A 57,671-nucleotide genomic window follows, 5' to 3' on the forward strand; every position below is an offset into this window, starting at 1 on the left:
TTAAAAACTACATGGCGTTCGTAGCTCTTGGGACCGTTGCTGATCTGGTTGAAATTACCCAAACAAATAGAATTCTGGTTAGAGCAGGGCTGGAGGCTCTGAAGACCACCGAATTTCCGGGATTAAAGGCCTTGCTGAGTTCATGTGGACTTTATGACCAAGAGATATCCTCTGAAGATATCGGTTTTTTAATTGGCCCGAAAATCAATGCTGCGGGACGCCTTGGCAGGAGTGATATTGCGATTGATCTGTTTTTGGCCGGAGATGAAAGCAAGGCTCGAGAGGGTGCTGAACAACTGGAACGACTCAATCAGAAACGAAAAAACATCTGCGAAGATGACCTATATCAAGCTTTAGAAAGTTGTTCTAAGTCGTTAATTCAAGAATCTTTTTGTTGTATATGTTCGGGGGAGTATCATCTGGGTGTGGCTGGTATTGTAGCATCACGTCTTGTGGAGGAGTTTAAGGTTCCCTCCATTGTTTTTGCCCAAGGTAGAGATGATAAAGGTGTTAAAGTTCTAAAAGGTTCAGTGCGATCAGTTGAGGGAATTAATGTTATTGAAGCACTTAATAACTGCAAGGAGCATATTGAAAAGTACGGTGGTCATGAAATGGCTGCTGGTTTAACCATACAACACGATTTTCTAGATCTCTTCAGTCAAAACTTCAGTAAGTATGTAAAAAAACAACTGGAAGGTCTAAATAAGAAACGAAAAATTACAAAAGCTACCGAAGCGAGCGTAGATGAAGTGATGGACAGTACTACCTTATCGTTTTTGACACACTTTGAGCCGTACGGACCAGGAAATGAATCGCCAATATTTTTAGATAGAAATACGAAAGTGGTACAGGCTAAGACGGTCGGTAAATTGAATTCTCATTTAAATCTTATCATTCGTGGCGAATATTCAAACTACAAAGGGATAGGTTTCAATCTCGGTGATAGGGTCTCTATTGTTCAGGAAAATCCTGAGAGCACAATTTATTTCGCACCAACAAAAAACAGATACAGAGGAACTGTAAGCTGGCAGTTGCGAGTTGTGGATTTAATTTAATGGGTTTTGGTGTGTTCTGCATCAATTGCAGTTAGCTAGACGATCCATATCATTTTAATAGCTGTTATCACACTATATTAAAATATATAAACATAATATACATTATGCGACATTGTGTAGTTTTGTCGGATTCACCCTCTGGGAAGTATCTCTGGTTTCTATTATTTACTAAAAGTGCTATATAGAGGATCTTCCTTGCTTTTGTTCATGGTTCAGTCCTGCAGTCTCTGTTCAATGTAACCACCTGTTTGCAGCAAGATAAAAGATAAAGTTAATCTTACATGGAGTTTATATATGTCTCGGGAAATCTATCAGGAGCCTCTTGTTAGTCGTTATACCAGTAGAGAAATGCAGGAACTTTTCTCTGAAAAAACCAAATTCACAACCTGGAGACGTTGTTGGGTTGCTCTAGCTGAGGCGCAGCTAGAATTAGGTCTTACTTCCATTGTTTCTGAGGAAATGGTTCAGGAGATGCGGGACAACGTTACAAATATTGATTATGACGTTGCTGCTGAGAAAGAAAAAGAGATTCGGCATGATGTGATGGCTCACGTCTATGAATTTGGCTTAAAATGCCCTAAAGCTGCCGGGATTATTCATCTGGGGGCCACCTCTCAATATGTCGTTTGTAATACAGATCTTATCGTGCAGAAAAAAGCTATGGAATTGATTCGTGGCGCTATTCTTCAGGTTATAAAAAACCTGGCATCGTTTTGCGATAGATATAAGGGCCTCCCTACCCTTGGGTTTACCCATTATCAGCCCGCCCAGCCGACAACTGTTGGTAAAAGAAACACTCTTTACCTGCAAGATCTCATAATGGACCTTGAGTATGTAGAGCATTTCCTTGGCACTATCAAGGCCCGTGGAGCAAAAGGAACTGTCGGTACACAGGCTACTTTTATAGAATTATTTAAAGGCGATCACGGCAAGGTTCGTGCCCTTGATAAGCTCGTTGCTGAAAAGCTTGGTTTTGAAGACACTTTTGCAGTTACCGGCCAAACCTATTCAAGAAAGCTGGATATGAAGCTTGCCGAGACTCTTGCAGGCGTAGGGGCAACAGCCCATAAGTTTGCTGTAGACCTGCGATTATTATCTAACTTGAAAGTTCAGGAAGAGCCTTTTGAGGCTAAGCAGACAGGATCTTCCGCCATGGCGTATAAAAGAAATCCTATGCGCTCAGAACGTTTAACTGGTCTTGCTCGAAAACTGATGAACCTGCCGCAAAACTTTAGCTCTACCTACTCCAATCAATGGTTTGAGCGTACTCTTGATGATTCTGCCATTCGTAGAATGGATATCCCACAATGCTTTTTGTTGACCGATGCGATACTGAAGCTTTTTGTAAATATCACCTCGGATATGGTTGTATTTCCAAATCAAATCAAGAAGCACCTCGCAGCCGAACTTCCTTTCATGGCGACAGAAAAAATTCTGATGGAAGCCGTCGAAAAAGGTGAAAGCAGGCAGGAAATGCATGAGGTTGTAAAAGAACATTCCCTTGCCTCTGGAAAAGTTGTCAAGGAACAGGGGGGAGACAACGACCTTATTAGTCGCCTGGCTGCTGACGATCGTATTCCATTTGAATTAAAGGAATTAGAGGCGATGATCAGTGATTATTCTCAATTCACAGGCCGCGCTGAACAGCAGACTGAGGAATTTCTTGCTGAAGTGGTCTCCCCTCTTTTGACTGCAAATGAGAATAATATGACAAAAGTGGATTCCTCATTAAATGTGTAACAGTGAATGTAAGCCTATACTTGAGCCTCTGTTTTTAAGGATATCTCCTGACAGGTTTCATTATCTTAAATTTGTAATAGAGGCCTATGACAACCTCGCTATTCTCTCAAGTGTGGATAGTAGAGAGGGAGTAGTCGTGCTACGCTACTCTCAGGGGCATAGAACTGAGCTTTTTGCACTTGTCACCAGTATTTCTGACCAATTAGTGTCATAATAACTCACTTATTAAAGTGGAATTATCAATGTAGTATTCAGATATGGAAAATAAACAGTTTTTTATAAAGACCTTTGGTTGCCAGATGAACGAAAGGGACTCTGAGATAATGGCTCAGTCATTATCTCGGTTCGGTTACGTTGAAGGTATGGATATTCAAGAAGCAGATCTTGTTATCCTCAATACCTGTTCAATTCGTGCCAAGGCTGAACAAAAAGTTATGAGTCTTCTTGGATATCTTAGAAAATCCAAAGAAAAGCGCCCAGCGATGAAGATTTGTGTTGCTGGCTGTGTTGCTCAGCAGGAAGGGAAAACAATTATCGATCGTATGCCCCATGTGGATCTGATAATTGGTACCCAGAATATTTATCAGATTGGTGAGTATTTGATCGGTGCAGAGCGGGGAGAAAGCAGAGTTATTACCTCAATGGAAGATAATTATAACATTCCTAAATTTCTTCCTGATGTCCCCTCCTCTTCTGAGTCAGCAAGCACTGAAACTGCAGGATTTCAACATAGTCGTTTTGTGACCATCATGCAGGGGTGTAATAATTACTGTACCTACTGCGTTGTCCCCTACACCAGAGGGAGGGAAGTGAGCAGGAAAGCTCAGGATATTGTTGATGAGGTTACAGTTCTTGTTCAGGGCGGAGTGAAAGAGATTACTCTTCTTGGGCAAAATGTTAACTCCTATGCCCGTACCAATAGGGTTTGTCCGGATAATAGTAACTATAACTTTTCAGAACTGCTCCGTCAGGTTGCGAAGGTCGAAGGTTTAAAGAGGTTGCGGTTTACCACTTCTAACCCTAAAGATTTAACTGATGAGTTGATGTCATGCTTTCGTGATGTTGATATTCTTTGCCCCCAATTTCATCTTCCGGTTCAAGCCGGTTCAGATGATGTCCTGAAGGCAATGAATCGTAAGTACACCATTGAACAGTATCTTGGTCAAGTCAAGAAACTACGTGAATATTGCCCTTCAATTGCCCTTTCCACCGACATTATTGTCGGATTTCCAGGTGAGACTGACGAAGATTTTGACGGCACCATGGAACTTCTTGAAACTGTTCGCTATCACGGATCATTCTCTTTTAAATACTCGGACAGACCGGGCACCCGTTCCAGTGAGTTTGACAATAAGGTCGATGAAGAAGTTAAGTCTGAGCGCCTTGCCAGGTTTCAAGCGCGGCAGGATGAAATCAGTCTCGAACGCAATGAAGAATTTGTAGGCCAGATTAAAGAAATTATGGTCGAGTCAGTTTCTGCAGACAGTGTAAAGGGGCGAACTGAAACGAACCATATTGTTCATATTAATGAACCTGTATCTGTAAAAGCAGGTGAGTTTTTGAGTGTCAAAATCAATTTTGCAGGACAACACTCTCTAAAAGGTGAATTGGTTTAGTGTGACGGTGAACTTCTGCAACTTGTCTAAATATGGGCACAAAAAAAGGAGTTAAGCTGTTTATACAGTTAACTCCTTTTTTATAAAAATCATTCCTCTTTTGGTTCTGTGGGCGGTACTTCTTTAGGTTGATCATTATCCTGGTCAAGGCCTGGTAGAGGCAGATTTCTTTTTACAGGAGATTCCTGGGGTCCTGTGGCTGGAGAAACCCTGCGAACAACCCTGGTGGAAATTCGTTTTCCTTTTGCAGCTGCATTTTTAATTAAAAAGTCGTCAAAGGAAATATCTAAATTGTTCGTCCTTGCCCGTGAAGATGGCATAAGGTTTACACGAGCGTATTGGCCTTCCCCAAAAGACATGTAGGTGATTTTTGACCTTTTATGCTGTGCAAACAGTCTATACTCTTTCTCCAGTATAAAACTCGGGGTTTTAAAACGTTTTGCATAGGTGAAGTTTTCAGCTCCATCTCTGTAGAGTATATTGAAAATGCATTTCTTTTGTACAATACCAACCCATTCAAGCTCATCTCCAGCGTAAAACTTTTCACTTACCGGAATAAATTTATAAAGACCATTCTTATAGATGAGTAGTAGCTTGTCGTACTCAGAACAGGTGACACTTAAGTCTTCTTTTTCATCCTCTTCTTTGACCTGGGTGCCGATAAACCCCGATTGCCTATTGTAGACAACGTTAAGGTTTGCAAGAGCCGCCTTTCTAAAACTTACCTCGGAAAAGCTCGTTAATTCAGTGAGTCGAGGGTAGTAGTCACCGTATTTGGCGAGGATGTCATCAATAAAGTTGATTGTATAACTGGTAATATCTTTAAGTGATTTTTTAATCGCCCTGATTTGTTTGCGAATATCTTTTATCTCTTTGAGCTGTTTGTTAATGTCATATCTAGATATTCGCTTTATTCGAATTTCAAGGAGTCTTTCAATGTCCTCTTGAGTTGGTGGTCGTAACAGTTCTTTACTAAAATCAAGCAGTGCTGTATCAACACTTGCAACGACCGCTTTGTAACTGGTTTCTTCTTCTATGTTTTTGTAGAGTCGTTCTTCGATGAAGATCTGCTCAAGGAGCCTTGAATGAAGTTTGTCTTCAAGCTTTGAAAGTTGAATTTCCAGCTCTCTTTGTAGGTCATCTCTTAATTTGTGGGTGTTTTGGGTGATAACATCCGTTACTGTGGTGGTCTCCGGAGTGTTGCCGTTTATAAGAGTGAGATTAGGAGTAATTGCAACTTCACAATCGGTGAAAGCATAGAGCGCTTTGATTGTGTCTTTGGCGTAGACTCCCCGGGCAAGTTTTATTTCTATTTCAACTTCTTCGGCCGTATAGTCGTTGATTGAAACAATTTTAATTTTCCCCGATTTTGCAGCCTTTTCTATTGAATCGGTCAGAGATTGAGTCGTCGTTGTATATGGTATCTCTTTTATGATAATTGTTTTTTCATTGAGCTCTTCCATCCGAGCCCTGCATCTGACCTTGCCATTGCCATCATCATAGTTTGCGTAATCGAGCAATCCTTTTTGTGGAAAATCAGGATAAAGGGTGAATTCCTGATCCTGCAATACACACTTTTGTGCATCAAGCAGTTCGCAAAAATTATGGGGCAGTATCTTGGTGGCCATACCAACAGCTATACCATCCGCGCCCATGAGTAACAGTAATGGAAGTCTTGATGGCAGTGTAACCGGTTCTTGCATCCGGCCATCGTAGGAGTCGATAAATTCGGTTAGATCTTTATTGAACAGGATGTCTTTTGCAAGTGGGGAAAGTCGACACTCAATATACCTTGCTGCAGAAGCTCTATCACCAGTGAAAATATTACCAAAATTCCCCTGACGATCGATGAGAAAACCTTTGTTTGCAAGGTTTACAAGGGCGGCAAAGATGGACTGGTCGCCATGGGGGTGCAACTTCATTGTCTCCCCCACTACGTTTGCAACTTTATGAAAACGACCATCCTCCATATTGTACAAGGTCTGCAGGATGCGTCGTTGTACAGGTTTTAAACCATCTTCTATCGCAGGGATAGCACGATCACGAATAACATAGGAGGTATATTCTAAGAAATTCTCATCAAAAAGCTGGTGCAGTTTCCCGGGGTGATTGTCCATAATAATGTATCTAATCGGTAATGATTTTTCTTATTAATTGATTTCCAGCCAGATTATAATCTTATTGATCAATCACCAGGTTTTTCATGATATATTCACGTCTTGCGGGGGTGTTCTTACCCATGTAAAAAGAGAGTACCTTGTTTACCTCGCTCAGTGAATCAAGTGTCACACTTCTTAAGCGGATACCATCATCAATAAACTGCTTAAACTCCTTGGGAGATATCTCTCCTAAGCCCTTAAATCGGGTAATCTCTGTGGTTAAGTTTCTATGGCCTTTTCCTGAGAGTTTTTTAAGGGCAGCCACCCTCTCCTTGTCTGTATAACAGTAGATCGTCTCCTTTTTATTCCGAACCCTGTAAATTGGTGTCTCAAGGATGTGGATATGTCCAAGTTTAACCAATGGCTCGAAATAGTGAAGAAAAAAGGTGAGCAGCAGATTGCGGATATGAAGACCGTCAACATCGGCATCTGTTGCCAAAATGACCTTATCAAAACGGAGGTCAGAAATAGATTCCTCAACGTTTAATGCCCTCATCAATGCGTACATTTCTTCGTTCTTGTAGAGGGTGGTCATTTTTTGACCGAACACATTTAAGGGTTTTCCCTTGAGTGAAAACACTGCCTGGGTCATCGGGTCCCTTGCTGAAACGATTGAACCGGCAGCGGACTGACCCTCTGTAATGAAAATCATGTTTTCTTTACCCTTGGCAGAAGGTTTGTCCCTAGCCGGGTGGTACTTGCAATCTTTTAACTGATGGATTTTAAATGCGACCTTTTTAGCCCTTACCCTCGCTTCAGAACGGACACTCTGTAGTTCTTTTCGTACGTTTTCGTTACGAATAATCTTTTCAATAAGACGCTCTGCTGTCTTAGGTTCTTTGTATAGCCAACTGGACACCACATCCTTTACAGTATTGACAATCCAGGAGCGAACTTCAGTGTTTCCAAGCTTATTTTTGGTCTGAGATTCAAAGACAGGATCTTTGATCTTCACCGCAAGAGTACCGACAATCCCGTCTCTCACATCAGTATTGACGAATTTTTTGCCGGAAAATTCATTTATGCCCTTTAGAATGCCTTCTCTGAATGCTGACAAGTGGGTTCCACCTTCATTGGTGTAGGTTCCATTAACGAAGGTGTAGTAGCAGTCACTGAAACTGTCAGTGTGGGAAAATGCAAACTCTAATGTGTTGTCCTGGTAATAGATTGGTTGATAGAGTTGCGCTCCATCAAGCTCCTTGTCGAGGAGATCAAGTAAGCCATGAGAAGAATAATAGAGGGTCTTGCCAAAATAGATTTTTAAGCCGGCATTTAAGTACGCATAACGCCAGAGTCTTTTGTCTATGTAAGACTCATCAAATTGAAATTCGGGAAACATTTCACTTGAAGGTAAGAATTCAATGCTGGTCCCGTTCTTTTCTTCGGAGTCCCCTTCTTCTTTGGTGAGAAGCTTTCCATCACTGAATGTGGCCTTGGCGAATTTTCCATCCCTATAGGATGTGACCGTGAAATGAGTGGAAAGTGCGTTAACAGCTTTGGTGCCAACACCATTTAAACCAACAGAGAACTGAAATACATCGGTGTTGTATTTAGCACCGGTATTAATTGTAGAAACGCAGTCTACAATTTTCCCTAAGGGAATTCCTCTGCCGAAGTCTCTTATGGATACATAGCCTTCTTCATTAATATTGATGTTGATACGTTTTCCTGCCCCCATGATGAATTCATCAACGCAGTTATCAACAACTTCTTTTAAGAGTATGTATATACCATCATTTTGGTTGCTTCCATCCCCAAGCCGCCCAATATACATTCCAGGACGCTTACGAATGTGCTCAAGGGAGCTGAGAGTCTTGATTTTACTTTCGTCGTAGGTACTTGTGGATACATTCATAGCAATACAAAATGGCAGAGTGAATAGTTGGCAACAAACGATACATACTATTTCATTTGAATGGAATCTGCAACTCCGATACATCGATGAAAAAGCAATAGAGCAGTGGTGTAGGAAGGACTTACATCATTCTAATTCTCTCGCAATCAGGGCATATCCATGTGGGGCCATTGCTTATTCCCCACTTGTTCTCTTCAAAACATTCTTTACATATCATAAAACCACAAGGGCAACTCCAACAGAACTCCTGTTTTTCTTTACAGCAGTGACAAACATATTCGCCTGTTCTTCGTTTGCGGTATCCTTCTCTTTTAGGCGGATTCATTATTTACTTCTCCGATAAGCCAGTTTTGATATTCTTTTGAGCAGTACTCCAGTCTATTACCTACTATCTCAGGTACTTCATAGGGGTGATGTTTTTGTATCATTTCCATAACCCTTGTCGAAAGAGCATTTGTAGTTTTTACCGATAGTCTATATTCCTGTTCCGTCTCAATAGCATCTTTCCAGGTATAGATACTTTCAATGGGGCCATCAATCTGAGCGCATCCTATGAGTTTTTCCCCCAGTAAAAGTGATGCAATTTTTTGTGCGTCCTCAATTTTAGATACCGTAGTATGAAGTACAATTATATTTTTCATTGGCATGGTCATTTGTAAAGTGGTACATCTTGCGAGCAAATGGCACACGAGCAAGCCGTGTGTAATCTTTTTTCTGTTTTCACTGTGCCAGTATATCAAAGTTGTACAAACCTTAACATTAAAATAGGTGAGTTATGTTTTTGGTGGTTGATATAGGAAACTCCCATACCGTAACAGGAATGTATAAAGATGGCTCATTGGTCGGTCATTGGCGGATTAAATCCGATGCCAAAAGTACCGGGGACGAGCTGGCAATCTATTACCATGCGCTTTTTGATATGGCAGGTATTGCTACAGAAGAAATAGAGGGGATAATTATAGCAAGTGTCGTCCCTACCCTTCAATCTGCATGGGTTACGTGCTGTGAAAAACATTTTTCAGCAGGTCTTAAAAAAGACATTTTTGTAGTAAATGTTGAAAGAATTAATAAGTTAATTGATGTGCAGCTTGATAATCCCAGGGAAGTTGGAGCAGATCGTCTGGTTAATGGAATTGCCGCATGGAGGTTAAATAAAACCAAACAGGTTGTAATTGACTTCGGAACTGCCATAACATTTGATTGCGTAACCGAAAAATGTGCCTACCTGGGCGGTTCGATACTTCCTGGTATTGCCATTTCCCTTGAGGCCCTTGCTAATAAAACGGCTAAACTTCCCCATGTCGATGTGTCAAATGTGCCTTCTCAGATCATTGGAAAATCAACTGTCGAGGCTATGAAAAGCGGAATACTCTATGGCTATGGTGCTATGATTAACGGTCTTGTCGCGGGTATTCGCTCTGAAATGACCAGTAACCCTGATGAACCATTTAAGGTGGTTGCCACTGGTGGTATGGCAAAACTCATTGCTCCTTTTACGCAGTCCATTGACGTAATCGAACCTAAACTCACCCTGCAGGGACTTCAATACATATATAACGAACTTGCCTAGGATACGACAACAATGATTATGCCCAAACCCTTACGAAAAGGAGATACTCTCGGTATCATTGCACCTGCCGGGATGCTCAGTGATGAATCTCTTTTTTATTCCGGGGTGCATGTTTTACGAGAACTAGGTTTTGAGGTTAAGTTTCCAAGGGAACTGTGGCCGGGGGCAGGATATCTTGCCGACTGTGATGATAACAGAGTTGATGAGCTTCATACCCTGTTATGCGATTCTGATGTGAAGGCAATTGTCTGCATGAGAGGAGGCTACGGCTGTTTACGAATTCTTGATAAAATTGATTTAGGGCTCATTGCAGCCAATCCAAAGTTTCTTGTGGGGTTTTCTGACATTACTGTTCTTTTAAATTATTTATACAACAAGATTGGCCTTGTCTCCCTTCATGGTCCAACCATAACCACCCTTTCAAACGCTAGTCCGGATAGTCTTGAAAAACTTCAATCAAGTCTTCTTGGGGAGTGGACAAGAACAATACATGATAAAAATATTGTTCAACTTCAGGGAACAGGAACGGTTACAGCGCCCCTTATTGGTGGTAATCTTGCGAGCCTGACTACGCTTCTTGGTACTCAATATGATCTGAGTTGGTCCAATTCCATTGTGTTTTTAGAGGACATTAATGAACCTGTCTATAAGGTGGACAGGATGTTGACGCAGCTCGCAGCTGCAGGAAAGTTTGAAAAAGTTAAAGGATTTATATTAGGCGACTTTTCCTCTCAAAAAGATGCAGACAGTACAGGGGCATTACGCTATAAAGAACAGGTTTGGCAACGGGTTCTGGAACTTGCTCCCAATGGGCATATTCCGGTTTGGGGTAACTTTCCAGCAGGGCATTGTTCGCGTAACATCACCTTTCCTTTAGGGGCCGAGGTTACCATGAATTGTAGCGACTGTGATCTTACATTTATTTGAAACCGTAGTGTTTTGCTTTGGGATTCAACGTTTGACTTGCACCCTGATTAGTGCTATAAAAAATTTGGATTTAAATTCGATCTTGCTGTCGATACCATGTTTATGTAGTTAAATTAAAAAATATTTTTTACGATTTTAGTAGATATGAAAAATCAAATAAAAAAAATCATAGCTATAAGTTCAGTTGCTTTATTTTGTGCCACTTCAGCGTATGCTGCAAAATATTTATCAGTAACCACCGATAACGCAAATGTACGGACAGGACCTGGAACAAAGTATCCTGTAGCCATGGAATTATTCCAAGGCTATCCCCTTAAGGTTCTGAAAACCCAGGGAGAATGGTACAAAGTCAGTGACTATGAGAAGGATACTGGCTGGATTCACAACAGTATTGTGAAAACAAAGGATACTGTCATTGTAGATGCACAGAAAAGCCTCAATATGCGTTCAGGCCCATCAAAAAACAATCCTGTTGTGGCTGATGTGGAGCGTGGCGTAGTATTGCAAGAGATTTCTTCAGAAGGGAAATGGACCAAGGTTCGCCATACAAGCGGAACTGTGGGCTGGATCTACTCTCCACTCCTTTGGCCATAATTGTAATAGATTGCTAATAATGTGTTCGTATTCTTAGGCCATCTCACGGGTGGTCTAAGATTTTTGCAATAGTCATATCCATTGTAAGTGGTAACCGAACAACTTGTTTCGCTTTATTCGCAAATAGATAATAGCCCTGGTCAAGACCTGTCACAAACAGATTTTTGGTTATTTCCACATCTTTTTTGCAATAGTGTTGAATGAGATCTATCCTGCCCTCTTTATACCATTGCAGTGCCTGAAGTCCGTCTCCGGTTTTTTGAACACCTAAAGTATGCTCCGCCAGCCTGTTCAGGCTGAGTCTGTAACCTAGATAATTGTGGATTTCCTCTAAGATGTCCAGGGTAGGAAGGGTGTGGAGATTAATACTGGTATAGGCAGAAAGCACCCTGTTATCAAAACGCTTATTATTAAAACCGACCACCAGATCAAATTGGGTGAGGTGGTCAACCAGTCCATTCATTTCATCTTCTAGATATGTGAAATAACTATCATGCTCTGAATCGTAAACAACCCCAACAGAGACTCCCATCATCTCTGCCCTGTTCCATCCCCCGACCTCTTCTGCTGAGCGAATGGTCTCTAAGTCAAATACCCCGAATTTTTCTGGTAGTGCATCAAGACCTTTTTTATATGTTTGTTTTTCTTTGGTTACTGTGCAATTATTTGCGTGTCCTGCCTTAACCTTTTCTGGCAATGTACTCCCCGAAGTTTCAACTGTTATATGCTTTTGATGTAATATTTCTGTGAGCAAGGCAAGAGACGCTCTTTTATCGATGGGCCGATTTCCAGATCCACATTTAGGAGAATGAACGCATGATGGGCAGCCAGTTTTACAAGGACAAATGGCAACTGTAGACTCTGTTTGTTGAAGGAGTGTGTCTATTTTTTCATAGGCCTCCTGAGCAAGTCCAACACCTCCCGGATATCCATCATAGATAAAAACTGTAGCTCGCTCTGTCTGCTCGTGCATTGGGCATGAGATCCCTCCAATATCATTTCGGTCACAAAGGACAAGGAGGGGAAACAGTGCGATCATTGCGTGTTCCAGGGCGTGGATCGCCCCCATGAAATGATATTTACCCTGTTCCATTACGGCGACAATGGACTGATCGATTTCAAGCCAGACCCCTTCCGTCTCCATGGTCTGTTCAGGGAGATCAAGTGGGATTGTTGATATAAGTTTTTGGGTTCTATTGTTTCTTTTTTGATATCCGGTAACTCTTTCACGCACCCGTACACGGCCAAAAGAAACCTGCAAGCCAAAGCTTGTTTTAGAGGCAATACGCTCTAGTATTTCTGTCTGCTTTTCAACCGTTGGTCTGGTGAAATATTGTGGACTCTGTTCTAGGGCAATAACTTCTTTACCCTCAATATCTAACTTTTGAATAACCCAGGTTCTTGATCTGTGGAGATAGATGGCCTCAGGGTGACATTCTTTAAGGGCACGAGCGTTGTCAATTGCGCCAATAATCTCGCCGCTGTTCCCGTCAATAATATCCATTTGTTCGCCACCTCCGCGTATTGTGACGAGACGTTGCGGGTATTTACGCGTGGCGATCCATGTTCCACCAGAAGCTGTCTCAAGCAGGATTCCACAGTGCATCAGGAGTTGAAGCTCTTCTTCCACAAAAGAACTCTCAAGTAGAGGTTCCCCTTGCACAAGTGGTAACTCAGCTGCGGCACAATGGAGATGTTGGCTTGAGATAGTGTGATTTTCAGGATTTAATATGGCAGATTCAGGTTCTCTGACAAAAAAGTCTTCCGGTTGACGCATAAAATGCTGATCCAGTGCATCTTCCTGAGCTATGAGTATAATTGCTGACTTCCTAAACGACCTGCCAACCCGCCCTCCCCTTTGCCAGGTAGACATAATTGAGCCTGGATAGCCAACCAGTATACATAGATCGAGATCACCAACGTCTATCCCAAGTTCTAGAGCGGACGTTGAGATTACACCGAGTAGGTCACCACTAAATAATTGACGTTCTATCTCTCTTCGCTCTTCTGGTAAGAATCCGGCGCGGTAGCTGGAAAGTTTATCAGATAAGTTGCCAAGTTTTGGACTGGTCCAGAGGTTTATGAGCTCAGTCATTTTCCGTGACTGGGTATAGACAATTGTCCGTAGTCCCCGTTTTATGGACGCTTCAAGCAGTTGACTTGCGGTGTGTGCCGCACTGTCCCAGGGATTGAGGAAAAGCATATTTTTCTCAGCCTGGGGAGCACCTGTCTTAGTTATGACCTCTACATCACGACCAAGTAGTTGCTTGCCGAGTTGCCCAGGGTTACCAATGGTCGCTGAGAGAAGAATAAAAGTGGGATAAGAGCCGTAATAGGACGCGATACGTTGTAATCTTCGAAGTATCCATGCCATATGGCTTCCAAGAACACCACGGTAGCTATGCACCTCATCAATGATGACAAATTTTAATTTTGAGAAAAAATGCACCCAACTTTTATGGTACGCAAGCATTGAAAGGTGGAGCATTTCAGGGTTGCTGAGAATAACCTGAGGAGGGGTGTCTCTTATTTTACGTCTCTTGTAACTAGAGGTATCTCCGTCAAATAACGCTGAAAATATTTTATTTGGATCATCCGTCCCAGGTTGTAACCTGTTATACAGGTTTTCTAGAACCTTGTGCTGATCCTGGGCGAGAGCCTTTAGTGGAAAGAGATAGAGTGACGTTGATTCGTTGTTTGTAAGGTAGTCATTTAACACCGGCAGATTGTAGATCATGCTTTTCCCCGATGCCGTTGGAGTCGCTACTATAATATCCTTACCACTATTAATATAATCAATTGCCTCAGCCTGATGACTGTATAAATGTTCAACCCCAAGATCTTGTAGGACTTGTGTAAGCTTTGGATGAAGGCTTGACGATTCTGAGAACGTGGAATCTTTCGGGGCAACAGTCCTGTGACACACAACCTGTGGGCCAAATTTTGAAGAACCTTTTAACGCCTCAATATATTCCGTTACATCTGCGTGCATATTGTTAGTATTCTAACTCCAATGAAGAGATGTGAATAAATACCTCTCTCTAAATATTCTTAAAAACTGTAGATAAACGAAGATTTTAAGCAACTTGAAACAATACAAAAAGATCAGATAAGTGAAAAATCTTGAAAATTACCCTGTTAACGGATAATTTGCGAAGTTCCATTAACTATAGCTGACTTCAGGCGGCCTGGAAGTATACATTATCCAGTATAACCGCAAAGCTTTCATCCCTACTGCACAATTCAATTATGTCTTCTATTCTTACCATAGGCCCTGTTGGCTCAGATAGCTATCAGGCCAGTCGTCAGTATGATTCTAGTGCTACAATCTCTGTGTTTTCAAGAATATCAGAAGTGTTAGAGCAATTTTCAAAAGAGAGCGATGCTCTCGCCCTTATACCGGTGTATAACACGAGAGAAGGTGAGGTTAAAGAGTATTTCCGTTTAATATCCGGTATGGAACACTGTTATTGGATTGACAACGTGGTGCTGCCTATTCATCTGTCGATTGGAGCCCTTGAAAACCCTTCCGAAGGCGGGGCCCCCATTCATACAATTGTCGGACGAGGCTCCGTTTTCCTGCAGTGTGCTGAATACCTTGAGGAGCATTTCCCTGACGTTGTACGCATGGCTGTAACTGATATTGATAATGCCATGTTATCCATCGTCAGTGAAAACAAGCTTGGTGTTGCTGTCATTGAAACCGAAGAGCTTGTTAAAAAGCACACACTTAAACTGCTTGAACGGGAGGTTGTTTCCCATAATCGAACCAGATTCGCCGTATTGAGTAAACAACCTGTGCACAAAACTGACTATGATGCCACAGCAGTAATAACAAAACCCCTTAAAGATCGGGTGGGTATGCTTGCTGATATTCTGGGTGAATTTACAAGGCGTGGTATTAATATCCTAGATTTCAGGTCTGAAGGTGACATTAAGACTCAGAAACTGCGAATTTATTTGGAAATTGAAGGCCACATCGAAGAAGCCAATATCAAGCAGGCATTACAAACCATCGAAGCCCAAGTTATTCAGGAAGATGGGGCCCTGAATATTCTCGGATCCTTCCCACGGGTTGATATGAGGGTGAAGAAAATCAATTCATTTGGTTTTATCGGTAGTGGTGATATGAGCCTCTGGTTTGCTGATCGTCTGCGAAATGAAGGGTATAAAACCATTGTCACAGGGCGTACAACAGAGGTCACACCACTTGATATGATAGCTGAGGTAGATGTGGTGATGGTCTGTGTTCCCATATCCGTTACAGCATCAACTATTACGCAATATGGCCCTTACCTAAGAGATAGTCAGGCACTTATTATCCTTGCCGGAGAGTCTGAAAACACACTTGATTCAGCTCTGGAGAATACGAGCCAGGGGGTTGAAGTGATGTTTGTTCATAATCTGTGGGGACCCCAGGCTGTTGCCATGAAAGATAAGAATGCGACAATAGTACGAACCCATAGAAGTGGTAGTTTTTGTAGTGAGTTTGAAGCATTTTTGTATAAGCATGGTGCGGACATCTTCCATGATAGTGCTCGAAAACATGATTTACTTATGGGTGTTGGTCAAAAGCTTCCCACAACCGTCTCTGTAGCACTGGGTATGACCCTTAAAGATCATAAAATCAATTTTAACGATATTGGTAGTCACTCTACCCTCACCTCTTTGTATGGCATTTTGGCCATGGCGAGAGTTCATAACCAAAACCCCAGGACCTACGCAGAAATAATGGCAACAGAGGGCGATGGTAGAAAAATAGTCCGGAGTTTTGCTGAAAACATGCTGGAACTTATAGAGCTCGCTGAAAACGGTAAAATTACAGATCTTCAGACAATAATGGAATCTAACAGGGACGTTATGCCCAAAGATTTCCTCCAGTCCAGAATGAAGCAGGCAAAGGCTGTGGATGAGATACTCAGTCAACCGAATTTAAAGATGAGCTAAATCAATTGTATTTTCAGGTGAGATAACTATAGTAGTCGATCATTGAACTTAACCGTATACCGTTATAGAATTATGGTCTAGACGTTAGCGGAATTAATATTTTTACCCAAGGAGTTGTAACATGTCTAGTAATCTTCGTTATTTAGATGAGGTGAAGATTTGTCCTCATTGCAACGAAACCTTGTCGTGCTGTGAAGCCCCACCAATTCATATTGGCGATGGTTTAGGCTGGGGATCTGAGGTTCTATTTATCTGTCTCAACGATTCCTGCTCAGTGTTTCTAAAGGGCTGGGAGCAAATTGAAAATCAATACGGGCACCACTCATCGTATCGGTATATGGAACTACCTGATAGTAAGGAAAAAAATTATATGATGGTTGGTAATGCAGATGCTTTCAAGGCCTGTGTTATTGATAAAAATGAACTCCGCGCACAAAATGAGCAGTATCAGTTGACAAAAAAGGCAAAAGAAGCACTCAAAACTTGTGTTGCTAATAAAGATATTGATCCTGTTATTACGTTATTACTCGATGAAGGTGCAGGAAAAAAAGCTCGAGAGGAAGCAGCAGGATACATTGCTCCAATTAATAATTTAGATTGCGTTGATCCACTGAGAAATCATAAGTTTAAAGATCCGGCCTTACAATCTGCAGTTAATGTTGGTATTAAGCAATTACTTGCAAATAATTATAAAAAGGAATGTCCTTATTGTTTTGAGGTTATTAAGGCCCAGGCAGAAAAATGTATGCATTGTAAAGAGGATTTATCGTAATTTTATTCTTGCAAAAGAAAATCTGAACGGGTATATAGGACAGGCTTTTGGCACAAATTGATTTGTGGTGGGCGTGGCTCAATTGGTTAGAGCACCTGGTTGTGACCCAGGAGGTCGGGGGTTCAAGTCCCCTCGCTCACCCCATTTATCAAAACCCGCAAACGGTAACTCCGTTTGTGGGTTTTTTTGTTTTTACTTTTCAGTCGCCCTCATGAGTACCTTGTCACATACATCTATGTCTGAGGTTGCCCTTCTCCTTGAACTATCTATGGCTTTTTGGATCACAATTATTTACATTGTCTGTTCCTGTAATCGAACTATTTTTAATTTAATATTCTTATATAGCAATTCATATGACTCAAATTATAGATAATCCAGAAATCAACTCACTCTTTTTTGATTGTAAACGTGATGGCTTTGCAGAGAATTCCGATAGTGCTCAAACCTTGTCATTTAAGGACGCAAGCGGCAACTCTATAGGAGTGCAGTATTATCTCCATGATCCTAAGAGCGCGAATATTATTTTTTATCCATCCACAGACACACCTCTTGTTCAGTACAAAGAGATGGCCGAGAGTTATACCGCCCATGGATTGAATGTTATGGTCCTTTCCTATAGAGGTGATAACGGAAGGAGTCCAAATACACTTGCAGAGTTCTATGAAGATGGCCGTGTACTCTATGACCAGGCAATAGCATGGCTTGATAGTAATAAACTTGAAGGTGCAAAATTTATCATGGGCCAGTCTCTAGGGTCAGTTTTGGCAGTTGATGTCGTGTCACGAAACCCTGATCCGGTGAAAGGGATTCTTCTTGAAAGTGCTATGTGTGAGATTGTTGATTATCTCAATAATCGGGGGGTATCGACTGATGGTATAGCCAACCTGGAGGAACAGGGATTTGGTAATCTTGAAAAGATTGAGAAAATCAAGCTCCCTACTCTGATTTTTCACGGGGCAAGGGATGCTTTTATTTCCATTGCGGAAGCTGAAAAGCTACAGGCTTCAAGTGGAGCTAGAACTAAACAGTTCTTTATTATTCCAGGTGCTCAACATGACTCTCTCTATGCAAGTGGTGGGAATCTTTATTTTGAGACCATTAAGAAATTTATTGATACCCTCTGCGGGGTAAACACCTGGCGTCAAAAGAGACGAAAATACAACGAAGCCCAGGAGAAATAACCATATGAAACGAACGGATTATTTATCGTGGGATGAGTATTTTATGTCAATTGCTCTTCTCTCAGCCCAGAGAAGTAAGGATCCAAGCACTCAGGTTGGTGCTTGTGTTGCAAATGAACAGAATAAGATAGTTGGTGTGGGGTATAACGGTTTTCCATTAGGATGCTCTGATGATGAGCTCCCCTGGGCAAGACAGGGGGCATTTTTAGATACAAAGTACCCCTATGTTTGCCATGCTGAACTCAATGCTGTGCTCAATGCAAATTCAAAAGATTTACGCAACTGTAGAATCTATGTAGGGCTTTTTCCTTGTAATGAATGTACTAAGGTTATTATTCAGGCAGGTATCAAGGAAATCATATATCTCTCTGATAAGTATAAGGATACCGATCAAGTAAAAGCATCTAAGATCATGCTGGATAAGTGCCCGAATATCAGTTACAGGCAGCTCGAGACCAAACTTGAGGGTTTGACCGTTAGTTTTATTCCTCCAGAACTCTTTTAGTACCTTACCCAGGAAAAGCTGTAATACAAAACAGGTAGCATAGGCTCCGAGAATTTGAGTGTTGGAAAACTAACTGATATCGCACTCTTTCGAAGGTGCTAATCTCGTTTATCGGGGTTAGTTGCGTAAAGCTACGCACTTTTTTTTATGCGGAAAGTAAGAGAGTGATACAATGACCTCTCTCCATAGGTAAGCCCACCTATGGAGATAAGGTTTTAAGTGAAAACTGCTCTATTTGACGCGTTTTAACTGAGTTATTTTTTTCTCTTTTTTCTTTACAGGTCCCTTTGCATCACCGTTCCGACTAAACTCAACACCTTGGATAAAGCGCTCTTCTCCCCCCATGGTGAAAATTTCCTGTCCAGTGATCTGTTCAGTACGAAGTGTCCAGGTAATCTGTTGTAGCGGAATTGAGAGCATGGTCATTTTAACATTCCACCACTCGTCTTTTCTGCTGCTATCACGTTCAATGTCGTCCACATGGGCATAGAGTAACATTTGAGGCTCTTTTGCTGCAATAACGACGACATCCCCTATTTCAGTTGTGGCTTTTAACGGCAATATTTTTTTTAATTCATCTACTAAAGTCTGCATAAGTCACCTCTTTGTGCGGTTTTTTTTCAACCACACTTGTTCTGGAGTCGATAATAACCATTCCCGGTTCAAAATAACTCCTGGTACAACTTCTCTGATATTCTTTCAATCCATCAAATAGTGGATGTATCACCTCACTTAAAATAACCCGGGCTTTAGCAGCTTTTCCTTTATCTTCAAGGGTGATAATTGTCGCAAACACACCAAGTAAGCGTTTTGACAGCTCAATGATCTGGGTATTATTCAAATAGGTGATTGAATTATTTTTCTGGGTAATTCCTGGGTCAATTCCTTTAACTTTAGGGTTGTTTAATATTGAACTGTTTTCATTGTACCCATCAATGACCCTCTCAAGCAATTGGGCGCTATTGCCAATAAAAAAGAGGTTACTCCAGTATCCGCATAACGGCTGCAATCCGTCCTGGGGGGATGCAACCCAGTATAAATATGTTACGGAATCATAAATTTGTTCAATAACGGGTACCTCAAAGGCATCAACTATATAGTTCACCATCTCTGATAAATCAATATTCGGATCAATTCTGAAAAATGCGGCTGCAAGTGGGATTGGAATAAAGTTATCTTCCCCACTTTTTTCTACAACCAGGCTCACCTCTTGACCAAGTGTTGAAAGGATACCCTCTACGCTATTTTGAGAAAGATTTTCAAGTTTATTTAAATAACTCGTCACAGGATTTGGTGTGTCTTTTGGAACATAGTGAAGAAAATGTTTAAGATCAATTGTATTGGACCAGTAATATGCAAGTGGATCTGCTGTGGTCAACTCAAGCATTGTATTGTTGCTTGGCTCTGTATCAAGCAGATTCTTAACCAGGTTATTGGTATAGCCTTCATTGTAGGTAAAGATGATTTTGTCCTGGAGAGTATCAGAATGTGACCATGCACCATAATAGGCACCTGTGAAGCCGAGAGCGTGATCGAGTTGTTCCTGAATAAGGGGAATGAAGCCAGGGTCGACATGGTCATACAAATCATTTGCGATTATATGGATGGTTTCAACAGGAAGGTAACAAAAACGATCCGGCTTATGGAATTTTTCCTGAGCCTTTATAAAGGAAGGAATCTCCGCAATGGTCTGATGCTCACCATCATAGGCATCAATGGAAAGTTTAAGTTGCTTTTCATTAAAACTTGCCACAATCAGACCTTCAATAACCGACAAAGCCAGCTTACCTTCCGGGGTCATGATTCTTAGTATTTGGTGATTGCCGTATTGAATTGATTGAAAGGAAATGTCGGCCTTGGTTGTGCTGTATTGTTTTGCAAGAAAAGCCAGAAGATCAGCATTCTGGTAAGGTTCAGCAATAATCAAAGTGTTTTCTTTTAAAAACGAACTGGTTGTGTATGAGTTGATTTCTTTTGGAGGATAGAAAAATGCTATGCCCACACGTTTACCAAGGATTTCATTGATCACCTCATTATCAAAGGCCTTGTAGTAATTATTTTTAATACTATCGATAACCGCTGTGAAATGTTCTGAAACTCCAATTTTCTGTGCTGTTTTAGAAAAATCGATCGTATCGAGCTGTTTACCCAATTCGGAATTTTTAAATGATTCAAGAGCTGCCCTGCCTCCACGTTGTTCGACATATAAAAGCACGTTGTCAGGAATAAATTTTGCCATATTTTCTTCGTGTTCCGGGTCAAAATTATAGACAAGAAGATATGTGACAATAAGAAGAATTGTGCTAAATGTTAAAAACGCATTGGTGTTCATAAATGAAAAATAATATTAATATTAAACAGTTGACTGGAGACTTCGGCAAAGCTGAACTGCTTCAGCGACATGGTTTGCCCCAATATTTATCCCAGCGTCAAGATCTGCAATAGTACGTGAGAGCTTTAATACGCGGTGATATGATCGTGCGGAAAGTCCGAGTCTGTTTACGCTCAGTTCAAGAAGTTTCTTTGACTTTATATCAAGCTCGCAGTGAGTTTCGATAAGTCTGTTGTTCATTTGACTGTTACAGTAAAGACCATCAACTCCAGAGAATCGCAGGGATTGGATCTCTCTTGCCCTATCCACCCGTTCTTTTATCAACCTGGAAGATTCACCCTTCTCCTTTGAACTCATATCTTTATAGTCAAGTGCCGGCACCTCAAGATGCAAGTCTATACGATCCAGCAGAGGCCCTGAGATCTTAGCCCTGTATTTACGAATCTCAGTTTCTGAACATTTGCAGCTATTTCTTGAGTCACCAAGATATCCGCAGGGACATGGATTCATGGCAGCAATGAGGGTAAACTGAGCAGGAAAGGTCAGTGTCATATTAGCTCGGGCAATCGTCACCTCACCATCTTCGAGCGGTTGACGTAACACTTCAAGCACGCTGCGTTTAAACTCAGGTAGTTCATCAAGGAATAACACACCATTATGGGCGAGTGAAACTTCTCCTGGTTGAGGGATATTACCGCCACCGATAAGCCCTGCATCAGAAATCGTATGATGGGGGGAGCGAAATGGGCGATGTATATATGGTTCTCCTGTACGTCTTAATTTGGGGGAGACTGAGTACACCTTGGTGGTCTCTAAGATTTCTTCCCGGCTCATACTCGGCAAAATTGAGAAAAATCGTTTCGCAAGCATGGTCTTACCACCACCTGGGGGACCGCTCAGCAGAATATTATGTCCTCCTGCGGCTGCAATTTCCAGCCCTCGTCTGACGTGGGGTTGACCTTTGACTTCAGCAAAATCAACATCTGAATCCTCAAGCTCTACTACAGACTCGGAATCAGTTGAGACAAGGCTGTTAATTACACGTTTTCCTGCTAAAAATTCCACTGCGTCCTGAAGAGTAGCTACCAGTATAATTTCTATATCATCAGAAAGCAGTTGCGCTTCATTTCGATTTTCAAAAGGGATAATGGCACCCTTAAGTCCATTGTTTTTAGCTGCGAGAAGTGCAGGGAGGACGCCGGAAACCTTATTTATGCCACCATCAAGTGACAATTCCCCTAAAATACAGAATTCCTCCGCTTTTATGTTTTTGAGAATTTCAGTGGCTTCCAAAATTCCAAGGGCAATTGGGAGATCAAAAGCCGTGCCCTCTTTTCTTATGTCAGCAGGCGAAAGATTCACAGTTATTTTTTTTGCGGGAAACTCGTAACCACAATTTTTAATGGCTGCTTTAACTCTGTCTTTACTTTCACGCACCGCTCCATCTGGAAGACCTACCGTTGAAAATACTGGTAATCCTCTTGCAACATCTACCTCAACTTGCACGAGCCAGCCATCAATTCCAAGAACAGAGCAGCTTGTTTTCTTTGCGAGCATATACTTAGACTAACCTGTCAGATGTGGAGTAGTGATTGTTATTTTCATAGTATTTTGCAACTTCCCTGGTTAACACGCCATTTCTTTCACTGTATATGTACAGTGGTTCTGGAACCTTGACACCTTGACCTCCATTTTTGCAACAATGGATCAGTACAAGTTGAGCTCCCTTGGAAGAATCGGGATAACTATAAATAAAACGCAATTTTTTAGCTTCAAGCCTATGTGAAACCGATTTTTTCAGAAAATCCCCTAAAAGTTCAGCGGGGTAAATGAAATACACATTACCACGATTTTGAACAGCATGGGATGCCGCAAAGAGGAAATCATCAAGGTTTGCAGAAATTTGATGCCGTGCGATTCTCGCCTCACTATTACGACTTACCCTCCCTGATGCTTCCGGGTAAAATGGAGGATTACACACAATTGTATTATATGAACCTGCTGGGCAGTGCTCTTTTAAGTCCTTGACATTGCAACAATACAGATTGTTTGCGTTCTCATAATTATTCTCTTTCATGTTCAGGGTAGCAAGCTCAAATAAGCTTTTTTGAAGCTCAACTCCCGAACATTCTAAAATTGTACCATAGTGGCGGTACAAAAGAATAAGGCTGATAATCCCTGATCCGGTGCCAAGATCAAGAATGCGATCGTTTTTTTTTACAGAGACAAAATGAGCGAGTAAAACTGAATCAACAGAGAATCTATATCCGTCTACGTGTTGATTACATATCAAATCCCCGTCAAAAAGAGTGTTGATTTCAGTTTCATCCATTATAATGATGTTCCGCTCATTGTAGGTGATACACGTTTAATAGTGTTACAGATAGTCCAGAATATAATTGGAAGCAAAAAAAACCACAATTACTTATTATAATTGCAATTTGAAATAAATATTTAAAATGTATTTACATCGAATAATTTGTTTTATAAGGAGTAGATGATTAAATATTACTCAGAATTTACAGTCAATATACAAGTGTTGTGATTCCACTTGTTATTAATAGTATTATGCTCGCATCTGTGAAAAGAAAACAACCCATTCACAATATTTACTAAAATAACAGTAACAAAAAACGAGCAATTAATTTTTAAAGTACTCAACAGGAATTGCCTTTTTTGCCTTTCCCAACAAGGAGAAGTCAATGTTTGATATATTTATAGATACTCATTTTGCAGGAGCTCATCACCTAAGAGATTACCCCGGTGACTGCGAAAAGCCCCATGGACACAACTGGAAGGTGAAGGTAACAGTACGTGCCCAATCTGTTGATCAGTATGGTATGGGAATCGATTTCAAAGTGCTGAAGAAAGTAGTGAAAGTGGCCATTGACAAGCTCGATCATAAAGACCTCAACACCCTCCCCTATTTTCAACAACAAAACCCTTCCTCAGAACATATTGCTGAATTTCTTTTTGAAGAATTAAGTCAGGAGTTGAGTTCAGACACATATAACCTGTATAGTGTAAGGGTGCTTGAAACTGACACCCAGGGGTTAACGTACTACGGACCAAACTCTCAATAGGACAATTTTAGAAAAATGTTATCTTTACAAGACTCTCAACTATGTATTATTGGGCTTGGGTACGTCGGTTTGCCCCTTGCCGTTGAATTTGGACAGAAATTTTCCACCACGGGATTTGATCTCAATGACTCAAGAATTGATGAGCTCAAGGCAGGAAAAGATTCAACTCTTGAAGTTGATGAAAAAGAACTAGCCCTTGCCTCCAAACTGTCGTTTACTTCAAGCATCAATGAAATAAAAGAGTGCAACATCTTTATTGTTGCTGTCCCGACTCCTATTGACGCCTCTAAACGACCTGATCTACGGCCACTTGAGGGTGCATCACAAACTGTTGCTCAGTGCTTAAAAAAAGGTGACATTGTAATTTTTGAATCAACGGTATATCCCGGTGCCACTGAAGAGGTTTGTGTGCCTATACTTGAGACCGTCTCCGGTCTTACATATAATACAGACTTTTTCTGTGGATATAGCCCTGAACGAATTAACCCGGGGGACAAGACCCATAGATTACCAACTATTGTAAAAGTTACCTCAGGGTCTACCCCGGAAATAGCAAAAATCGTTGATGAACTCTATGCATCCATTATTACAGCCGGCACCTTTGCGGCAAGTTCAATCAAAGTGGCAGAGGCAGCCAAGGTTATCGAAAATACCCAGCGCGATGTTAATATTGCCCTTATTAACGAACTTGCGCTTATTTTTGAAAAACTTGATATTAACACCAGAGAAGTTCTTGCTGCTGCTGGTACTAAATGGAATTTCCTGCCGTTTCAACCGGGGCTTGTTGGCGGCCATTGTATAGGTGTTGACCCATACTACCTTACTCATAAGGCTCAGGAGGTTGGTTATCAACCTGATATGATCCTTGCAGGAAGAAGGCTCAATGACAATATGGGCGCTTATGTAGCGGGTACTGTAGTTAAAAAAATGGTCCAAAAACATATTGATACTTCTAAGAGTAAGGTCCTGATCCTAGGGTTAACGTTTAAAGAAAACTGCCCGGATTTGAGAAACACTAAAGTAATTGATATCGTTAATGAATTGCTTGATTATGGAATTGATGTAGATGTCCATGATCCCTGGGCTGATCCCAAGGAAGCCAAACGTGAATACAGTGTGGAGCTTGTGGCCGATTTAGGTGCTGGCCAGTATGATGCAGTGATTTTGGCTGTTGCACATCAGCAATTTGTGGAGATATCTTTTGAACAGATAAAGGGTTTTGCCAAAGAAAATTCTGTTATTTATGATGTGAAAGGTTTACTGCCCCATAATTTGGTGGATGGTAGCCTGTAAAAAAAATTGTTTATATAGGTAGATAGTTGAATACGATCCCAGTTGAGCAGGCAGTGGGCATGGTCCTCCCCCACGACATAACCGTTATTATCAAGGATGTCAAAAAAGGAACAGCTTTCAAAAAAGGTCACATTATTCAGGATTGCGATGTTGAACGCCTTAAAAAATTAGGGAAGGATAATATTTACGTTCTCTCCTTAACTGAAGATGAGATCCACGAAAACGAAGCTGCAGTCTTACTTGCTGATGGCCTTGCTGGTTCCGGGGTTGTTTTTTCTAAGGAAGCTGAAGAAGGTAAGATTTCCCTCATCGCAGAACATGATGGCCTTCTTAAAATTAATAAGGATGCACTTCTTGAGTTTAATATGCTTGGAGAAGTGATGTGTTCAACACTACACAGCAATACGCCTGTAAAAAAAGGTGAAACTATTGCCGGGACACGACTTATTCCCTTGATTGCTCAGCGCAATCTTGTTGATAGAGCAGTTTCAATTTCTTCTGTTCCTGGTTCAATAGTTTCAGTCCGAAAGCTTTCTCCGAAAAAGATTGGTCTGGTAATTACCGGCAATGAGGTCTACTACGGGCGCATAGAAGATAGATTTGAAGAAGTGTTGAGGGAAAAGGGTAGTGACTATGGCTGTGAAATATTGCAGGTGCGAAAAGCACCTGATGATAAGGACACTATTGCAGCTGAGATATCAGCCTGTATCGATGCCGGGTGTGATCTGATTGTCACCAGTGGAGGGATGTCAGTTGATCCCGATGATGTAACCCGTGAAGGAATTATCACGGCTGGAGCAAAAACATCTGTCTATGGTACTCCTGTCCTTCCAGGTGCAATGTTTCTTTCAGGTCTTATAGGTGCGGTTCCAGTACTTGGTCTTCCTGCCTGTGGTATGTTTCATAAAATTACAGTCTTTGACCTTGTTCTGCCACGAATACTAACTGGAGAAAAAATCAGCAGAAAGGAACTTGCTGAACTTGGCCACGGAGGGTTGTGCCGTAACTGTAAAGTCTGCCACTATCCAATCTGTAATTTTGGTAAGTAAATCATAGGACGCTGCAGGTTCAGGGTGCAATATCAGTTCGACTTTAAGCGTACGATGGTTGCACCCCAACTCCCACTGCTTATGTCACCCAGTGAAAAATGACTGACATGGGCATTTCTTTGAAGTAAAGCATGCACAGATCTACGAATATTTCCCTTCCCCTTGCCGTGGATTATTCGCAACTCAAAAATATTTCGTTTCAGACACTCTTCTATATAGTCAGGAATGAGGTATTTGAGATCTTTAGGAGAAAAGCTATGCAGATCAAGGACCCCATCAATGGGTATTTCTACTGGATCTGAATAATCTTCGTCGTTGTCACGTTCTTCGGTCACAACTATCTCCCAAGCATTGTCATAACCAAATCAGCCGCCCGATCTGAGGCTCCAGTTGATCCAAGCTTCTTGTTGACTAAATCAAAATCTTTACGCATTGCCTGTTTCCTGGGATAGGAGTAGAGAAGTGCCATAAGCTCTCTAGAAATTGCCTTCGGTTCTACCTCATCCTGCAAGAGCTCAGTTACAGCGCAGTATTCTGCAATCAGATTTACAAGAGAAAAGAAGTCGAGTTTAACAAGTCGTTTTGCAAGCTTATAGGTGATTGGTGACAGTTTGTACGTCACAACCATCGGAGTATGTAAGATTGCTAATTCAACTGTAACAGTTCCTGAGGCTGCCACCACACAATCACATGCTGACATCAGATCATATCTATCGTCTTCAATAAGACGTACATCGATATTTGAAAACCTACTCAGCCCCGCTTCTTCAAAAACTACTCTGCCAATTGAAGCGGCTTTTGGGATCACAAATATTAATGAGTCTCTAGAGGATTGTTGCAGAAGATGAGCAGATTCCAGAAACACAGGGAGCAGTGACAAAATCTCTCTTGTGCGACTTCCGGGCAGTAGTCCAATGAGTTTTGAGGTGTGGTCTAAACCATAGTGATCAAAAAACTCGGACTTCGACTTACTGGCCTTAACGGAATCAAGTGAGGGATGTCCAACATATGTTGCATCCACACCACGTTCTTTAAAAAAGTTTTCTTCAAACGGAAAGATTACCCCTAATTGATCAGTACGATTTTTAATCGTCTTAACTCGACCAGATCGCCATGCCCATACCTGAGGAGTGATATAATAAAAAACGGGAATTCCAAGTTTTTTCGCTTTTTTGGCAAGGAGTAAGTTAAAATCAGGAAGGTCAATGATAATCAGTAGGTCAGGACGGTCTGCCGCAAGTCTGGTGCGAAGGGCTTTCTGGGCTGTAAGAATATCCCTTAGATGAGAAAAAACCTCAACTATACCAACGACACTGACCTTTTCGGCATCGCAGACGATGTCAACGCCAAGTGACTCAAGTTCAGGTCCACCCATCCCAGAGAATTGAATAGATGGGTCCTTACTCTGCAGGGCGCGAACGAGATTAGACCCATGTAAATCACCGGAGGCCTCTCCAGTGACTATCATTATATTTTTCCCCATATTGTTTAATTAAGAAGAGGGAAGAAAATCTTTAAAGAGGTCCAACTTTTGATGTTCTTTGATCTGCTGCATGACTTGTAGAGCAACCTCAAGCGCCCTTCTCCCCTCAACACCTGAGACTGCGGGCTTACTACGTTCTTCTACATGGGTTACAAATGCCTTGATTTCAGAAAGAAGTGCATCCCCATCTTTAAAGGATCGCAAATCAACCACCTGCTTTGGCATACCAGTTCCCAACAGTTCATCAGATAATTGAATGGTCATGACCTTTTTGTTGCCAAAATCAACATTGATATAACTGCCAGGCTGAAAAATCCGCATTTTACGCTCATTCGTTCTTGAAACCCTACTTACGGTTACATTGGCTGTTGCACCGTTTTCAAAGATAAGCCGTGCATTGGCAATATCAGTATTTAGGGTGGCAACCGGAGCGCCCACTGTGTGAATCGTTTTAATTGGAGAATCGATGATATTTAATATAATATCGATATCATGGATCATTAGATCCAATACAACATCTACATCGACTCCACGGGGTTTAAAGGTAGCTATTCTATTGCTTTCAATAAATACTGGGGTTGTAAGCGATGGCTCCATGGCCATAAGGGCAGGATTAAATCGTTCAAGATGACCAATTTGCAAAATAAGATCCTGGCGCTTTGCCTTAGCAATAAGATCGTCAGCCTCTTCAATTGTCACTGTCATTGGCTTTTCAAGGAGTACATCGACACCGGCATCTAAAAACTCTCCAGCAACCTTGTGATGAAGTGAGGTGGGCACCACAATAGAAACAGCATCGACCTGGGGTAACAACTCTTTATAGTCAGTGTACGCCTTACAGTTACACTCTTTTGCCACTTTTGTAGCTTGCTCAACATCCGGATCAGCAACACCAATCAGGTTAACGCCATCCAGGGCGGCATATTTTTGTGCGTGAAATCGGCCAAGATACCCAACACCGATAACAGCTACGTTAATTTCTTTCATCGAGTACATCCTTAATGTTTCTGAGATTATATTCCCAGATATGCTTTTTGTATGTCTGAATTCTTCAAAAGATCGGAGGCGGGACCAGAAAGGGTAATGTCTCCATTTTCAATAACATAACCACGATCAGCAATATGTAGTGCCTGATTCGCATTCTGTTCAACGAGAAAAATTGTGGTATTATTTTCCTTATTGATCTGCTTAATAATTTCAAATATCTGTTTAATGACAAGAGGCGCAAGCCCCATTGAGGGCTCATCCAGGAGAAGTAACTGTGGTCTTGCCATCAAAGCCCTGGACATCGCAAGCATTTGCTGCTCGCCACCACTCAATGTTCCTCCATCTTGATTCTTTCTTTCTGCAAGGATTGGGAAGAGGTTAAAGACATATTCAAGGTCTTTCTTTATTTCCGACTTATCGTTTCGGAGAAAAGCACCCATATCAAGGTTTTCCTGAACAGATAGTTGAGGAAAGATATGTCGTCCCTCCGGCACCTGACAAATACCAAGCTTGACGATATCATCAGATGGCATTTTCTCTATATTCTTATCCTTGAAGGTAATCGTACCACCACGGGCTGCAACAACGCCAGAGATAGTCATCAAGGTAGTACTTTTCCCAGCACCATTAGCCCCAATAAGAGTAATGATTTCACCCTCATTAATCTCAAGACTCACATCTTTAATTGCCACAATATTGCCGTAGCCGGCTTGTACATTTTCTAACTTAAGCATCAACATCCTCACCTAGATATGCCTTGATAACTTCAGGATTTGTACGAATATCTGCAGGCACACCTTCAGCTATTTTTTTGCCATAGTCCATAACATAAATTCTATCTGATAAACTCATGACAAGTTTCATGTCATGCTCAATCAGCAAAATCGCCTGCCCTTCTGAGGTTATCTTCTGGATAAGATCCTCAAGTTCTAGTGTCTCCTGGGGGTTCATGCCAGCTGCAGGCTCATCAAGAAGGAGCAACAGAGGATCAGTTGCAAGGGCTCTTGCTATTTCAAGTCTTCGCTGGGCACCGTAGGAAAGGTTGTCGGCAAATTCATTTGCAAGGTGGGCAAGTCCAACTTTTTTAAGCAACTCATAGCTGGTATCAAGGATTTCCTGTTCTTCGGTCCTGGTAGCTTTGGTGCGAAAGATTGCACCAAATATGAATGATTTTGTGCGACAATGACGACCTATCATAACATTTTCAAGAACCGTCATTTTAGAAAACAGACGAATATTTTGAAATGTTCTTGCAAGGCCTTTTGTTGTAACCGTGTTTGGTTTCAGCCCTTTGAGGCTTATGCTTTTATCACTACCTGGCGGCGTGAGCATAACATCTCCGGCGGTGGGAGTGTATATTCCGGTAACACAGTTGAAAAATGTGGTTTTGCCGGCTCCATTTGGTCCAATAAGGGCAACAATTTCACCGGAACTAACATTTAGATCGAGTTGGTTAAGTGCACGAATCCCGCCAAAGTCCATTGTAAGACCCGTCACTTTAAGTATTGGAGTAGTCATATGTACTTTATATATACTATTTATCTGTATCGATTTTATATGTCCGGCGTATATTTGAAATAAGCCCTTGAGGTCTAAATACCATCATCGCGACGAGAATACCGCCAAAGGCAAGCATCCTGTATTCTGATAAGGCTCTGAGATATTCTGGCATAAGTATCAGGATTAAGGCACCAAGGATGACACCTACTATCGATCCCATTCCTCCCAGAACGACGATAGAGAGAATGATGGCGGATTCCAGAAATGTAAAACTCGCGGGATTAATAAAGGTAGTTTTAGCAGCAAAAACTACCCCCATGAGTCCTGCCCAGAACGCACCAAGAGAAAAAGCGACAAGCTTCGTCTTCCGCTTGTCTATACCCATAGCCTGACAGGCTATTTCGTCTTCACGAAGAGCAATCCAGGCACGTCCTAGTCTCGAATCCTGCAACCTGTTTACAACAAATATGGTAACAATCACGAAAAGAATCATGATGTAATACATATACAGAATTGAAGTGCTCAGAGACATTTCTATACCAAAGAAACCGGGCCGCGCAATATTTGATATCCCACTGGGCCCCATGGAAAACTCACTCCAGTTTTCAAGAACAAGACGGATAATTTCACCAAAGCCAAGGGTAACAATGGCCAGATAATCACCCCTCAGGCGAAGCACAGGAAAACCAAGAAGAATTCCAGCAATGGCCGCAAATAGTCCTCCAATGGGAAGAACCATCCAAAACCCTAGTCCAAAATGATAGTTTAAAAGTGCATATGAATAGGCACCAACAGCGTAGAAGGCTACAAAACCAAGGTCCAGTAAACCAGCCATACCAACAACAATGTTCAAACCAAGCCCCAAAACTACATACATCAGAGCGGTAATCATGATATTTGTCTGGTAGGTATCAAAGACAAAAGGATAAACAGCAGCAGCAGCTAACATAACAGCAGCAACTATGTTTCTTTTCTTTGGGTTGGCTATAATAGTATGAATCCACGAGTAGGATTCCTTGTCTTTGTCAGACTTGGCTCCTTGTCTTTTGTTATTTCGATATTTGATATATTCGATAAGTGTTCTCATAAGGAAAATACCAACGCCAATATATAGAGCATTTTCCCATCGCCACTCAACAATACGTTCAACTGGATCAACTTTTATCACTAGTATTGGAAATGTAAGAAATACAAACCAAAGTGATATAAGTGCTGTTTTTTTAATTTCTTGATATGACAACATAGCGTTTTGTTATTACACCTTCTGAGTTTCAGCCTTGCCAAGAAGACCGGATGGTTTGAAGATCAGGATGATAACAAGTAAAGAAAATGCAAAAACATCTTCATAATCACTTGAAACATAGCCTGTTGCAAAGCTTTCCGTCAGGCCAAGTATCAGGCTTCCAAGAACTGCACCGGGTATTGAACCAATACCTCCAAGTACCGCGGCTGTGAATGCCTTGATACCAGCAATAAAACCAATATAAAAATTGATCATACCGATGTGAGAGGCAATGAGCATACCACCAATTGCAGCAAGTGCAGAACCGATGATAAAGGTAGCTGATATAATATTATTAACATTAATACCCACAAGCATAGCCATGGTACGATCTTGTGCTGTGGCACGCATAGCCTTACCGATACGGGTGAATTTAATGACAAATGTCAAGATAAGCATGACAACAGTAGTCGTGATCAGAATAACAAGATCTGATGAGCCAACAATATGTGCCACGGGTTCCATGAATTCAAAATCAGGAATAAGAGCGGGGAATGGTAGAAAATCAGATGTTTGAGCTAAAAGCACGTAGTTCTGTAAAAATATTGACATGCCGATTGCGCTGATCAGCGGAGAAAGCCTCGGTGCATGTCGTAGAGGTTTGTAGGCGATTTTCTCAATTGTATACCCATACGCGCTTGACCAAATTGCAGCTGCAACACCTGCAACAACAATAATTGCTAAAAGCGGGAATCCGTATATTGAAAGTACAGTAGCAACAATAAAGGCGGTGAAAGCTCCTATCATGTATATCTCGCCATGGGCGAAATTGATCAAACCGATAATTCCATACACCATAGTATATCCAAGAGCGATAAGTGCATAGATGGAGCCTCTTGTAAGGCCGCTAAAAAGAAGTTCTATAAAATAGTCCATGTCGACAACAAAAAAATACTGAAGCAAAGTTCGTTGCTAATACAAAGAACCTTGCTTCAGATATGAATAGGGAATATTACCAGAATTTACTCTACAACAACGAATTGACCATCTTTTACCATATACATTGAATAGCCGGCTCCAATTGCGTCACCATTTTCATCAAAAGATATTGCACCAATAGGAGTATCAACTTTTTCTGTTTGAAGTACCTTCTTCAAAGCATCAAGATCAGTTGAATCAGCTTTTTGAACAGCATTAAGCATTGCCATTGCTGCTGCATAGGCGTTGTCAAAGAATGCACCAGGATCAGCACCATAAACCTCTTTATGGGTTTTTCTTGCTTCCTGAGCCATTACGTTGCTTGAATTATCTTGTGGTCCTGCGGCATATACACCTTCAGCACTTTCTCCAGCAACCTTAATAAAGGTATCGTCTTTTACACCATCATCAGAAACAAACTTGGTCTTGAGACGCTTCTTTTTCATCATGGTGACGATCTTGGAAGCTTCAGGGTGGTACCCGCCAAAAAGTACAACTTCGGCACCTGAACGTTTAATTTTCTGAACAATTGCAGAATAGTCAACAGCACCTGGAGTGATTCCTTCAAACAAAACGACTTCTGCTTTATTTGAAGCTTCTACATGAGCCTTTGCACCTTCGGCAAGTGGCTTACCGTAGTCACCTTTATCATGGACAACAGCAATTTTCTTTGCACCGAGTGTCTCCATTGCAAAGTCAGCCATTGATGGTCCCTGTGCTGCATTTGGGGCAATTGTTCTGAAAAAATTAGGATAATCACCACTTAAAGTGAGTCCGTCGTTTGTCGCTGAAGGAGACATAACGAGCACGCCGGAATCTTTGTATATTGGCATAGCTGCAACAGTAGCACCAGAGCAGATATGACCAAGAACGATGTCAACCTTATCGGAAACCAGTTTGGTTGCAGTATTTGTTGCTACCTCAGGCTTACAGACATCATCTTCAGTTAGAATTTCAATTTTCTTTCCATTGATACCACCAGCATCATTAAACTTTGCAATCACAAGTTTAGCGGCGTTAACGCTTGGAAGACCATAGGAAGCGAGGTCACCACTATGGGCACCTGCTACACCAAATTTAATGGTACCTTCAGCCAGAGTGAGCGCTGGCGCTGATAGTGCAATGAGAAAACAGGCTGCTGCTGAGAATAACGTACGATTCATGTTCAACTTCATTCTTTCCTCCATCTACTGTAATTAATGAAACCCCTCCCCCTTTCATGCAAATAATGCAGGAATAAAGAGTGAGCATATACCACGAAGTCATGATATTAGTCTTTTGAAACTGATTTTGCAAAAGCTAAAACATACACAAAACAATTCGTTAATATTTTTCCAGATAAAAAGCTATGGTAAACAAACTTGAATCCCTGTTTTTCCTAGGACGCCCTTTTGGCCCGTTATATGGCGTGGCAATGAGTATCAGAGAACAATTATATAAAAAACAAGTTTTCAGCCAACACACTCTAGGTGTCCCTGTAATATCCGTAGGAAATCTTGTTCTCGGTGGTACGGGTAAGACACCCACAGTAATGTTTTTAGCTGAGTTGCTCTCTGAAAACGGATACGCACCTGCAATTGTCAGTCGAGGTTATGGAGGCAAGGCCCGTGGTTTAGTTAATATTGTAAGCAACGGCACCGAAATATTGCTGGATGCAAATGATGCAGGCGATGAGCCTGCCCTGCTCGCCAGCACTTTGGGTCACACGCCTGTGCTTACTGGGAAAAAACGTATAAACCCATGTAGGTATGCGGTAGAAAAACTGGGTGTTGATTGTATTATTTTAGATGATGGTTTTCAGCATATGGGAGTGGCAAGAGATATTAATCTTGTGCTATTTGATGCTGACAACCTCGCCGGCAATAGTCGTATATTCCCCGCGGGTCCACTAAGAGAGCCGGTTTCAGCGCTTAACAGAACCACAGCCTTTCTTATTACTGGGCAGAACCCTTCTAACAGCAAACGCAGTGAGGCCTTCGCGGAACTTCTCCATTCAAAATTTCCAGATACTCCAGTTTTTACAGCTCAAAACTGTAATGCCACCCTTATGAGAACCAACCAGCAGGAACAGAGGGTGGCTGAAATTTGTGATGCCTATGTGTTTTGTGCAATTGCAAACCCCGAACGTGTAACAACAACTGCAGAGGATCTAGGAGTACATGTCATTCACAGTAAATACTTACAGGACCATAAACAGTATAATCAAACAACCGTCACAGAATTGTGCAAAGACGCTGAAGCACGTGGTGCTACGTGTCTTATCACCACTGCAAAAGATTTTGTAAAAATTAAAAGCCTCACATTTTCTCTTCCCATCTTCATTCTTCAAATACAACAACAACCAGAGCAGGCATTTATAGATTACATACTTGAAAATATGCCAGGTAAGAACGGCAAACTGAGCAGGTAACTTCGTTGAACCCGTGTGAAAAGACACGTTGATCTCCTGTAGTGTGTTTTTTTTACCACAGACACAATGCATCTCACACAATCTAATACAAACCAATTCAACTCAATATAGACGGAAATACTGTGAGACGTCAGTGATGTTTTAATTTTCACCGTTATGGCAGGGTAATTGCTTTAATTTAAATATATTTTTCATATACAAGGAATTACTATGTCACTATCTATAGAACCCCATCAATATACCTTAAAAAAAGCTGTGAACTGTTGCGGCGTAGGGCTTCACTCGGGCAGAGCCGTAACTCTTTCTATTAAACCTGCAGATGTAAACAGCGGAATTCGATTCTTTAGGACTGATCTCTCACATAATGTCGCACTGGCTGCACATATGGATCATGTCGTAGATACGCGTCTTGCGACGACTCTTGGCAATGATCATTTTACAATATCCACAACCGAACATCTTATGGCAGCCTTTCATGGTTTTGGTATTGATAATGCAGATGTGGAAATTGATGCCACTGAAGTCCCCATTATGGACGGCTCTGCTGAGCCTTTCTTTACACTTTTTTCCAGTACCGGCAAAATTCAACAAAATGGCTTTAAAAACGTCATACGGATCACAGAACCTGTTTCTTTTGTGGACGGGGATAAAACTATTACTATCTCCCCCTATGAAGGGTTTAAGGTGACAGGTGAAATCTGTTTTGATGACACCTTAATCAAGACACAAAAATTTACATTTGACTTGTTTTCAGGACAATTCGGCAATCAAATAGCGCGCGCCAGAACCTTTGGTTATGTTGAGCAGGTTGAAGAACTTTGGGCGAATGGCCTTGCCAAGGGAAGTTCTCTTGCCAATGTAATTGCCATCCACTGGAACAGAAAATCGGTCTTGAATGAAGACGGCTTGCGATATGATGATGAATTTATTCGCCACAAGGTTCTGGATCTAGTAGGTGATCTTGCTTTACTTGGCGCTCCGGTTTTAGGTCATGTAGAGTCATACAAGGTAGGACACGCCGAGCACCTCGGTTTAATGAAGGCTATTATTGCATCCCCTGAAAGTTTTGAGTTGCTGGAGTTGGGTTCTAAAGAGCCTCCACCTGTCAGCGAGAAACTACCCCGCCAACCAATGAATAAAAAGCCTCTGTTCCCAATATTTAACCGGCAATTGCTTCCTGGTTAGACACTTAAATATAGTTTTTTCACTATATATACAGGTTATACAGTGGATGTATTTTTGCTTCCATCAACACCTTGTATTCTATTAATAAACCTATGCTTTACAACAGCGCTATGCGCTGTTGTAGAGTTGTGAGTTTCATGGATAAGATACAGTATTCATTGGCATTATACTGTGAGTAGTCATTGAATTATCTCGTATAAACAAAGAAGGTACCCGCTTGACGTTCGCCATAAATGTAGTATATTTGAAGACTACAATGCGGTAAAGTTTCATTAGAAAATTGAAGTGAAAGGCCGAAGGCCTTGTAAGACAAGAGTTATCCCGCTCTGTAGCTTTTTTACAGTTTAAGCTTTGCAGGGGTAATTCTTTACAGGAGAGACAATGACATTACTTGAAGGGCTTCTTTGGCTAACGCTTAATGTGTACCATGAAGCGCGATCAGAACCTCAGGTTGGGCAGATTGCAGTTGCACTTGTTACCCTCAACAGGGCGAATGAGCAACATCTGCCGATAAAAACAATTGTGCAGGAACCATATCAATTCAGCTGGACTTTCCAGAAGAAATCTTACTTACCGGATGATCCCAAGGCTTTCCTCGAATGTATGCAATCAGTTTATATTGCACTTCAAACTGAAGATTTTACCCAGGGTGCAACCCACTATCACCTCGACAGTGTAAATCCTTACTGGTCAGCAGACTACACGTATCTTGATCAATTTGGATCCCACAAGTTTTACAAATAGAAAATAATACAAATTTTAAAAGGCCCTGAAGAGAAAAACTTCAGGGCCTTTTTTATTATACTGTAGCGGCTTTGGTGAGCGCCGCGCTAAGTGAATCAAGCTTATCTTTATCCATCTTCACTGAGACAGGATAGATCAGTGTCTTTTCCAGTATTTCTGCAGACTGTGGTAGGGCCTCTGGATCATATACTATCCGTTTCTTTCCACCTGCATCATTAAAAGGATAACCTGATACAATTGGGGTTTTTGCTCCAAGCAAATGCTCCCATTGAGGGTAAAAATGCCAACTATTCTCTGCAAAGTTTATAGCTCCGCAACCATCAGCCTTAAGAGAATCATTTACCCTTTGGCAATGTTCTTTGTCGGTCAGCATAAATGCGAAAAAGCTTGCTGAATCACCCTTTTCATCAACTAAGGTTCTAAATGAAGCCCCAGGAATTTTGGATGCAGCTTCTTTTAGCACAGCCTTGTTTTTTTGCTGGGATTCAACAATGAAATCTAGTTTAGCAAGCTGCGCCAAACCTATCGCTCCTTGAAGCTCCATCATCCGGTAGTTAAATCCGATAAATCGTCGTCCTTCACCACCCCTTGCACCCGGATTCACCTTATGGTCATGACCATGGTCCTGATATTCGGACATTGTACGCCAGAGTTCTTCATCATCAGTGATAATCATGCCACCTTCACCGGTGGTCATTGTTTTCACAGAATCAAAAGAAAAAGTGCCACAACGACCAAAACTTCCAAGGTGTTTTCCATTGATTCTGGCCCCAGCTGCCTGGGCGGTATCTTCGAGCACTGGAATATTATTATTATCTGCTATGGCGATGATTTCAGCAATCCTAGCGGGAGCGCCCAGCATATGTACTGGAATGATGCACTTGGTTTTAGCTGTGATCTTCTTTTCAAGATCGGCTGGATCCATATTAAGAGTTGAATCAATCTCACAAAAAACAGGTATAGCCCCAACCTCAAAAATTGCTTCCCAGGTCGCAACAAAGGTAAAGCCTTGAGTGATAACTTCATCTCCAGGCCCAACCCCCATGGCAGTAAGTGCAACTTTTAAGGCTGCAGTGCCTGAAGTAACGGCTTGTCCAAAAGATGAGTTACAGTATCCAGCGAATTTTTCTTCAAATTCTTTAACCTTATAGATGCCTTTTCTCTGTTCTCCAAATTCATAGCGAAACAGAACGCCCGTATCGAGCACATCCATTATTTCTTTTTTTTCTTCATCACCAAATATTTCAAATCCTGGCATACCAACACTCCCTTCCTAACTTCAGAATTTCTATAATTATTGTATAGTTTTATTTAACGGGTTTCAGGACGCTATTATCGATTAATCGTACCCTGCCGCCAATTTTTGCAGCAACTGCGATAACACTACCCGGCGTAACTTTTTGTTTTGGCAAAAGTGAGTTTATGTCTATAATTTTTGCATACTCAAGCACTGCACCTGATGAGGTAATAATTTCGACCACTTCATCAAGAATGACTTTAGTTTCTACTGCGTCCTTATAATCGTCAACCACCTCTTTTGCTCTGGCAATGGCCTTTGATAAGCACAAGGCAGTTTCCCTGTCGTCATCCAATAAATATTTGTTTCTAGAACTCATTGCAAGGCCATCTGATTCCCTCACAATGGGTCCTGCAATAATATTCACCCCAATATTAAGATCACGTACCAGTTGTCTGATGATTGTTAGTTGCTGAAAATCTTTTTGCCCAAAAACAGCAACACTCGTCTGGGTAATATTGAAAAGCTTTGTTACGACCGTAGCAACACCGTCAAAATGGCCAGGTCTGTCGGCACCGCACAAATCACTCGCAAGTTTCGGCACACTTATACAGGTCTGAAAAGAGCTGTCATACATCTCCTCATCAGATGGTGCAAAGATAAGATCTGCCCCATGATCTTCAGCGAGATTACAATCGGTCTCAAACTGCCTTGGATATGCGTCTAAATCTTCTCCTGGCCCAAACTGCATGGGGTTCACAAAAATAGAGACTATGACAAGGTCTCCATTTTTTCTTGCGATATCAATCAGGCTTAAATGCCCATCATGCAGGCAACCCATAGTAGGGACCAGAGCAATTGATCTGCCTTCACTCCGCTTACGAGTCGACCAAAGGGTCATCTCATTAACTGATTTGATTATTTTCACAGTAGAGCCTTTAGTCTCGCAACTTTTGCTTCTATTTCTTTTCTAGACTGGGCGAAATTAGGATCATCGGCGGCAGTTAGTACAAAGTTATTGAGAACAGCAATGGCCTTATCGATATTGCCCTGAGCTTCTTCCAGACGACCAAGCCCGATATAACCAATAGACTCAAATCCTTTGATCTCTTTCAGCAGTTCATACTGCTTTGTTGCATCCGAGTATTTTTTATCACCCTCATACGCTTGGGCGAGGCCAAAAACCACGAGTGGGTACAGAGGATTTTCAATGTCACTTTTTTCAACAAGTGATTTATATTTTTCAGCTGCCGCAGAAAAATCACTGTTTTTCATGTCAAGATGGGCGAGTTCAACCTCTGCCCAGATGGCAGAAGTGGTGCTTGCGTAGTTTGCGATTACCTCAGAAAGTGCAGCGCCTCGCGTGGCTGGATCTTTTTCTACGGCAAGAGAAAGAGCAGTGGCAGCTTCCTCTCTCTGTTTTTCAACATAGGAACCATAGAGGGACCAGGCAACAACAGCTACAATCACGATACCTATCAAGACCTGAATTATACGCTGGTTTTTACGGATAAATGTTATAGCTTTTGGTGGCAGATTGAAATGTTCAAGTAATCCTTCCACTTGATCCATTGTACTTTCTTCTGTTAAACGTTTATTAAACGCACTCTCGGTGGACATGCGATTTCCCTCCATAAGGTTTATGTTTTGTTTTAAATTTACTATAGTTGGTAGACGGCCAATATAAACCATAGGCGCACCTCTGTCCATTCGTAAACGATGCATTATCATTCATTCTCTAAAAGATAATTCAGGTACATGACTACATCAAAATCTCAAACTATTCTCACCGTTACCCAATTGACACGGGCAATTAAAAATAATCTCGAAAATGAATATCGTTTTGTGCGTATCAGCGGTGAGATATCAAACCTTAAAACCCCTTATTCAGGGCATTCCTACTTCACACTAAAAGATAGTGGTGCACAGATTCGTGGCGTACTATTTAAGCAACAAAAACGCTTTGTAAGCATCGATTTAAAAGATGGACAGGAGGTTGTCTGTTTTGGCAGGGTAACCGTATATGAACCACGGGGGGATTATCAATTAATCCTTGATAGTGTCGAGCTCTTTGGAAAAGGTAAATTACAAAGGGAATTTGAGGCTCTAAAAGAAAAACTGTCTCTTAAGGGCTACTTTGACAAAGAAATCAAAAAAGAAATCCCGGCCTTCCCTAAAAAGATCATCGTCATTTCATCTGCAACAGGGGCGGCTCTTCAGGATTTCCTAAAGATTGTTAGAACACGACACTCTCCCTTACATATACAAATCATTCCGGCACTGATGCAAGGAAAGGATGCTCCTGCTGATATCATAAAGGCTCTCTCCATTGCAGAAAAACAATCAGACGTTGATGCTATTGTGCTTTGCCGAGGTGGAGGTTCCATTGAAGATCTCTGGGCGTTTAACGATGAACAGGTTGCAGACTCAATCTTTAAGTGCCGGATTCCTGTTGTTACGGGTATCGGTCATGAAATTGATTTTACCATAGCTGATTTTTGTGCAGATTTTAGAGCACCCACCCCTACTGCCGCTGCAGAAAGCCTGACAACTGACACTGGAAATGTACTGAGCTTACTCGCAGGTCTCCAGAGAAGACTCACCAGAACTATGGAACAACTACTCTCTTCATATGACGTGCGTTTACGGCACAATCTTAGGGAACTGAGTAATTTCTCTCGTCATCTTGTCCGGGGGGAACACAGACTTTCACTTGGCAGGTCCTACTTACTCCAGGCTATGGACGAGAAACTCTCATCTCTTGATTCCAGGCTACAGATGAGTACGGCCAGACTACAAGGACAGGCTCCTCTTTCGAAAATTGAATTACAGCAAAACCTGCTATCACACTTGAAAAAACAATTAGTGGGAAGTATGCAGACAATCATTAACACACATGATGCTAAACTTGGCTCCCAGGCGGCACTTCTTAATAGTGTCAGCCCCCTTGCGACCCTTGCTCGAGGTTATTCTGTGGTACGAAAACAAAACTATGAAGGTAAACCGACCACGGTAATAACCGACAGTACTTCAGTGAAACCAGGTGATGCAGTAAGTGTACTACTTCATAAGGGTGAAATTGACTGCCTGGTGGTAGGTAGGGAAGAGTAGGAAGAGAGTCGATACTATACGCAGCTCTTATCTGAGCTGGTGAGACAAAAAGCAACTGGCTCATTATTATTCAGCCAGTTGCTTGCATGATTACAACAGTTCAAGGCCTGAGAAGAAGTAACCTATCTCAAACGCTGCAGTATCAGGAGCATCAGAACCATGGGTTGCATTCTCTCCAAGAGAGGCACCAAACTCCTTTCGTAATGTTCCTTCGGCGGCATCAGCCGGATTAGTAGCTCCCATCAGATCGCGCCATTTTTTAATCGCACCCTCTGCTTCTAGAGTCATTACGATGCAAGGGCCGCTACTCATAAACTCTGTGAGCTCATCGAAAAATGGCTTACCTTTGTGGACATGATAAAAACCTTCTGCTTCAGCAACACTCATATATATTTTTTTAAGGCCAACTACTGTAAATCCTTCTTCATATATTCTACTTAAAATCTTGCCACTGTTCCCGTCCGCAAAAGCATTAGGCTTAATGATACCAAAGGTCCTTTCCATTTTCGATTCTCCCCAAAAAATATAAATGTGTAGTCGCTGTACAGCAGCAACGTATAAAAGATTACATTCTTTACAAAATCTACGTGGTTTTTCTGTTTACCATAAACTCAAGAGATACATAAAAGATAGCGCCATATATATCAAGTAATTACCAAAGAAAAGAGGTGTCTTGTTATAAGAGCGAGACAAACGAAGAGAAAGATAGCCACAACGACAAGTCGGTTAACCTGCCCTATATGCTCAGGATTGATAGGGGTGAGGTTGTCTCCTATATATGGTTTTTCAACTAATGTGCCAAAATAGATAGATGGACCGCCAAGCCGTACGCCTAAGGCACCTGCTACAGCGGCTTCAGGATGAGCGGCGTTGGGGCTTGAGTGGTTGGCACGATCGCGAAAATAGATCACAGCACTATTTCTGTAATTAAACCGAAGAACAAATGCAGAAATTATGAGAATAACTCCGCTTATCCTTGCCGGGATAAAGTTGACCAGATCATCAAGCCTGGCTGCAGCTCTTCCAAGGTCGATATATTGATCGTTTTTGTAACCGATCATTGAGTCCATGGTGTTTATCGCCTTATAGGCAAAGATGCCCAGGGCGGAACAGCCTATAGGACTAAGTGGCAGCACAGGGGCCAGAAAACTTGAAAGTATTGCAAAAAATACCGGAGCAGTCGCGCCATCAACCATGTTTTCAGCGACGGTTTCTACACAGGCTCTTGTTATTGCCTCCTGGTTGAGTTCAGAGGTATCCCTTCCAACAATTTTACCAACCTCTTTTCGGCCGTTTTCAAGAGGGTTGTCTGATAACAGAGCGCTATACACCGCAGTACTGTGAACGAGAAGGTCTTTGGTGGAAAAGGCCATATAGATAAGAACCACTGCTAAAATCGTTTCAAGATGCACTGAGTAGAGCTGTGCAACATAGATTAGAGAAAACACTATGGCTATGGTAGCACCAATAACACTTATAACGATGAGTTTGCCGGCAAGGCGTAGGTTTGAGATTCTTCGCCGAAAAAAAACTTCACATTTTGAAATGAACCAACCTATTCCGCAAACGGGGTGTGGATACCACCTGGGATCGCCAAAAATAGAATCAAGAACCAGACTAAAAATAAGCAGGAATGAATAGTCCATTTACAGACCCATGATCTTATACAGTCCTTCAACATCTATAGCTTCTCGGACAACACTGGCAAGATTATCAAATGATTCTTCTAAATCATACGGTGCAACAACCTTCCCTTTAGGAGCAAGGCCCTTTTTGGTACGCAGCCCGTCAATAAACCATCTCCTGAACTGATCAGCATCAAATATACCGTGCAGGTATGTGCCCCAAACCCTTTCTCCAGGCCGGCTTGTACCGCACACAGAAGTATCGTTGAATACCAGGACCGGAGTATCTGTGTCAGTTGAAATACCGTGGTGTATTTCATAACCAAACACCCTTTGCCCTGAGGTTGTATGCACACCCTCTTTTCGAACAAGGTTTTTTTCCCTTTCAAGGATTGTATCCATCGGCAGAAGCCCCAAACCTGTAAGACCGTTTTCACCGCAGAGTGATGATTCAAGCTTATAGGGGTCTTTTATAGATCTGCCAAGCATCTGGTAGCCCCCACAGATTCCGACCACTTCCACTCCCCTCTCATATTCTGTAAGGACTGCATCACGCAGGCCACTCTTTACTAAATACTCAAGATCATGGATCACATTTTTTGATCCAGGTAAAATTATGGCATCACAACCGGCAAGGCCTTCAACGCTATCGACAATACAAACACTTACGTCCGGCTCTTCAAGAAATGGTTCAACATCTGTGAAGTTAGATATGTGGGGTAAGTTAATGACAGCCAGCCTAATGCCCTGCTCTTTAGCTTTAGTATTAAAGCTTCCCTTTTTAAAAGAAACCGAATCCTCTTCCGGAATACCCAGATCCATAATGTGAGGAATCACACCGAGTACATTTCTACCAGTATGTAAGAGCAGATAATCATGGGCACTTTGAAGGAGTGAGGCCTGACCACGAAACTTATTAACCATAAACCCGGCAACCATGTTTCTTTCCCATTCAGCGAGTACTTCCATGATCCCGACAAATGAAGCGTATACTCCACCTCTATCAATATCTCCGACCAAAATGACAGGAGCCTCTGCGTACTGAGCCATACGCATGTTAACAATGTCGTCATGTTTAAGGTTAACTTCACCCGGTGACCCCGCACCTTCAAGTATAACCGCATCAAAATCTGCAGCTAAAAGATCATAGGCCTTACAAACCTCAGGCCAGGCTGTAGGCTTGTATTTGCCGTATTCGTTAACCGTCATATTTCCAACAGGCTTGCCGTTAACTATCACCTGGCTACCTGTGTCTGAATTTGGTTTTAAGAGTATTGGGTTCATGCGACAGTGCGGATCAAGCTTTGCTGCCTGGGCCTGAACAACCTGAGCACGTCCCATTTCATCGCCCTGCATAGTAACAAAGGAGTTCAGGGACATATTTTGTGATTTAAAGGGGGCCACTGACATACCATCCTGAACCATTATCCGACAAAGTGCTGTGGTCAGTATAGATTTCCCTGCATCTGAGCAGGTTCCCTGGAACATGATAGAAGGTGTTTTACGCCTTCTCTTTATGTTACTTTCTGGTTGAAAGAATAACTGTAACACCTCGACTAATCGAAGGTTTTCACGCTTAGTCCTGACAGCCACTCGGAAAAACTTATCGGGCTCTTCAATACCTCTGTAATTATCACAGGGGCGAATGAGAATTCCGTTTTTTATGCAGTGCTTACGAAGAGTTAAACTATCGCTTTTTAAAAGTTTAATAAGAAGATAATTCACTGTGGAACTAAAGACTCGAAGCTCTGGAATTGCTGAGAGTTGCTCAGTGAGTTCGACCCGGAGTAATGAACATTCTTCAATGGATGCTTTTTGGTATTCTTTATCCTGTACAGCACGCTCACCAACAGCCTGGGCGAAGGTGTTCACTGTCCATGGTGGAAGTTGACGTTTAAGTAACGCAACAGACCTCTCAGACATGGTGGCATAACCGAGTCGTAGTCCCGGTACTGCGTAAAACTTCGTCATGGAGTTTAGGGTTATTACGTTCTCTGCAGTACAGCTCAGTGACTGGTAATGATCAATAAAGTCGAGAAACGCCTCATCAAAGAGAAAGGTCACTTCAGGATTGGCCTTTACAAGATCAAGAAGGTCGTTTCGTATTGGCAGCTTTCCTGTTGGGTTATTTGGGGTGGCAATGACAGTAAGGTCCCCTGGCTGTAGCATCGTAGAAAGCTTACCAAGATCAAGACAAAAGTCATTCTGCTCTTGGAGGTTAAAGAACACAACATCTCTTTGCGCAACTTCGGCAGCCCTCACATAATCAACGTAGCTTGGGACAGGAACAATGACTCTTTTGGCTGGAATCGCTTTCATTATTGCATAGAGCAATTCAGTCGTACCGTTTCCAGCTATTACGCACTCAGCATCGATTGCATGATGTACAGCGATTGAATCAAGAAGATCACGATTCTCCGGATCCGGATAGTGGAAGATCTGATCAAGTTCTCTTGCAAGAAGGGGTCGCAACCACTCTGGAGGACCAAGGGGATTGATGTTGGCACTAAAATCCATAATCTGCTCGCCGCACTCTGCTGCGTCTCTTAAGGCCTTATGAATATTTCCACCATGTTCGAATGTTTTCATTACAGCAAAAGCCTCTATAAAGTAACGGATAAGGTCGCAGAAAAAGCAATGGCTACAACCATTTCGGCGAGTTCACAATTAGCACCCAAGGTATCCCCAGTTGCACCACCAATTTTGTTTTTGCACCACGTGTTAAAGAAAACAAAAGTAACGGCCAGGAAAAAAACAACAAGAAGAAGTCGCTGGGGTGAAAAGACGACAAGACAGGCCAGCAAGGCGATAACGCCATACAGAGCAAAGCGTCGCACTAGACGACTATAAAAGAGATTACCTAGCCCACCTTCTTCGCGTGCATAGGGAAGTAACGCCATTGTGCAAAGAATCATTACTCTGCCAGCAAAGGGCATGAAAAATACAGCTACTGGCATGAGTACAGAGTCAATGGAGGTAAGCGCACTGTACTTTGTTAAGAGCACTATGACTGTGACAATAACCCCCATGGCCCCAACCCTGCTATCTTTCATGATTTCCATGGAGCGATCTCTCGGTCTTGAACTAAGCAGTCCATCACCACTATCAGATAACCCATCAAGATGAAGACAGCCGGAGATAAAGGCAAGAAAAGTAACGACAATAGAAGCAACAACCTGCTGGGGAAGGAACAATTGAGACACTATGGTCAAAAGAGAACAGAGTGAACCTATAATCAATCCAATAACAGGGAAGTAGAGTAGACTTTCCTTGAAGTATTCTCCATCAAGCTCAGCTCCCCTGACAACTGGAATAATAGTGAGGAATCTCATTGCCGCGAGAAAACACCTCATCTGTTTTGCTGGCCATCCGGCTTGTGTCTCTTTCATGGGTGAGCGCCTTACTTTGGATATTCTGATACAGAAAATATCCAGAGTGAATAAAAGATCAGTGGGTTAAGACAAGGAGGTGGTATAACTCCTGGCCTTAGATTATTTGTCTGCTCCGGCAACAGCTGCCTCTTCAAATGTGGCAACTTCTGTGAGAATTGCTACTGCACCTTCTACCAGATTCATGGCAACAGCTGCCCCAGTCCCCTCTCCAAGCCGGAAGTTAAGATCAAGTAGAGGTTTTTTACAACCAAGGTGCTCCTGCATAGCCTTATGCCCAGGCTCAACGGAGCGGTGAGCAAAGATCAAATAATCTTTCACAAATGGTTCAATGGTGCTCGCTATTAGAGCACCCGCAGTGGAGATAAACCCATCTATAATAATTGGTTTTTGATTTGCAGCAGCACCGAGGATTAGACCTGCAATACCACCAATTTCAAATCCTCCTACCTTGGCAAGGATGTCCACACCATCAGACGCGGATATAGAATTAACTTCAATCGCTCTCTTTATAACCTCAATCTTGTGCGACAATTGCTCGTCATCAAGCCCTGTGCCTCGCCCTGTCAATTCTTCCACACTCTTTTTGGTACAAACGGCAGCTATTGCAGCAGAAGGGGTGGTGTTGCCAATTCCCATATCGCCTGTACCAAATAGATCTGTGGTTTTTGCGAGATCATTTGCTATATCTATACCAGACTCAAGCGCGCGAACAGCCATGGCTCTACTCATAGCAGGGCCTACCGCGATATTATCCGTTCCAAGACCTACTTTTTTGTTAATAATCTTTCCAGCTTCAGCGAGGTCTTTTAAATCTGCGTTAACGCCCATATCAACTACAATAACATCAGCACCGGCCTGTCGAGCAAGAGCATTGATACCTGCTCCTCCATTGACAAAGTTGTAGACCATTTGAGGTGTCACTTCACTTGGAAATTTGGAAACACCTTCAGCAACAACGCCATGATCAGCTGCCATTGTGACAACAGTTTTCTTAGCGACGACCGGATTCACTGAGCGTGTCATGCCAGCAAGTTCGATGGCAAGATCCATCAAGTCGCCAAGAGCCCAATGGGGTATAGCAAGATTATCAAGTCGGTCCTTGGCCAAATCTCTTGCGGAACTGTCCTGGGGGAAAATATCTTTTATGGTGCGTTCGAGCAAACCCATATTCAAAAACTCCTTACATTCACTTTATTTTTTTAAGTACAGTGGCACTCCACAGGAGACGAGGGCGACTTCATCCGCCATCTTTCCGATGGTTTGATTAACTGTTCCAACCAGATCTCTATATAATCTGGCCAGCGCATTGTCAGGCACAATTCCAAGACCTACCTCATTGGTTACGCAGACGAGAGTACCTGAAAAATTTTCAGCTGCTCTCAGCCACTGGAGGGCAAGATCTCTGATTGCAGAATCACTGAGGACATCATCCTTTTGTTCAAATGAAAACAATACATTATTTACCCACAGGGTTACGCAGTCAAGCAGCACCACGTCGTACTTATGGACATCGTTTTCAAAGGTCCTGTGGAGGTCAATTGGTTCTTCAACCGTAACCCAACCTCTACCTTCCCTTTCCGCTTTATGGCGGATAACTCTATCGCTCATCTCTGTGTCAATGGTTGGGCAAGTGGCGATGAAAAGTTTTTTGTCTGAGATTTGCTCGCAAACATCAAGGGCAAATGAACTTTTTCCGCTTCTGGCTCCACCTGTTATAAGAATTATTTTAGCCACAGTTATCCTTTTAAATTAAGACCTGTTAACACCCCACCTTGAGGGTGTAATCGCACTGTTGAATAGCAGCCTGATTGAATTTCAAAAAGAAGATACTGTTCACCAGGTATCCGAAGTAAGCTACAGAGTAGATGCCGTATGATGCCACCGTGGCAAACCACAAGAATCCGTTCACCATCTGTTTGGTATAAAAAATCGGTGGTAGTTGTTATCCGCTTTTTAAAATCAATGAGTGATTCACCTTCAGGAAAACGGAATGTTTCAGGTTTCTGTACCCAACGATCAACCTCATCCTGATCATTTTGTATAATTTCCTGAAATGTTTTCTTCTCCCAACGACCAAAATCAATTTCTCGCAGAAAATCGAGAATTTGAACAGGGGGAGAACCTGTAAGGTGTGCTGCAGTCTCTGTACAGCGTTTCATTGGGCTGCACATTACAGCATCAAAATCTACACTGGAGAGAAACCCACAGCTTTTTTTAACCTCTTCAATTCCTCTTGGTGAAAGTGAAACATCCGAAGAACCAATATATTGATTTTTAAGGCCTGTATCCCCATGTCTTAGCAGGTATATTTCCTTGTCCGGCATTGTATTGCAATCCTCATAGAAACAAATCTGATTAAAAAGGAAAAAACTTACTAAGAACTGATGATCAGCACAATAAAATTATGTCATAATCAAACTATAAATAACTTTTTAGCCTTGAAATCCTAGCCCCTTAAAATTGCTTACAATTTCTAGCTCATTCATTGAGCTCCATGTAACTGCTTCCAACTCCTGAATACTCACTGGAGATAGGCATTTATGGTTACTTTAAAGAATTGTTTTAGAGAAATTTGTGATTAGAGGGATCTAATGATATCATTAATTAATTGTGATTGAATATGTGTAAATAAGTGCACAAAAACTGCTACAAAGATTGTTACTAATCGTCGGTCACCTTTGTATTACGCTACCTGCGTAAAGAGGTTCAACATGGGGAAGGTATCTGTGAGAGAAGGCAGAGTATGTATCATAAAAACTGATGAGTTAACGACTGTAAAAGAGGGTCTGGACCAGATGAAAACGGCCATCATCGAATGCACAGCCTCCGAAGGCAATGATCATTCTACGCTCGACACATTTGTGTTCGTTGATTTATCTCTTTTTAATATTATTAATTCGAGTGTAATAGGAGTGTTGGGTTCTGTACTCATGAACCCTCGGATCCGAATGCTCGGACTCTGCGGTGTCCAGCCTCCAGTTGTAGACATCCTGACACGTTTTGGAGTCATTGCCCCCGAAGTACCAAATGATTTCATAGCCCATGATGAGCTTAAAGGAGGCATGAGCAAGGTAATGACTTTTGACACAATAGAACATGGGCTAGGCTGTCTGAACCCAACCTAACCAATGTTCAACGTACTCTTTACTTCAACGCATTATCCTTACTTCTTTAAAATTCTGGCAAGAAGATCCTTTGCAAAATCAAGATCCGGGTCAATTGTCAGCGAGATTGTTAAGAACTCTACAGCCTGCTCCACCTTTCCAAGCTTACTGTAGTTCACTCCAAGATTGGCATAATCAATACCTGACGCCGGGTTAAGATCAACAGCTCTTTGAAAATGAACAATGGCTTGTTCGTAATTTTCTTTTTTAAAGTAACAAACGCCTAAGGTGTTGTGCAGATCAGGGCGTTCTTCGTCTGCTTCGAGACCTGCTGTCAGTTTTTCAATTGCCTCATCGAACTTACCCAGGTCTTTAAGACAACTACCCATAAAAGAATATATATATGGCAGGTCTTCATCTTCAGGATTTTTCTTTAATGCCGCATCAAAATGAGAAAGAGCGGATTCAGGAAAACCCATGGTGACGTAGTTACGCCCCCTGTAAAACTCAAGGTAATAAGCCTCTGGTAATAGTGACTCCATCTGAATCAATTTTTCTTCAAGAACCTGGGCGTCATCTGTTAGCTCGACCACAAGTTTTGCAGAAAACAGACCCACATCATTGATCATCGAGCGTTCTCTGAAGTGAGCTCCAGGAACAATGGTGTAAAAAGCAGGTATATTGAGTTTGTCGTGAGTCACATCAATCATCAGCACATCCATACCAATGTTTTTGATGGCATCAACACAGTTCATAACCTCTGTTTTGATATTATCATCACTTATATTAACAATATTTTGAACAGCAACTGTATCATTGGTGTCAGTTAAGTAGTCCACTTCCTCCATGGATAGCGGCTTTGGCAAACCCGAGGCAACATAGTTTGAATCTGAATTAAAATCTCCTGCAAGCTGGGCAATCTCGGTCACAGCACGGATAATTGCTTTTTCAGGTTCAGGAGTTGTACCTGCAGTATACACAATTTCACTCTTGCCCGGAAAGGTAGAGCGATCAATAGCAAGGGCACCGATTGTACATACACCGGTATCAAGACTAAAATCATTAAGATATAATTCAATATTGTTATCAGAGAATTTTCGTAACAACTTCACTGCAACAGGGTCTTTGACTGAATCAAAATCAATTTTAGGGGTTTTAGTCTTCTGGTTATTAATAACAGAACAGACATGTCGCTCAACAATCTCGCAAATACCCTGAAGTGCAGCTTCTTCATTTGTGTTCCCAGCAGATGGTCCATTAAATTCATTAATGGCAAAAAACCAGGAAAACGGAATAAGTACATCAGTTCCTTTTGTAATGTTAGTCCCCCAGGCCCATTGCATAGGGATTCCATCCAGCAACTTTTCCAGTAAACTGATATCAGTTGTTTCGTCGTGAACAGACTGGAGGAGATACTTGAGATCAAGTACAGGATGGCCTGCTGCGATCATTTCTTTGTAATCGCCGGTTACAAAATTTCCGCTATTATTTTTATAGGCAAAAAATGAAAATCGTTCCGCAAGCTCCATACAAGCGGAGGCCTCGGCCTGCACAGGTGAAGCGCCCTTTCCCATCTGCTTCTTGGTGCCGGTGAGTTGTTTTGCATCATCCCCACATACCGAAAAGTAAACAGGTATATCAAGGCGACCATTGTCAATTCGTCTGACTTCATTGAGAATATTAATCTCAAGGGCCTCAACCTTAGAGTAGAATCTCTTTAAGGTTTCTTCAGGTGTGATTGCCTTATCCTGATCTTCAGTAAACGCCTTAAAGCAGTCGTTAAATATAATAGATTTTTTCTTCATTTTTAGATTATCGCCCTGAGCGATTGAAAGTGTTGAGCTTGTGTTAGATATCTGGTTTATCACACTATAATGGGAGTTTCATAATGATCAACGCCCAGCTTAAATATCGTTACTATACTATTGTTTTATCGACAATTATCAGGAAACACATATCTGATTTCCTTGAGAAGGGCCTGATACCTGGAACTGGCAAGCAAGGTGAAGCAACGACCACCATCGGCTGCTAGTTGTACATCGATGGTAAGTACCTCTTGGGGGAGAATCTCAGACGCTCTTTTGGACCATTCGATTACCGTGAGTCCTTTTTTGAAAAAATACTCATCAAAACCTAGAGACAGCACATCGTCCGCGCCAAAAAGCCTGTAAAAATCCATATGATATAGAGGTATCTTTCCTGTATATTCATGCAGTACGGCAAATGATGGACTTGATACATATTGACCATCTTCAAGATCTAGTCCTCTGGCGATGGATTGGGTAAGCGTTGTTTTACCTGCGCCAAGATCACCATCAAGGCAATAAATGAAGCCGGGCTCCGCTTTTGTACCTAACAAAAAACCAAATCTCTCAGTGTCCGAGAGTGTTTGTAGTGTAAATGTATACGATTCCATAATTATGTAAAAAAGAGGAATGTATGCCACGAAGACAGATAAATTGCATCAAAAAAAAGCCCCCGCCTGCGTTGCATCGTAGGCGAGGGCTATAAACTAAAATTTATGGGACTACACCAGCTTATTGACGTCTTCAGCCTGAAGCCCCTTATCTGTCTTAGCAATTGAAAACTCGACCGATTCACCTTCCTCAAGACTTCTAAACCCGTCACCCTCAATAGCGCTGTAGTGTACAAAAATATCAGATTCACCGTCCGGCCTTTCCAAAAATCCGTACCCTTTACTTGCATTAAACCATTTAACTTTTCCTTTCACCCTATCAGACATTCCAACCTCCCCCACGAAATTAGGCTAGTCAGACGATCAAGCTCTATGACGAAGCCCGTATTAGTAATGTACTCGTAATACAATCTTCCTAACAAACAGGATGTATAATAAATTGGTATCAGAAAAAACGGTTAAAAGTCAAGGTAAAACGGCCATATTCTCCGTGGAAATAGAGATTACTCTTTCATGCTGAGTTTCATTAAACGATCTTTACAGGACAGTCGCTATTGTTTCCACCAGGTCATGAGTAGATCAAAAGGATTGTAATAGAGTGGAAGAGTTGAAGGCTGTCTAAAATCGGCTCGATAACTCAGGCGATGGAAAGAGAGATACCAGTTCGGAATAGTATAATAACCATACCATAATACCCGGTCCAGAGCCCTGCATGCTGCTGTTAGCTCCTCTTGGTTTGTGGCATAAATAATTTTATCTACAAGATTATCTACCACCGGCAAATGAACGCCTGCATAATTTCTTGAACCTTCTTTAGAAACTGAACTTGAGTGCCAATAGCTTACCTGCTCATTGCCCGGGGATTGCGATTGCGCAAAACTTGAGACAATCATATCATAATCAAAAGACTTTACCCGGGATACATATAGGGCGGGATCAATTGTGCGATAATGAACGGTTATACCAAGTCGTCTAAGATTGTTTGCAAAACCGGCCAGGACTCTTTCAAATGACTGGTTTGCTAAAAGAAAATCAAATGAGAATATTTCGCCCTCTTTGTTTTTTAATAGTCCCTGTTCAATATTCCAACCAGCTTCTTTAAGGAGATTTTTGGCTGCAAGGAGATTGTTTCGTAAATCATCATCTTTATCAACTCTTGGCGGTGACAGCTCCTCGGTGAAAACCTCCAAAGGAAGATCATCTTTAAATGGTAGCAAATATTCTAATTCAAGCCCTGTAGGTAAGCCCTCTGCTGCCAGGAGAGAATTACTAAAGAACGAATTATTTCTTTTATATTGACCATGGAAAAGAGCTTCGTTAATCCACTCAAAATTTAAAGCAAGGCCAAGAGCTTTTCTGACCCTCACGTCTTGAAAAAGTGAGCGCCTGGTATTCATGGTAAAGCCCTGCATTCCTGCAATATTTTTATGGGGATAACTTTTTTTGACAAGGGTGCCATTCTCAAACCCTCTACCCTTGAGATCACGCGCCCACTGTTTTGCGATATTAATTGAGATAAAGTCAAATTCGCCCGCCTTAAATGCCTCAAGTGCGACTGTATTATCCTTATAATATTTAACTACAATCTCATCATAGTTATACATACCCGCTCTTGTCGGATGATCAACAGCCCAGTATTCATGATTTCGCCGATAGGTAATAGATTTACCTGGATCTATATTACTGACAATATACGGTCCTGAGCCAATGGGATAGAAGGAGTTATCAGTGAGCTGTGGCTTGTCTGAGAAAAACGACTCATGGCCTTTTGCTGGCATTATTTTCATCTGGGCTACAATAAGATGCATCTCCCGATTCGCATTCTTAAAATGAACACGAATACGAGACTCACCTAATAACTGGTAGCCTGCGATGTCCTGATAATAACTGTTATAAAATGGATGGACATTGCTTCCGGTAAGAGTGTCAATGGTATAGCCAACATCTTGAGCTGTAACAGCTGAACCATCAGAAAAACGAGCATTTTCATTGAGGGTGAACGTGACAGATTTGTGGTCAGACGCAACTGATATATCTTTTGCAAGCAGACCATAGACTGCAAAGGGTTCATCTAAACTTTTTTCGCATAACGGCTCATAGAGAAACTCTTCAAGCCCGTAGGCAACAGTGCCCTTAAGTGTAAAGGGGTTAACCTTATCAAAACTGCCGAGATCATGGAGGATAAGCTTCCCTCCTTTTTCAGCCTCGGAAGACGTGTAATTAAAATGGCTGAAATTCTTCGGGTATTTGAGTTGGCCGTCAATAGAATCGCCATGTTGGGCAAAGGATGAGACAGTTGAAAAGGCAAGAAGGAAGAGAGTTTGCCAGAGTAGTCTCATTGGTTTGAACTGTTGGAAGTGTCTTGAGTATCGAATAAAAATGGGCCATTTAGCTTTGTTAGCTAAACGGCCCATCTGTTTTAAAGCCCTAATGCTTGTAATTTTTCAAGCGAGTCGTGCTGTTCTTCGGTCAGCTCCTGAGGTACATTGACCCCAATCTTTACAAATAAGTCTCCCCTTTCGCCCAAAGGTCCGGTGGGGAGTCCATATCCACGAATACGAAGCTTTGAGTCATGGGGGGTTCCTGAGGCAACCTTCACCATAAATTTTTTCCCCTCAAGGGTCGTAACCTCTACCTTTGTCCCAAGACAGGCTTCGCTAAACGATATAAGCCTCTGGATGACGAGATCATCGCCCTTACGGGTAAAATTTTCATCGTCTTTAATATCGACCTTGAGGTACAAATCTCCAGCCGGGCCACCATTACGTGACTCAGCGCCCTTTCCCTGTAACCGAAGTTTCTTTCCCGCTTCAATCCCTCTTGGAATCTTAACTGAGACATTATGGGCAGCCCCATTTTTACGAAGAGATATGGTTTTTTCTGCACCATTAAGTACATCTTCAAGGCTTATGGTAATTTGATAGGTCATATCCTGACCTTTTTCTGGTCCGGAATGACATCCTCCTCCACCGCAGCCTCCTCCGTTACCACCTTGATTAAAGAAAGACCCAAAAGGATTTCCGCCCATGGAACCTCCTGCTGATCTGAAACCACCACCTCCTCCGCCGCCTGAAAATTGGCGCAGGATATCGTTTATGTCAAAGCCTCTGAAGATATCTTCCTGGGAATAACGCTGACGAAAATCTGTGGAACCGTAGGTATCATATTGCTGTTTTTTTTCGGAGTCTGAGAGAACCGCATAGGCCTCACTGATCTCTTTGAACTTTGCTTCAGAACTCTTATCCCCCTTGTTCTTATCAGGATGGTACTTGAGAGCAAGTTTTCTATACGCCTTCTTGATTTCTGTTTGGGATGAACTTTTATCAACCCCTAGAACTTTATAATAATCCATATCTGTATCTTAAAATTGAGCTAAATCTTAATGAAAAAATATTGTTTTTTTATGTTTGAACAATAGGAATACTTTGATGCGGCGTCAACGTTATTCTAAAGAGAAAGTAAAGATAAAACTTGTATTTACTAGCAATGTTATCTCTTAAAAACATCATCTCAACGCCACCTGTTTAATAAGCACGGAAATATATATTGAGTAACGCGTTATAATATTGATGAATTTCGTTAAAAAATGGTTGTTGGACGTAGCTCGATTTTCGCTATTTTCAGTGTATCGCCCAAAACACGCTCATAGCACAACTTCTTCATTTTTCAGAATGCACATCAAGTCGCCCAGGTCTTAAGTCTTACTCATTGTCTGGCTGACGAAGTTGTCATTGTTATAAAAAAAATCAGGTAATTGTCGTTTTTTGCATTACACGTTATACAATGGTATACACCACAACTTTTAAATCACTCCACCTCTTTTATATAGTGAGCCAAAATCAGCATAAACGGTGGACAGAACTGCAGATTATTAGCTTGAAATTTAATATCAATTACTAAGAGTATTTTCATGGATTCAGTTTTGCAACAACAGTTAGAACAGTTAGAGTCTTCTTCGATCCACCTTGGCCTGCGAGATTGCCTTCATGGAATTGAAAAAGAGGGATTAAGGGTCGCACCATCAGGCAAGTTATCAAGATCCCCACATCCAAAACGACTTGGCTCACCGCTAACAAACGGTAGTGTCACCACTGATTTTTCTGAATCTCTACTTGAACTGATTACACCTGTCTTTGATCAACCGGAAGCGGCGCTGGATTATTTACAAAATGTACATCAGTTCACCTATTCCCATCTTGGTGATGAGGTTATATGGGCAGGGAGTATGCCGTGTACCATTAATGACCCTGAAACAATTCCCATTGCCGATTTTGGTTCATCGAATATGGGAATGATGAAACATCTCTATCGGATTGGTTTGAAAAATCGCTACGGAAGCATGATGCAGTCAATTGCAGGAATCCACTACAATTTTTCATTTTCTGATGAGTTTTGGGAAAAACTTCATGTCACAAAGAACAGTTCAGTTTCACTCCAGGACTTTAGGTCAGAATCCTATTTCACCTTGATCCGTAATTTTCGGCGCCACTCGTGGCTTCTCCTCTACCTTTTTGGCGCATCTCCTGCCTTGTCCGACTCTTTTTTGGCTGGGAAACAGCATGACCTTAAACGTTTGAATAAAAACACTCTCTATCTCCCATACGCGACCTCTTTGCGCATGAGTGATCTTGGATATTCCACCACCGCTCAATCATCGCTCAACATATGCTTCAACCATCTGGGAACGTATAGTAAATCGCTCTATGACGCCGTACACACTATCCATCCGGCATATGAAAAAATTGGTGTGAAAGTTGATGGCCATTACAAACAATTGGCAGCCACCATTTTGCAGATTGAAAACGAGTATTACAGTGACGTTCGACCAAAGAGAGTGGCGAAAAATGATGAAACCTCACTTCAGGCGCTCACCAGAAGAGGCGTTGAGTATATTGAAATTCGGAACACTGACATTAATCCGCTATTACCGCTAGGAATAGATTTTGAGCAAGCTACCTTCCTTGATACGTTTCTCATATCATGTCTCTTTATGGGAGATGATCTGCTTTCCCCTGAAGAATGTAAATACGCCTACGAAAATCAACAAAAGATAACGACCAGAGGTAGAGAACCAGGACTAAAATTATCTATGCCGGGTGGAGACCTATCAGTGAAAGATGCCGGAGAAAAATTACTTGCAGACCTATTGATCACTGCGGAGCTTTTAGATAGCTTACACAATACAGATCAGCATAAGAAATCGGTATCAGCTCAATTAGAAAAGTTACATGACTCATCGCTCACTCCATCTGCTATCATTGTCGATTCTTTAGTCAAATCTGGAACTGGGTACCATGACTGGATTTTATCAAAAAGCATCGAACATAAAAATAGTCTTGCCGCAATCGGGGTTAATAAGGATTTACAAACCAAGCTTGAGGCTCAGGTTCATCAATCTATACAAGAGCAACAACAAATAGAAAATAATGATACTCTTAGTTTTGATGATTATTTACAGATAGCAAGAACAGGCGATACTGAGCCGATTACTAGGGCTTAGCTATAGGATTAATCTGTGATTTAGAAAAGATAAGTAATATATTTTCTAGGGAGTGATACAGATGTTTCAGTATGAATCTTTATAAAGTGAGCCTTTTGC

Annotated in this window: 51 protein-coding genes and 1 tRNA gene (1 of these 52 only partly in view); 21 read left to right on the forward strand and 31 right to left on the reverse strand. The window is 41.8% G+C overall.

Going from position 1 to position 57,671, the window contains the following annotated elements; translation table 11 throughout:
• From recJ to miaB, 4 genes are all read left to right on the forward strand, one after another.
• Nucleotides 1-1,055, forward strand: the 3' portion of a protein-coding gene (gene recJ, locus ACX6CI_RS07065) for a single-stranded-DNA-specific exonuclease RecJ (RefSeq protein WP_458777459.1). Its footprint begins 640 nt before the window's first position; only the last 1,055 of its 1,695 coding nucleotides appear in the window; the start codon falls outside the window, past its left edge; it ends in the stop codon at nucleotides 1,053-1,055.
• Nucleotides 1,056-1,349: 294 nt separating this feature from the next.
• Nucleotides 1,350-2,795 (forward strand): adenylosuccinate lyase, encoded by a 1,446-nt coding sequence (gene purB, locus ACX6CI_RS07070; protein ID WP_458777460.1) that lies wholly within the window; start codon nucleotides 1,350-1,352, stop codon nucleotides 2,793-2,795.
• Nucleotides 2,788-3,009, forward strand: a complete 222-nt coding sequence (locus tag ACX6CI_RS07075; RefSeq protein ID WP_458777461.1) for a DUF4911 domain-containing protein — start codon at nucleotides 2,788-2,790, stop codon at nucleotides 3,007-3,009. The genes purB and ACX6CI_RS07075 overlap by 8 nt, the downstream gene beginning before the upstream one ends.
• Nucleotides 3,010-3,052: 43 nt before the next feature.
• Complete coding sequence (gene miaB, locus ACX6CI_RS07080; RefSeq protein WP_458777462.1) at nucleotides 3,053-4,411, forward strand: tRNA (N6-isopentenyl adenosine(37)-C2)-methylthiotransferase MiaB; 1,359 nt, start codon at nucleotides 3,053-3,055, stop codon at nucleotides 4,409-4,411.
• An 89-nt stretch (nucleotides 4,412-4,500) separates the two neighbouring features.
• Here the strand turns inward: miaB and ACX6CI_RS07085 are convergent, their stop codons facing one another.
• The 3 genes from ACX6CI_RS07085 to cutA form a co-directional block, all read right to left on the reverse strand.
• Entirely contained in the window at nucleotides 4,501-6,528 is a 2,028-nt protein-coding gene (locus ACX6CI_RS07085; RefSeq protein WP_458777463.1) for a DNA topoisomerase IV subunit A, read from the reverse strand.
• Between the two features lie 61 nt (nucleotides 6,529-6,589).
• Nucleotides 6,590-8,425: a DNA topoisomerase IV subunit B gene (locus ACX6CI_RS07090; RefSeq protein WP_458777464.1), complete on the reverse strand. Its 1,836-nt coding sequence runs from the start codon at nucleotides 8,423-8,425 to the stop codon at nucleotides 6,590-6,592.
• A gap of 311 nt (nucleotides 8,426-8,736) precedes the next feature.
• Nucleotides 8,737-9,066, reverse strand: a complete 330-nt coding sequence (gene cutA / locus ACX6CI_RS07095; protein WP_458777465.1) for a divalent-cation tolerance protein CutA — start codon at nucleotides 9,064-9,066, stop codon at nucleotides 8,737-8,739.
• A gap of 134 nt (nucleotides 9,067-9,200) precedes the next feature.
• Between cutA and ACX6CI_RS07100 the strand changes: the two genes are divergently transcribed.
• From ACX6CI_RS07100 to ACX6CI_RS07110, 3 genes are all read left to right on the forward strand, one after another.
• Nucleotides 9,201-9,995: a type III pantothenate kinase gene (locus ACX6CI_RS07100; protein WP_458777466.1), complete on the forward strand. Its 795-nt coding sequence runs from the start codon at nucleotides 9,201-9,203 to the stop codon at nucleotides 9,993-9,995.
• A 12-nt stretch (nucleotides 9,996-10,007) separates the two neighbouring features.
• Complete coding sequence (locus tag ACX6CI_RS07105) at nucleotides 10,008-10,922, forward strand: S66 peptidase family protein (protein WP_458777467.1); 915 nt, start codon at nucleotides 10,008-10,010, stop codon at nucleotides 10,920-10,922.
• 144 nt (nucleotides 10,923-11,066) lie between these two features.
• Complete coding sequence (locus tag ACX6CI_RS07110) at nucleotides 11,067-11,516, forward strand: SH3 domain-containing protein (RefSeq protein ID WP_458777468.1); 450 nt, start codon at nucleotides 11,067-11,069, stop codon at nucleotides 11,514-11,516.
• Nucleotides 11,517-11,559: 43 nt separating this feature from the next.
• Here the strand turns inward: ACX6CI_RS07110 and ACX6CI_RS07115 are convergent, their stop codons facing one another.
• On the reverse strand, nucleotides 11,560-14,508 hold the full coding sequence (locus ACX6CI_RS07115) for a DEAD/DEAH box helicase (protein ID WP_458777469.1): 2,949 nt from the start codon (nucleotides 14,506-14,508) through the stop codon (nucleotides 11,560-11,562).
• A 257-nt stretch (nucleotides 14,509-14,765) separates the two neighbouring features.
• On the opposite strand from ACX6CI_RS07115, the gene ACX6CI_RS07120 reads away from it, so the two are divergent.
• The 5 genes from ACX6CI_RS07120 (at nucleotide 14,766) to ACX6CI_RS07140 (ending at nucleotide 18,921) form a co-directional block, all read left to right on the forward strand.
• Nucleotides 14,766-16,463, forward strand: coding sequence for a prephenate dehydratase domain-containing protein (locus tag ACX6CI_RS07120; RefSeq protein WP_458777470.1), 1,698 nt, complete (start codon nucleotides 14,766-14,768; stop codon nucleotides 16,461-16,463).
• A gap of 121 nt (nucleotides 16,464-16,584) precedes the next feature.
• A complete protein-coding gene (locus ACX6CI_RS07125) occupies nucleotides 16,585-17,235 on the forward strand; it encodes a zinc ribbon domain-containing protein (RefSeq protein ID WP_458777471.1) in 651 nt (216 codons plus the stop codon).
• Between the two features lie 67 nt (nucleotides 17,236-17,302).
• Nucleotides 17,303-17,379 (forward strand) — tRNA-His (locus ACX6CI_RS07130).
• Nucleotides 17,380-17,588: 209 nt separating this feature from the next.
• The gene (locus ACX6CI_RS07135; protein WP_458777472.1) at nucleotides 17,589-18,416 is read left to right on the forward strand and encodes an alpha/beta hydrolase; all 828 of its coding nucleotides are present in this window, start codon (nucleotides 17,589-17,591) and stop codon (nucleotides 18,414-18,416) included.
• A 4-nt stretch (nucleotides 18,417-18,420) separates the two neighbouring features.
• Nucleotides 18,421-18,921 (forward strand): deoxycytidylate deaminase, encoded by a 501-nt coding sequence (locus ACX6CI_RS07140; protein ID WP_458777473.1) that lies wholly within the window; start codon nucleotides 18,421-18,423, stop codon nucleotides 18,919-18,921.
• A gap of 231 nt (nucleotides 18,922-19,152) precedes the next feature.
• Here ACX6CI_RS07140 and ACX6CI_RS07145 read toward each other — a convergent pair whose 3' ends face one another.
• The 4 genes from ACX6CI_RS07145 to ACX6CI_RS07160 form a co-directional block, all read right to left on the reverse strand.
• A complete protein-coding gene (locus ACX6CI_RS07145) occupies nucleotides 19,153-19,515 on the reverse strand; it encodes a hypothetical protein (RefSeq protein ID WP_458777474.1) in 363 nt (120 codons plus the stop codon).
• Nucleotides 19,496-21,160: a DUF167 domain-containing protein gene (locus ACX6CI_RS07150; protein ID WP_458777475.1), complete on the reverse strand. Its 1,665-nt coding sequence runs from the start codon at nucleotides 21,158-21,160 to the stop codon at nucleotides 19,496-19,498. Before ACX6CI_RS07150 ends, ACX6CI_RS07145 begins: the two co-directional genes overlap by 20 nt.
• Nucleotides 21,161-21,274: 114 nt before the next feature.
• Nucleotides 21,275-22,810, reverse strand: coding sequence for a YifB family Mg chelatase-like AAA ATPase (locus ACX6CI_RS07155; protein WP_458777476.1), 1,536 nt, complete (start codon nucleotides 22,808-22,810; stop codon nucleotides 21,275-21,277).
• A gap of 4 nt (nucleotides 22,811-22,814) precedes the next feature.
• On the reverse strand, nucleotides 22,815-23,585 hold the full coding sequence (locus ACX6CI_RS07160) for a tRNA1(Val) (adenine(37)-N6)-methyltransferase (RefSeq protein WP_458777477.1): 771 nt from the start codon (nucleotides 23,583-23,585) through the stop codon (nucleotides 22,815-22,817).
• A gap of 370 nt (nucleotides 23,586-23,955) precedes the next feature.
• Here ACX6CI_RS07160 and queD point away from each other — a divergent pair, with 370 nt between their 5' ends.
• From queD to ACX6CI_RS07175, 3 genes are read left to right on the forward strand one after another with little or no spacing between them, the layout of a single operon-like run.
• Nucleotides 23,956-24,336 carry a 6-carboxytetrahydropterin synthase QueD gene (queD, locus tag ACX6CI_RS07165; RefSeq protein ID WP_458777478.1) on the forward strand — a complete coding sequence of 127 codons (381 nt, stop codon included), beginning with the start codon at nucleotides 23,956-23,958 and terminating at the stop codon, nucleotides 24,334-24,336.
• Between the two features lie 15 nt (nucleotides 24,337-24,351).
• Nucleotides 24,352-25,629, forward strand: a complete 1,278-nt coding sequence (gene tviB, locus ACX6CI_RS07170; RefSeq protein ID WP_458777479.1) for a Vi polysaccharide biosynthesis UDP-N-acetylglucosamine C-6 dehydrogenase TviB — start codon at nucleotides 24,352-24,354, stop codon at nucleotides 25,627-25,629.
• A 26-nt stretch (nucleotides 25,630-25,655) separates the two neighbouring features.
• Complete coding sequence (locus tag ACX6CI_RS07175) at nucleotides 25,656-26,678, forward strand: molybdopterin-binding protein (RefSeq protein ID WP_458777480.1); 1,023 nt, start codon at nucleotides 25,656-25,658, stop codon at nucleotides 26,676-26,678.
• Nucleotides 26,679-26,710: 32 nt separating this feature from the next.
• Here ACX6CI_RS07175 and ACX6CI_RS07180 read toward each other — a convergent pair whose 3' ends face one another.
• From ACX6CI_RS07180 to ACX6CI_RS07215, 8 genes are all read right to left on the reverse strand, one after another.
• A complete protein-coding gene (locus ACX6CI_RS07180) occupies nucleotides 26,711-27,013 on the reverse strand; it encodes a Smr/MutS family protein (RefSeq protein WP_458777481.1) in 303 nt (100 codons plus the stop codon).
• A 2-nt stretch (nucleotides 27,014-27,015) separates the two neighbouring features.
• Nucleotides 27,016-28,146, reverse strand: a complete 1,131-nt coding sequence (gene lpxB / locus ACX6CI_RS07185; protein ID WP_458777482.1) for a lipid-A-disaccharide synthase — start codon at nucleotides 28,144-28,146, stop codon at nucleotides 27,016-27,018.
• 24 nt (nucleotides 28,147-28,170) lie between these two features.
• The gene (locus tag ACX6CI_RS07190) at nucleotides 28,171-29,148 is read right to left on the reverse strand and encodes a Gfo/Idh/MocA family protein (RefSeq protein WP_458777483.1); all 978 of its coding nucleotides are present in this window, start codon (nucleotides 29,146-29,148) and stop codon (nucleotides 28,171-28,173) included.
• A 26-nt stretch (nucleotides 29,149-29,174) separates the two neighbouring features.
• Nucleotides 29,175-29,882 (reverse strand): ABC transporter ATP-binding protein, encoded by a 708-nt coding sequence (locus ACX6CI_RS07195; RefSeq protein ID WP_458777484.1) that lies wholly within the window; start codon nucleotides 29,880-29,882, stop codon nucleotides 29,175-29,177.
• Nucleotides 29,875-30,666 (reverse strand): ABC transporter ATP-binding protein, encoded by a 792-nt coding sequence (locus ACX6CI_RS07200; RefSeq protein ID WP_458777485.1) that lies wholly within the window; start codon nucleotides 30,664-30,666, stop codon nucleotides 29,875-29,877. Before ACX6CI_RS07200 ends, ACX6CI_RS07195 begins: the two co-directional genes overlap by 8 nt.
• Nucleotides 30,667-30,682: 16 nt before the next feature.
• The gene (gene livM, locus ACX6CI_RS07205; protein ID WP_458777486.1) at nucleotides 30,683-31,891 is read right to left on the reverse strand and encodes a high-affinity branched-chain amino acid ABC transporter permease LivM; all 1,209 of its coding nucleotides are present in this window, start codon (nucleotides 31,889-31,891) and stop codon (nucleotides 30,683-30,685) included.
• 12 nt (nucleotides 31,892-31,903) lie between these two features.
• Nucleotides 31,904-32,806, reverse strand: a complete 903-nt coding sequence (locus ACX6CI_RS07210) for a branched-chain amino acid ABC transporter permease (RefSeq protein ID WP_458777487.1) — start codon at nucleotides 32,804-32,806, stop codon at nucleotides 31,904-31,906.
• 86 nt (nucleotides 32,807-32,892) lie between these two features.
• The gene (locus ACX6CI_RS07215; protein ID WP_458777488.1) at nucleotides 32,893-34,023 is read right to left on the reverse strand and encodes a branched-chain amino acid ABC transporter substrate-binding protein; all 1,131 of its coding nucleotides are present in this window, start codon (nucleotides 34,021-34,023) and stop codon (nucleotides 32,893-32,895) included.
• Between the two features lie 173 nt (nucleotides 34,024-34,196).
• Here ACX6CI_RS07215 and lpxK point away from each other — a divergent pair, with 173 nt between their 5' ends.
• The 3 genes from lpxK to ACX6CI_RS07230 all read left to right on the forward strand — a co-directional run bounded on the left by lpxK (nucleotide 34,197) and on the right by ACX6CI_RS07230 (nucleotide 37,187).
• The gene (lpxK, locus tag ACX6CI_RS07220) at nucleotides 34,197-35,258 is read left to right on the forward strand and encodes a tetraacyldisaccharide 4'-kinase (protein WP_458777489.1); all 1,062 of its coding nucleotides are present in this window, start codon (nucleotides 34,197-34,199) and stop codon (nucleotides 35,256-35,258) included.
• Nucleotides 35,259-35,468: 210 nt separating this feature from the next.
• A complete protein-coding gene (gene lpxC, locus ACX6CI_RS07225; protein WP_458777490.1) occupies nucleotides 35,469-36,443 on the forward strand; it encodes a UDP-3-O-acyl-N-acetylglucosamine deacetylase in 975 nt (324 codons plus the stop codon).
• Between the two features lie 381 nt (nucleotides 36,444-36,824).
• Nucleotides 36,825-37,187 carry a cell wall hydrolase gene (locus ACX6CI_RS07230; RefSeq protein WP_458777491.1) on the forward strand — a complete coding sequence of 121 codons (363 nt, stop codon included), beginning with the start codon at nucleotides 36,825-36,827 and terminating at the stop codon, nucleotides 37,185-37,187.
• 55 nt (nucleotides 37,188-37,242) lie between these two features.
• Here the strand turns inward: ACX6CI_RS07230 and ACX6CI_RS07235 are convergent, their stop codons facing one another.
• Genes ACX6CI_RS07235 through ACX6CI_RS07245 form a run of 3 tightly spaced genes read right to left on the reverse strand, consistent with a single transcriptional unit; the run spans nucleotide 37,243 to nucleotide 40,044 of the window.
• Nucleotides 37,243-38,445, reverse strand: a complete 1,203-nt coding sequence (locus ACX6CI_RS07235; RefSeq protein ID WP_458777492.1) for a DegT/DnrJ/EryC1/StrS family aminotransferase — start codon at nucleotides 38,443-38,445, stop codon at nucleotides 37,243-37,245.
• Between the two features lie 49 nt (nucleotides 38,446-38,494).
• A complete protein-coding gene (gene panC, locus ACX6CI_RS07240) occupies nucleotides 38,495-39,352 on the reverse strand; it encodes a pantoate--beta-alanine ligase (RefSeq protein ID WP_458777493.1) in 858 nt (285 codons plus the stop codon).
• The gene (locus ACX6CI_RS07245) at nucleotides 39,349-40,044 is read right to left on the reverse strand and encodes a YfgM family protein (RefSeq protein WP_458777494.1); all 696 of its coding nucleotides are present in this window, start codon (nucleotides 40,042-40,044) and stop codon (nucleotides 39,349-39,351) included. The genes panC and ACX6CI_RS07245 overlap by 4 nt, the downstream gene beginning before the upstream one ends.
• A gap of 138 nt (nucleotides 40,045-40,182) precedes the next feature.
• Between ACX6CI_RS07245 and xseA the strand changes: the two genes are divergently transcribed.
• Nucleotides 40,183-41,535 (forward strand): exodeoxyribonuclease VII large subunit, encoded by a 1,353-nt coding sequence (xseA, locus tag ACX6CI_RS07250; RefSeq protein WP_458777495.1) that lies wholly within the window; start codon nucleotides 40,183-40,185, stop codon nucleotides 41,533-41,535.
• Nucleotides 41,536-41,625: 90 nt separating this feature from the next.
• On the opposite strand, the gene ndk is transcribed toward xseA, so the two are convergent.
• From ndk to ACX6CI_RS07285, 7 genes are all read right to left on the reverse strand, one after another.
• Entirely contained in the window at nucleotides 41,626-42,039 is a 414-nt protein-coding gene (gene ndk / locus ACX6CI_RS07255; protein WP_458777496.1) for a nucleoside-diphosphate kinase, read from the reverse strand.
• A gap of 140 nt (nucleotides 42,040-42,179) precedes the next feature.
• Nucleotides 42,180-43,181, reverse strand: coding sequence for an adenosylcobinamide-phosphate synthase CbiB (gene cbiB, locus ACX6CI_RS07260; protein WP_458777497.1), 1,002 nt, complete (start codon nucleotides 43,179-43,181; stop codon nucleotides 42,180-42,182).
• Nucleotides 43,182-45,749: a cobyric acid synthase gene (locus ACX6CI_RS07265; protein WP_458777498.1), complete on the reverse strand. Its 2,568-nt coding sequence runs from the start codon at nucleotides 45,747-45,749 to the stop codon at nucleotides 43,182-43,184.
• Between the two features lie 14 nt (nucleotides 45,750-45,763).
• Entirely contained in the window at nucleotides 45,764-46,549 is a 786-nt protein-coding gene (cobS, locus tag ACX6CI_RS07270) for an adenosylcobinamide-GDP ribazoletransferase (protein ID WP_458777499.1), read from the reverse strand.
• A 102-nt stretch (nucleotides 46,550-46,651) separates the two neighbouring features.
• A complete protein-coding gene (gene cobT, locus ACX6CI_RS07275) occupies nucleotides 46,652-47,719 on the reverse strand; it encodes a nicotinate-nucleotide--dimethylbenzimidazole phosphoribosyltransferase (RefSeq protein WP_458777500.1) in 1,068 nt (355 codons plus the stop codon).
• Nucleotides 47,720-47,743: 24 nt separating this feature from the next.
• Nucleotides 47,744-48,286, reverse strand: coding sequence for a bifunctional adenosylcobinamide kinase/adenosylcobinamide-phosphate guanylyltransferase (gene cobU / locus ACX6CI_RS07280; RefSeq protein ID WP_458777501.1), 543 nt, complete (start codon nucleotides 48,284-48,286; stop codon nucleotides 47,744-47,746).
• A gap of 2 nt (nucleotides 48,287-48,288) precedes the next feature.
• Nucleotides 48,289-48,876 carry a histidine phosphatase family protein gene (locus ACX6CI_RS07285; protein ID WP_458777502.1) on the reverse strand — a complete coding sequence of 196 codons (588 nt, stop codon included), beginning with the start codon at nucleotides 48,874-48,876 and terminating at the stop codon, nucleotides 48,289-48,291.
• Nucleotides 48,877-49,263: 387 nt separating this feature from the next.
• Here ACX6CI_RS07285 and ACX6CI_RS07290 point away from each other — a divergent pair, with 387 nt between their 5' ends.
• Nucleotides 49,264-49,677, forward strand: coding sequence for a hypothetical protein (locus ACX6CI_RS07290; RefSeq protein ID WP_458777503.1), 414 nt, complete (start codon nucleotides 49,264-49,266; stop codon nucleotides 49,675-49,677).
• A 38-nt stretch (nucleotides 49,678-49,715) separates the two neighbouring features.
• Here ACX6CI_RS07290 and ACX6CI_RS07295 read toward each other — a convergent pair whose 3' ends face one another.
• The 5 genes from ACX6CI_RS07295 to ACX6CI_RS07315 form a co-directional block, all read right to left on the reverse strand.
• A complete protein-coding gene (locus ACX6CI_RS07295; RefSeq protein ID WP_458777504.1) occupies nucleotides 49,716-51,461 on the reverse strand; it encodes a YcaO-like family protein in 1,746 nt (581 codons plus the stop codon).
• A 125-nt stretch (nucleotides 51,462-51,586) separates the two neighbouring features.
• On the reverse strand, nucleotides 51,587-52,072 hold the full coding sequence (tsaE, locus tag ACX6CI_RS07300; RefSeq protein ID WP_458777505.1) for a tRNA (adenosine(37)-N6)-threonylcarbamoyltransferase complex ATPase subunit type 1 TsaE: 486 nt from the start codon (nucleotides 52,070-52,072) through the stop codon (nucleotides 51,587-51,589).
• 111 nt (nucleotides 52,073-52,183) lie between these two features.
• Nucleotides 52,184-52,399: a cold-shock protein gene (locus ACX6CI_RS07305; protein ID WP_458777506.1), complete on the reverse strand. Its 216-nt coding sequence runs from the start codon at nucleotides 52,397-52,399 to the stop codon at nucleotides 52,184-52,186.
• 224 nt (nucleotides 52,400-52,623) lie between these two features.
• Nucleotides 52,624-54,411, reverse strand: coding sequence for an extracellular solute-binding protein (locus ACX6CI_RS07310; RefSeq protein ID WP_458777507.1), 1,788 nt, complete (start codon nucleotides 54,409-54,411; stop codon nucleotides 52,624-52,626).
• Between the two features lie 80 nt (nucleotides 54,412-54,491).
• Nucleotides 54,492-55,424, reverse strand: coding sequence for a DnaJ C-terminal domain-containing protein (locus ACX6CI_RS07315; RefSeq protein ID WP_458777508.1), 933 nt, complete (start codon nucleotides 55,422-55,424; stop codon nucleotides 54,492-54,494).
• A 558-nt stretch (nucleotides 55,425-55,982) separates the two neighbouring features.
• Between ACX6CI_RS07315 and gshA the strand changes: the two genes are divergently transcribed.
• On the forward strand, nucleotides 55,983-57,572 hold the full coding sequence (gene gshA, locus ACX6CI_RS07320) for a glutamate--cysteine ligase (RefSeq protein ID WP_458777509.1): 1,590 nt from the start codon (nucleotides 55,983-55,985) through the stop codon (nucleotides 57,570-57,572).
• The last annotated feature ends 99 nt before the right edge of the window (nucleotides 57,573-57,671 follow it).

It is taken from the genome of Desulforhopalus glucosivorans (genome assembly GCF_054397165.1).

Bases quoted from the DNA above. Each gene is read 5' to 3' on its own strand.
- ACX6CI_RS07195 (WP_458777484.1), bottom strand. From the start codon at position 29,882: ATGCTTAAGTTAGAAAATGTACAAGCCGGCTACGGCAATATTGTGGCA.
- ACX6CI_RS07085 (WP_458777463.1), bottom strand. From the start codon at position 6,528: ATGGACAATCACCCCGGGAAACTGCACCAGCTTTTTGATGAGAATTTC.
- ACX6CI_RS07190 (WP_458777483.1), bottom strand. From the start codon at position 29,148: ATGAAAGAAATTAACGTAGCTGTTATCGGTGTTGGGTATCTTGGCCGA.
- ACX6CI_RS07075 (WP_458777461.1), top strand. From the start codon at position 2,788: ATGTGTAACAGTGAATGTAAGCCTATACTTGAGCCTCTGTTTTTAAGG.
- cobS (WP_458777499.1), bottom strand. From the start codon at position 46,549: ATGAAAGAGACACAAGCCGGATGGCCAGCAAAACAGATGAGGTGTTTT.
- livM (WP_458777486.1), bottom strand. From the start codon at position 31,891: ATGTTGTCATATCAAGAAATTAAAAAAACAGCACTTATATCACTTTGG.
- miaB (WP_458777462.1), top strand. From the start codon at position 3,053: ATGGAAAATAAACAGTTTTTTATAAAGACCTTTGGTTGCCAGATGAAC.
- ACX6CI_RS07100 (WP_458777466.1), top strand. From the start codon at position 9,201: ATGTTTTTGGTGGTTGATATAGGAAACTCCCATACCGTAACAGGAATG.
- purB (WP_458777460.1), top strand. From the start codon at position 1,350: ATGTCTCGGGAAATCTATCAGGAGCCTCTTGTTAGTCGTTATACCAGT.
- ACX6CI_RS07230 (WP_458777491.1), top strand. From the start codon at position 36,825: ATGACATTACTTGAAGGGCTTCTTTGGCTAACGCTTAATGTGTACCAT.
- tviB (WP_458777479.1), top strand. From the start codon at position 24,352: ATGTTATCTTTACAAGACTCTCAACTATGTATTATTGGGCTTGGGTAC.
- queD (WP_458777478.1), top strand. From the start codon at position 23,956: ATGTTTGATATATTTATAGATACTCATTTTGCAGGAGCTCATCACCTA.
- ACX6CI_RS07235 (WP_458777492.1), bottom strand. From the start codon at position 38,445: ATGCCAGGATTTGAAATATTTGGTGATGAAGAAAAAAAAGAAATAATG.
- ACX6CI_RS07200 (WP_458777485.1), bottom strand. From the start codon at position 30,666: ATGACTACTCCAATACTTAAAGTGACGGGTCTTACAATGGACTTTGGC.
- ACX6CI_RS07310 (WP_458777507.1), bottom strand. From the start codon at position 54,411: ATGAGACTACTCTGGCAAACTCTCTTCCTTCTTGCCTTTTCAACTGTC.
- ACX6CI_RS07290 (WP_458777503.1), top strand. From the start codon at position 49,264: ATGGGGAAGGTATCTGTGAGAGAAGGCAGAGTATGTATCATAAAAACT.
- cutA (WP_458777465.1), bottom strand. From the start codon at position 9,066: ATGAAAAATATAATTGTACTTCATACTACGGTATCTAAAATTGAGGAC.
- ndk (WP_458777496.1), bottom strand. From the start codon at position 42,039: ATGGAAAGGACCTTTGGTATCATTAAGCCTAATGCTTTTGCGGACGGG.
- ACX6CI_RS07305 (WP_458777506.1), bottom strand. From the start codon at position 52,399: ATGTCTGATAGGGTGAAAGGAAAAGTTAAATGGTTTAATGCAAGTAAA.
- ACX6CI_RS07125 (WP_458777471.1), top strand. From the start codon at position 16,585: ATGTCTAGTAATCTTCGTTATTTAGATGAGGTGAAGATTTGTCCTCAT.
- ACX6CI_RS07315 (WP_458777508.1), bottom strand. From the start codon at position 55,424: ATGGATTATTATAAAGTTCTAGGGGTTGATAAAAGTTCATCCCAAACA.
- tsaE (WP_458777505.1), bottom strand. From the start codon at position 52,072: ATGGAATCGTATACATTTACACTACAAACACTCTCGGACACTGAGAGA.
- ACX6CI_RS07145 (WP_458777474.1), bottom strand. From the start codon at position 19,515: ATGCAGACTTTAGTAGATGAATTAAAAAAAATATTGCCGTTAAAAGCC.
- lpxB (WP_458777482.1), bottom strand. From the start codon at position 28,146: ATGATAGTCACTGGAGAGGCCTCCGGTGATTTACATGGGTCTAATCTC.
- ACX6CI_RS07090 (WP_458777464.1), bottom strand. From the start codon at position 8,425: ATGAATGTATCCACAAGTACCTACGACGAAAGTAAAATCAAGACTCTC.
- gshA (WP_458777509.1), top strand. From the start codon at position 55,983: ATGGATTCAGTTTTGCAACAACAGTTAGAACAGTTAGAGTCTTCTTCG.
- cbiB (WP_458777497.1), bottom strand. From the start codon at position 43,181: ATGGACTATTCATTCCTGCTTATTTTTAGTCTGGTTCTTGATTCTATT.
- ACX6CI_RS07285 (WP_458777502.1), bottom strand. From the start codon at position 48,876: ATGCCGGACAAGGAAATATACCTGCTAAGACATGGGGATACAGGCCTT.
- cobT (WP_458777500.1), bottom strand. From the start codon at position 47,719: ATGGGTTTGCTCGAACGCACCATAAAAGATATTTTCCCCCAGGACAGT.
- ACX6CI_RS07215 (WP_458777488.1), bottom strand. From the start codon at position 34,023: ATGAAGTTGAACATGAATCGTACGTTATTCTCAGCAGCAGCCTGTTTT.
- ACX6CI_RS07160 (WP_458777477.1), bottom strand. From the start codon at position 23,585: ATGGATGAAACTGAAATCAACACTCTTTTTGACGGGGATTTGATATGT.
- xseA (WP_458777495.1), top strand. From the start codon at position 40,183: ATGACTACATCAAAATCTCAAACTATTCTCACCGTTACCCAATTGACA.
- ACX6CI_RS07295 (WP_458777504.1), bottom strand. From the start codon at position 51,461: ATGAAGAAAAAATCTATTATATTTAACGACTGCTTTAAGGCGTTTACT.
- ACX6CI_RS07245 (WP_458777494.1), bottom strand. From the start codon at position 40,044: ATGTCCACCGAGAGTGCGTTTAATAAACGTTTAACAGAAGAAAGTACA.
- ACX6CI_RS07120 (WP_458777470.1), top strand. From the start codon at position 14,766: ATGTCTTCTATTCTTACCATAGGCCCTGTTGGCTCAGATAGCTATCAG.
- ACX6CI_RS07135 (WP_458777472.1), top strand. From the start codon at position 17,589: ATGACTCAAATTATAGATAATCCAGAAATCAACTCACTCTTTTTTGAT.
- ACX6CI_RS07140 (WP_458777473.1), top strand. From the start codon at position 18,421: ATGAAACGAACGGATTATTTATCGTGGGATGAGTATTTTATGTCAATT.
- ACX6CI_RS07155 (WP_458777476.1), bottom strand. From the start codon at position 22,810: ATGCTCGCAAAGAAAACAAGCTGCTCTGTTCTTGGAATTGATGGCTGG.
- ACX6CI_RS07110 (WP_458777468.1), top strand. From the start codon at position 11,067: ATGAAAAATCAAATAAAAAAAATCATAGCTATAAGTTCAGTTGCTTTA.
- ACX6CI_RS07265 (WP_458777498.1), bottom strand. From the start codon at position 45,749: ATGAAAACATTCGAACATGGTGGAAATATTCATAAGGCCTTAAGAGAC.
- ACX6CI_RS07115 (WP_458777469.1), bottom strand. From the start codon at position 14,508: ATGCACGCAGATGTAACGGAATATATTGAGGCGTTAAAAGGTTCTTCA.
- ACX6CI_RS07210 (WP_458777487.1), bottom strand. From the start codon at position 32,806: ATGGACTATTTTATAGAACTTCTTTTTAGCGGCCTTACAAGAGGCTCC.
- ACX6CI_RS07105 (WP_458777467.1), top strand. From the start codon at position 10,008: ATGATTATGCCCAAACCCTTACGAAAAGGAGATACTCTCGGTATCATT.
- lpxK (WP_458777489.1), top strand. From the start codon at position 34,197: ATGGTAAACAAACTTGAATCCCTGTTTTTCCTAGGACGCCCTTTTGGC.
- lpxC (WP_458777490.1), top strand. From the start codon at position 35,469: ATGTCACTATCTATAGAACCCCATCAATATACCTTAAAAAAAGCTGTG.
- ACX6CI_RS07150 (WP_458777475.1), bottom strand. From the start codon at position 21,160: ATGGCAAAATTTATTCCTGACAACGTGCTTTTATATGTCGAACAACGT.